Annotated in this window: 52 protein-coding genes and 1 riboswitch (1 of these 53 only partly in view); of the genes, 16 read left to right on the plus strand and 36 right to left on the minus strand. The window is 51.2% G+C overall.

What is annotated here, in order from left to right:
• Window positions 1-122 precede the first annotated feature (122 nt).
• The 13 genes from AC3RCI_RS26860 to AC3RCI_RS26920 all read right to left on the minus strand — a co-directional run bounded on the left by AC3RCI_RS26860 (window position 123) and on the right by AC3RCI_RS26920 (window position 12,570).
• Window positions 123-716, minus strand: a complete 594-nt coding sequence (locus tag AC3RCI_RS26860) for a TIGR01440 family protein (protein ID WP_127537246.1) — start codon at window positions 714-716, stop codon at window positions 123-125.
• Between the two features lie 142 nt (window positions 717-858).
• A riboswitch (ZMP/ZTP riboswitch) is annotated at window positions 859-940 on the minus strand.
• Window positions 941-1,077: 137 nt separating this feature from the next.
• On the minus strand, window positions 1,078-1,650 hold the full coding sequence (locus AC3RCI_RS26865) for a low molecular weight protein arginine phosphatase (RefSeq protein WP_193723536.1): 573 nt from the start codon (window positions 1,648-1,650) through the stop codon (window positions 1,078-1,080).
• A gap of 123 nt (window positions 1,651-1,773) precedes the next feature.
• Entirely contained in the window at window positions 1,774-2,334 is a 561-nt protein-coding gene (locus AC3RCI_RS26870) for a manganese efflux pump MntP (RefSeq protein WP_127537248.1), read from the minus strand.
• Window positions 2,298-2,543 carry a hypothetical protein gene (locus AC3RCI_RS26875; RefSeq protein WP_127537249.1) on the minus strand — a complete coding sequence of 82 codons (246 nt, stop codon included), beginning with the start codon at window positions 2,541-2,543 and terminating at the stop codon, window positions 2,298-2,300. The genes AC3RCI_RS26870 and AC3RCI_RS26875 overlap by 37 nt, the downstream gene beginning before the upstream one ends.
• Before the next feature lie 4 nt (window positions 2,544-2,547).
• A complete protein-coding gene (locus tag AC3RCI_RS26880) occupies window positions 2,548-3,777 on the minus strand; it encodes an L-threonylcarbamoyladenylate synthase (protein WP_492527007.1) in 1,230 nt (409 codons plus the stop codon).
• A 236-nt stretch (window positions 3,778-4,013) separates the two neighbouring features.
• Window positions 4,014-4,676 carry a stage II sporulation protein R gene (gene spoIIR / locus AC3RCI_RS26885; RefSeq protein ID WP_154894834.1) on the minus strand — a complete coding sequence of 221 codons (663 nt, stop codon included), beginning with the start codon at window positions 4,674-4,676 and terminating at the stop codon, window positions 4,014-4,016.
• A gap of 241 nt (window positions 4,677-4,917) precedes the next feature.
• A complete protein-coding gene (locus tag AC3RCI_RS26890) occupies window positions 4,918-6,138 on the minus strand; it encodes an FtsW/RodA/SpoVE family cell cycle protein (RefSeq protein ID WP_492527008.1) in 1,221 nt (406 codons plus the stop codon).
• A 248-nt stretch (window positions 6,139-6,386) separates the two neighbouring features.
• The gene (locus AC3RCI_RS26895; protein ID WP_492527009.1) at window positions 6,387-7,607 is read right to left on the minus strand and encodes an FtsW/RodA/SpoVE family cell cycle protein; all 1,221 of its coding nucleotides are present in this window, start codon (window positions 7,605-7,607) and stop codon (window positions 6,387-6,389) included.
• A gap of 85 nt (window positions 7,608-7,692) precedes the next feature.
• Entirely contained in the window at window positions 7,693-8,577 is an 885-nt protein-coding gene (prmC, locus tag AC3RCI_RS26900) for a peptide chain release factor N(5)-glutamine methyltransferase (protein WP_127537624.1), read from the minus strand.
• Between the two features lie 25 nt (window positions 8,578-8,602).
• Entirely contained in the window at window positions 8,603-9,670 is a 1,068-nt protein-coding gene (gene prfA, locus AC3RCI_RS26905; protein ID WP_095291198.1) for a peptide chain release factor 1, read from the minus strand.
• Between the two features lie 391 nt (window positions 9,671-10,061).
• Window positions 10,062-10,667: an SUKH-4 family immunity protein gene (locus AC3RCI_RS26910; RefSeq protein ID WP_492527010.1), complete on the minus strand. Its 606-nt coding sequence runs from the start codon at window positions 10,665-10,667 to the stop codon at window positions 10,062-10,064.
• A 224-nt stretch (window positions 10,668-10,891) separates the two neighbouring features.
• On the minus strand, window positions 10,892-11,992 hold the full coding sequence (gene ychF, locus AC3RCI_RS26915) for a redox-regulated ATPase YchF (RefSeq protein WP_127537255.1): 1,101 nt from the start codon (window positions 11,990-11,992) through the stop codon (window positions 10,892-10,894).
• Between the two features lie 107 nt (window positions 11,993-12,099).
• Complete coding sequence (locus AC3RCI_RS26920; RefSeq protein WP_492527011.1) at window positions 12,100-12,570, minus strand: GNAT family N-acetyltransferase; 471 nt, start codon at window positions 12,568-12,570, stop codon at window positions 12,100-12,102.
• Between the two features lie 159 nt (window positions 12,571-12,729).
• On the opposite strand from AC3RCI_RS26920, the gene AC3RCI_RS26925 reads away from it, so the two are divergent.
• Window positions 12,730-13,164 carry a hypothetical protein gene (locus tag AC3RCI_RS26925; protein ID WP_492527012.1) on the plus strand — a complete coding sequence of 145 codons (435 nt, stop codon included), beginning with the start codon at window positions 12,730-12,732 and terminating at the stop codon, window positions 13,162-13,164.
• A 79-nt stretch (window positions 13,165-13,243) separates the two neighbouring features.
• Here the strand turns inward: AC3RCI_RS26925 and fni are convergent, their stop codons facing one another.
• The 9 genes from fni to AC3RCI_RS26970 form a co-directional block, all read right to left on the minus strand.
• Window positions 13,244-14,311: a type 2 isopentenyl-diphosphate Delta-isomerase gene (gene fni / locus AC3RCI_RS26930; RefSeq protein ID WP_492527013.1), complete on the minus strand. Its 1,068-nt coding sequence runs from the start codon at window positions 14,309-14,311 to the stop codon at window positions 13,244-13,246.
• A gap of 230 nt (window positions 14,312-14,541) precedes the next feature.
• Window positions 14,542-16,020: a phytoene desaturase family protein gene (locus AC3RCI_RS26935; RefSeq protein ID WP_492527014.1), complete on the minus strand. Its 1,479-nt coding sequence runs from the start codon at window positions 16,018-16,020 to the stop codon at window positions 14,542-14,544.
• The gene (locus AC3RCI_RS26940; protein ID WP_492527015.1) at window positions 16,017-17,165 is read right to left on the minus strand and encodes a glycosyltransferase family 2 protein; all 1,149 of its coding nucleotides are present in this window, start codon (window positions 17,163-17,165) and stop codon (window positions 16,017-16,019) included. Before AC3RCI_RS26940 ends, AC3RCI_RS26935 begins: the two co-directional genes overlap by 4 nt.
• 1 nt (window position 17,166) lies before the next feature.
• A complete protein-coding gene (locus tag AC3RCI_RS26945; protein ID WP_492527016.1) occupies window positions 17,167-17,928 on the minus strand; it encodes a lysophospholipid acyltransferase family protein in 762 nt (253 codons plus the stop codon).
• Window positions 17,897-18,664, minus strand: coding sequence for a carotenoid biosynthesis protein (locus AC3RCI_RS26950; protein ID WP_336782179.1), 768 nt, complete (start codon window positions 18,662-18,664; stop codon window positions 17,897-17,899). Before AC3RCI_RS26950 ends, AC3RCI_RS26945 begins: the two co-directional genes overlap by 32 nt.
• Window positions 18,664-19,536, minus strand: coding sequence for a phytoene/squalene synthase family protein (locus AC3RCI_RS26955; RefSeq protein ID WP_492527017.1), 873 nt, complete (start codon window positions 19,534-19,536; stop codon window positions 18,664-18,666). The genes AC3RCI_RS26950 and AC3RCI_RS26955 overlap by 1 nt, the downstream gene beginning before the upstream one ends.
• A complete protein-coding gene (locus AC3RCI_RS26960) occupies window positions 19,533-20,996 on the minus strand; it encodes a phytoene desaturase family protein (RefSeq protein WP_492527018.1) in 1,464 nt (487 codons plus the stop codon). Before AC3RCI_RS26960 ends, AC3RCI_RS26955 begins: the two co-directional genes overlap by 4 nt.
• Complete coding sequence (locus AC3RCI_RS26965; protein ID WP_492527019.1) at window positions 20,993-22,543, minus strand: phytoene desaturase family protein; 1,551 nt, start codon at window positions 22,541-22,543, stop codon at window positions 20,993-20,995. Before AC3RCI_RS26965 ends, AC3RCI_RS26960 begins: the two co-directional genes overlap by 4 nt.
• Window positions 22,544-22,851: 308 nt before the next feature.
• The gene (locus AC3RCI_RS26970) at window positions 22,852-23,784 is read right to left on the minus strand and encodes a MerR family transcriptional regulator (RefSeq protein ID WP_492527020.1); all 933 of its coding nucleotides are present in this window, start codon (window positions 23,782-23,784) and stop codon (window positions 22,852-22,854) included.
• A 371-nt stretch (window positions 23,785-24,155) separates the two neighbouring features.
• Here AC3RCI_RS26970 and AC3RCI_RS26975 point away from each other — a divergent pair, with 371 nt between their 5' ends.
• The 8 genes from AC3RCI_RS26975 to AC3RCI_RS27010 all read left to right on the plus strand — a co-directional run bounded on the left by AC3RCI_RS26975 (window position 24,156) and on the right by AC3RCI_RS27010 (window position 33,661).
• The gene (locus tag AC3RCI_RS26975) at window positions 24,156-25,526 is read left to right on the plus strand and encodes a phospholipase D family protein (RefSeq protein WP_492530021.1); all 1,371 of its coding nucleotides are present in this window, start codon (window positions 24,156-24,158) and stop codon (window positions 25,524-25,526) included.
• Window positions 25,527-25,651: 125 nt separating this feature from the next.
• Window positions 25,652-26,275 (plus strand): TetR/AcrR family transcriptional regulator, encoded by a 624-nt coding sequence (locus AC3RCI_RS26980; protein ID WP_492527021.1) that lies wholly within the window; start codon window positions 25,652-25,654, stop codon window positions 26,273-26,275.
• On the plus strand, window positions 26,272-26,616 hold the full coding sequence (locus tag AC3RCI_RS26985; RefSeq protein WP_492527022.1) for a DMT family transporter: 345 nt from the start codon (window positions 26,272-26,274) through the stop codon (window positions 26,614-26,616). The genes AC3RCI_RS26980 and AC3RCI_RS26985 overlap by 4 nt, the downstream gene beginning before the upstream one ends.
• Entirely contained in the window at window positions 26,616-26,930 is a 315-nt protein-coding gene (locus tag AC3RCI_RS26990) for a DMT family transporter (protein WP_095291169.1), read from the plus strand. Before AC3RCI_RS26985 ends, AC3RCI_RS26990 begins: the two co-directional genes overlap by 1 nt.
• A gap of 111 nt (window positions 26,931-27,041) precedes the next feature.
• Window positions 27,042-27,173: a hypothetical protein gene (locus AC3RCI_RS26995; RefSeq protein WP_281280778.1), complete on the plus strand. Its 132-nt coding sequence runs from the start codon at window positions 27,042-27,044 to the stop codon at window positions 27,171-27,173.
• 202 nt (window positions 27,174-27,375) lie between these two features.
• On the plus strand, window positions 27,376-28,326 hold the full coding sequence (locus AC3RCI_RS27000) for a TetR/AcrR family transcriptional regulator (RefSeq protein ID WP_492527023.1): 951 nt from the start codon (window positions 27,376-27,378) through the stop codon (window positions 28,324-28,326).
• 45 nt (window positions 28,327-28,371) lie between these two features.
• Window positions 28,372-31,584 carry an efflux RND transporter permease subunit gene (locus AC3RCI_RS27005; protein WP_492527024.1) on the plus strand — a complete coding sequence of 1,071 codons (3,213 nt, stop codon included), beginning with the start codon at window positions 28,372-28,374 and terminating at the stop codon, window positions 31,582-31,584.
• 400 nt (window positions 31,585-31,984) lie between these two features.
• On the plus strand, window positions 31,985-33,661 hold the full coding sequence (locus AC3RCI_RS27010; protein WP_492527025.1) for a PucR family transcriptional regulator: 1,677 nt from the start codon (window positions 31,985-31,987) through the stop codon (window positions 33,659-33,661).
• A 12-nt stretch (window positions 33,662-33,673) separates the two neighbouring features.
• Here the strand turns inward: AC3RCI_RS27010 and AC3RCI_RS27015 are convergent, their stop codons facing one another.
• The 11 genes from AC3RCI_RS27015 to AC3RCI_RS27065 all read right to left on the minus strand — a co-directional run bounded on the left by AC3RCI_RS27015 (window position 33,674) and on the right by AC3RCI_RS27065 (window position 45,579).
• Window positions 33,674-33,901 (minus strand): hypothetical protein, encoded by a 228-nt coding sequence (locus AC3RCI_RS27015; RefSeq protein WP_336782189.1) that lies wholly within the window; start codon window positions 33,899-33,901, stop codon window positions 33,674-33,676.
• 5 nt (window positions 33,902-33,906) lie between these two features.
• Window positions 33,907-35,346: a dihydropyrimidinase gene (hydA, locus tag AC3RCI_RS27020; RefSeq protein ID WP_492527026.1), complete on the minus strand. Its 1,440-nt coding sequence runs from the start codon at window positions 35,344-35,346 to the stop codon at window positions 33,907-33,909.
• Window positions 35,343-36,638 (minus strand): NAD-dependent dihydropyrimidine dehydrogenase subunit PreA, encoded by a 1,296-nt coding sequence (preA, locus tag AC3RCI_RS27025; protein ID WP_492527027.1) that lies wholly within the window; start codon window positions 36,636-36,638, stop codon window positions 35,343-35,345. Before preA ends, hydA begins: the two co-directional genes overlap by 4 nt.
• Window positions 36,639-36,730: 92 nt before the next feature.
• Window positions 36,731-38,101: an NAD(P)-dependent oxidoreductase gene (locus AC3RCI_RS27030; protein ID WP_127537275.1), complete on the minus strand. Its 1,371-nt coding sequence runs from the start codon at window positions 38,099-38,101 to the stop codon at window positions 36,731-36,733.
• A gap of 69 nt (window positions 38,102-38,170) precedes the next feature.
• Entirely contained in the window at window positions 38,171-39,052 is an 882-nt protein-coding gene (locus tag AC3RCI_RS27035; RefSeq protein WP_492527028.1) for a nitrilase-related carbon-nitrogen hydrolase, read from the minus strand.
• 92 nt (window positions 39,053-39,144) lie between these two features.
• Window positions 39,145-40,425, minus strand: coding sequence for a M20 family metallo-hydrolase (locus AC3RCI_RS27040; RefSeq protein WP_492527029.1), 1,281 nt, complete (start codon window positions 40,423-40,425; stop codon window positions 39,145-39,147).
• A 75-nt stretch (window positions 40,426-40,500) separates the two neighbouring features.
• Window positions 40,501-41,874, minus strand: a complete 1,374-nt coding sequence (locus AC3RCI_RS27045; RefSeq protein ID WP_492527030.1) for an aspartate aminotransferase family protein — start codon at window positions 41,872-41,874, stop codon at window positions 40,501-40,503.
• Between the two features lie 22 nt (window positions 41,875-41,896).
• Window positions 41,897-42,958, minus strand: a complete 1,062-nt coding sequence (locus AC3RCI_RS27050) for an ABC transporter substrate-binding protein (protein ID WP_336782196.1) — start codon at window positions 42,956-42,958, stop codon at window positions 41,897-41,899.
• Window positions 42,959-43,038: 80 nt separating this feature from the next.
• Window positions 43,039-43,974, minus strand: a complete 936-nt coding sequence (locus AC3RCI_RS27055; RefSeq protein ID WP_492527031.1) for an ABC transporter permease — start codon at window positions 43,972-43,974, stop codon at window positions 43,039-43,041.
• Entirely contained in the window at window positions 43,971-44,783 is an 813-nt protein-coding gene (locus AC3RCI_RS27060; protein WP_492527032.1) for an ABC transporter permease, read from the minus strand. Before AC3RCI_RS27060 ends, AC3RCI_RS27055 begins: the two co-directional genes overlap by 4 nt.
• Complete coding sequence (locus AC3RCI_RS27065; RefSeq protein WP_492527033.1) at window positions 44,764-45,579, minus strand: ABC transporter ATP-binding protein; 816 nt, start codon at window positions 45,577-45,579, stop codon at window positions 44,764-44,766. The genes AC3RCI_RS27060 and AC3RCI_RS27065 overlap by 20 nt, the downstream gene beginning before the upstream one ends.
• A gap of 577 nt (window positions 45,580-46,156) precedes the next feature.
• On the opposite strand from AC3RCI_RS27065, the gene AC3RCI_RS27070 reads away from it, so the two are divergent.
• The 3 genes from AC3RCI_RS27070 to AC3RCI_RS27080 all read left to right on the plus strand — a co-directional run bounded on the left by AC3RCI_RS27070 (window position 46,157) and on the right by AC3RCI_RS27080 (window position 50,659).
• Window positions 46,157-48,379 (plus strand): methyl-accepting chemotaxis protein, encoded by a 2,223-nt coding sequence (locus AC3RCI_RS27070; RefSeq protein WP_492527034.1) that lies wholly within the window; start codon window positions 46,157-46,159, stop codon window positions 48,377-48,379.
• Between the two features lie 127 nt (window positions 48,380-48,506).
• Window positions 48,507-49,508, plus strand: a complete 1,002-nt coding sequence (gene moaA / locus AC3RCI_RS27075; protein ID WP_095291142.1) for a GTP 3',8-cyclase MoaA — start codon at window positions 48,507-48,509, stop codon at window positions 49,506-49,508.
• 314 nt (window positions 49,509-49,822) lie between these two features.
• A complete protein-coding gene (locus AC3RCI_RS27080) occupies window positions 49,823-50,659 on the plus strand; it encodes a methyl-accepting chemotaxis protein (protein ID WP_336782200.1) in 837 nt (278 codons plus the stop codon).
• Between the two features lie 117 nt (window positions 50,660-50,776).
• Here the strand turns inward: AC3RCI_RS27080 and AC3RCI_RS27085 are convergent, their stop codons facing one another.
• Window positions 50,777-51,385: a LysE/ArgO family amino acid transporter gene (locus AC3RCI_RS27085; protein WP_492527035.1), complete on the minus strand. Its 609-nt coding sequence runs from the start codon at window positions 51,383-51,385 to the stop codon at window positions 50,777-50,779.
• A gap of 179 nt (window positions 51,386-51,564) precedes the next feature.
• Between AC3RCI_RS27085 and AC3RCI_RS27090 the strand changes: the two genes are divergently transcribed.
• Window positions 51,565-53,055, plus strand: coding sequence for an aminotransferase-like domain-containing protein (locus AC3RCI_RS27090; protein WP_492527036.1), 1,491 nt, complete (start codon window positions 51,565-51,567; stop codon window positions 53,053-53,055).
• An 86-nt stretch (window positions 53,056-53,141) separates the two neighbouring features.
• On the opposite strand, the gene mobA is transcribed toward AC3RCI_RS27090, so the two are convergent.
• Complete coding sequence (gene mobA, locus AC3RCI_RS27095; RefSeq protein ID WP_492527037.1) at window positions 53,142-53,756, minus strand: molybdenum cofactor guanylyltransferase; 615 nt, start codon at window positions 53,754-53,756, stop codon at window positions 53,142-53,144.
• A 114-nt stretch (window positions 53,757-53,870) separates the two neighbouring features.
• Between mobA and AC3RCI_RS27100 the strand changes: the two genes are divergently transcribed.
• Window positions 53,871-55,100, plus strand: coding sequence for an MFS transporter (locus tag AC3RCI_RS27100; protein ID WP_251643721.1), 1,230 nt, complete (start codon window positions 53,871-53,873; stop codon window positions 55,098-55,100).
• A 198-nt stretch (window positions 55,101-55,298) separates the two neighbouring features.
• Here AC3RCI_RS27100 and AC3RCI_RS27105 read toward each other — a convergent pair whose 3' ends face one another.
• The gene (locus tag AC3RCI_RS27105) at window positions 55,299-57,026 is read right to left on the minus strand and encodes a glutamine--tRNA ligase/YqeY domain fusion protein (protein WP_492530023.1); all 1,728 of its coding nucleotides are present in this window, start codon (window positions 57,024-57,026) and stop codon (window positions 55,299-55,301) included.
• Between the two features lie 191 nt (window positions 57,027-57,217).
• Here AC3RCI_RS27105 and AC3RCI_RS27110 point away from each other — a divergent pair, with 191 nt between their 5' ends.
• Both AC3RCI_RS27110 and AC3RCI_RS27115 read left to right on the plus strand, forming a co-directional pair.
• A complete protein-coding gene (locus AC3RCI_RS27110) occupies window positions 57,218-57,475 on the plus strand; it encodes a DUF2164 family protein (RefSeq protein ID WP_154894790.1) in 258 nt (85 codons plus the stop codon).
• Window positions 57,476-57,507: 32 nt separating this feature from the next.
• Window positions 57,508-57,671: the 5' portion of a GNAT family N-acetyltransferase gene (locus tag AC3RCI_RS27115; RefSeq protein WP_110758574.1), read on the plus strand. 385 nt of this gene lie beyond the right edge of the window; only the first 164 of its 549 coding nucleotides appear in the window; the start codon lies at window positions 57,508-57,510; its stop codon lies off the right edge, out of view.

Here is a 57,671-nt window from a genome sequence, read left to right on the forward strand (position 1 = left end):
CTATGCTTCCGATGTAGCTTTCTTTCAGAAAGCTTTTAGGCGAGCACTTCGTTTCTCCAGATTTGTCCTGCACTCTCCGTTTTCGTGTAAACATTAATTTCGCTTTATAGTAGGTTGAAGATTTAGTCGCAAAATGTCGAATCTGGTTGCTCTTCCATCTGATACACCGCTCGTTCGCCGCCAATCAGCTTCGGACGGGTCAAGGCTGTCGTCACACGGGCTTCCCCAATGTAGCGAAGCGCTGTACGGAAGGGAACTGCCACATGCCGTAAGTGCATGCCAATCATGGTTTCCCCGATATCCACTCCCGCATGAGCCTGCACATGTTCAGCCAGGCAAGGATCACTCAGCGAGCGATAAGCTGCGGATGCCATGGAACCGCCTGCCTTGGGAACGGGCACGGCACCCACTTCAGTCAAACCAAGACGTGTGAGCAATGAACGCTCCATCACCAGTGCGCGATTCAAGTGTTCACAGCACTGGAACACAGGCTCGAAACCGAATTCCTGCTGTACCTCGCGGATCCCTGCAAGAAGCTGCTGTGCTACATCAACGGCACCACTCGTACCGATCTTCTGGCCTGCAACCTCGCTTGTGCTTGTACCGATCACAACAATCTGTCCAGGTCCAAGCTTTCCGGCAAGTGCCAGTTCACGCAGAATGGATGCGGTCTGTTCCTGCAATCCGGGTTGTTCCGAATCTAACTCAATAGTCATCCTATCGCCTCCCGATAAAATCATGCCTGACTTCCTCACGGCAGCCCGCTCTTGTATTCATGCACGGCATCTCAGGTACTATTATAGCGAATAATCAGATGAAAGACGAAAAAAAGAGCAGTCTGCGGGTATCGCAGAATTGCTCTTTTGCCCAGGCGACCGGCCGTTTGTTCCGGTGCTCCATTGTGGTTGTGCCCACTTCGTCGCCAGTTACACCGGATCCCTGTTTTCCCCTTCATCATAAAACAACCCACGCTTAAAATCAACGGGTAATTTACACTACATGTTCGTTTTTGCATATAAAAATAAATTTGGAAATGGTTCATCACTGCCCAATTACATTGCCCTGCATAATCCCGGTTTATCCCAACTTGTCCAGAAGCCGATCCAATGCCGTCCTGATCTCTGCAGCAGCAATATTATAATCGTCACGACTGCCCCCGAATGGGTCGGATATATCAAAGCTTGGAATGCGCTGGCGGATCTCGATCACGCGCTCACGCTCTGATGCCAGAATCTCCTGACCGAGCGCACGCTTCAGTTCCAGTGTGGCGAACAGGCTGTCCAGTTCCTGAAGATCATTCAGAACCTGATCATCATTCTCCACATACTCTTTCAGCGTGTACGTCTTGTGTACCGAATCTGGAAAAACCTGCATGACATGCTGTTTATGGCTTCGCGTTAACGTAAGGACCAAATCCGCCCAGCCAATCAGGCTCGCGTCAAGCTGGGTAGATTGACCAGGCCCTTCCGCCTGGTGATCTCTTAATACAGCTTCGGCATGACGGGAAATCGGCATTCCCGATGCTGCCGCCACACCTGCAGAACGAACCTCTACCTGAATGCCCCGTTCCGCTGCGAGCTTGCGCAAAAGCCCCTCCGCCATGGGGCTGCGGCACGTATTTCCTGTACATACAAACAAAATATGTTTCATTGTGATAGCCTCCCCATTTCGCAAATGTTGTCGAATGATGCAATATTTTAATTTTAAATGATGAAAATTTAAAGAGTATCGTTATGACTGCTCAAGGGCTGCAACTGCTCCGCTCTATGACTATTAAAAAATAAACAACAGTCCAAACGCAAGCAGGATGGCTCCGCCAATCGCTTCACCATAATCACCAAGGTTCTGGCTCACTCGTCTTCCCAGCAGCAGACCCATGACGGACATGATTCCACCGCATGCACCAAAGGCAAGTACCGTCAGTACCAGATCACTGCTAAACATGCCGAGGGATACCCCAACGGAAAACGAATCCACACTCACACTGAGTGAAAATAAGATCACACCTAGCATGGAGCGATGGTCCACCAGCTTGGTGTCACCTTCACGAAATGCATTCAGAATCATGTGACCCCCAAGCAAAACGAGCAATCCGCCTGCAGCATACGTCGTGATGTCCCCAAGAAGTGAACTGACGTATTTCCCCGTGTACATACCGATCAGCGGCATGATCACATGGAACAGGGCCGTGACAAAACTGATCCGCAGCACATCACGCAAACGAATGCCTTTCATGCCGATCCCAATACCCAGCGAGAAGGCATCCAGCCCAAGGGCGACGGCCATAATCAAAATGGTTACCAACTGCCCCAGATGGGCAGACACATCCCACATTCCCATACCCCCAAGTCACGTAAAGGTTCTTGTACACGATATGCGGACAAGGACACAAACATGACGGGAGATAGAGAATGAATAGTCAGAGAGATGCAGGCAGGCGTGTCAAAAGAGGATTGGTCTAATCGGCAGGCCGTGGTTGGTGGTGCCTGCTGCCACGGCCTGCCGATCAGGTGGACCGGAGAGACGTCGTCAGCTCCGGTCATGGTGTTACTGGTCCCCAACCTGTATAAGTTGGTGACCAGCAGCCTTGAGCAGCCGATTCATGACGGCTGCGCCCAGCCCTTCGCGTGAGCAGGCTTCAGCCACAATGTATGTGGCGCCCTGCTCATCGCAGCTGCGCAGCGCGGCGTACAGCCGGCGCGCTGCTTCTTCAAGCTCGCTGGCATTGCCCAGCGAGAATACGGCATCGGCGCGGTACTGCTCCGCGTGCTCGGCGAACGCCAGCACCGCGGTGCGCTCTCCGCGCTGCGCCGCCTCCGCGAGGGCGGCGCTGATCCAGGCCGCCACGGCTGGCGGCGGCCCCTCTACCACGCACAGCGCCCCTGTGGGCGCATAGTGCGTGTACTTCATGCCCGGCGAGCGCGGCGCCGGGCTGCCTTCGCCTTCGGACCCACCCGCGAGAATCGCCGGGTCCGTGGCGACACGGGCGGCAACGGCGGACAACTGTTCCGCCGTAATGCCGCCAGGGCGCAGGATGGTGACGGTACCGTCGTCACCGACCTGCACTACCGTGGACTCGACGCCCACACCCGTGGGGCCGCCGTCCACAATGCCGCCGATGCGGCCAGCCAGATCCTCGCTTACATGTGAAGCGAGCGTCGGGCTCGGCCGCCCGGAGCGGTTAGCGCTCGGCGCTGCCACCGGGCACGCCGCCGCTGCGAGCAGCTGCAGAGCTACCGGGTGATCCGGCATGCGGACACCCACCGTATCCAAGCCAGCCGTAACCCGCGTGGATACGGCGCCTGGCTTAACAGGCAGCACAATGGTGAGCGGACCTGGCCAAAAGGCCTCAATCAGCGCTTCTGCCGCCTCATTCACTTCCGTAACCAGTGAATCCAGCTGATCGCGATGTGCGATATGCACAATAAGCGGATTGTCAGACGGGCGGCCTTTGGCTTCAAATATAGCCTCTACCGCGGCTGTACTGCGCGCATCCGCGCCCAAACCGTATACCGTCTCTGTCGGAAACGCAACGGTCTGGCCTTGACGAATGCAGGCAGCGGCAGCCTGCAAGTCAGCGAGTGCCTGCTGATAGGCGCTCTTTTTTTTCTCATCGGATCCCTGTCCCTCAGGTTCACCCATAACCAAATTACCCACAACATGCGGCTGTTTCTCACTCATCAATGCTCTGACATCCCACACCGGGGTATGCAATCCTTCTGGGTTACCCGAATCTTTGTTTTCTGTGTATTGGTATTGGTCTTGTTCTCTACTCATATATCCATCATCCCTAAACTTCAATAGGTTAGTAACCGCGGGCCTCGACCTTGACGGTAGCTGTCTTGCTTACATTTCGAATACCTATAATTATAGCATATCTGTTCAACCTAAGAACGGGCTCGCTATCTCTCTTATAAACCCCATCCCTTAAGCATGACAGCCATTCATTGATAAATGGGGCAAAAGGGCAGCTTCCTGTATCGAAGTTGCCCTTCCCTATCATTCTCACGATATTATGCAAACAATCCGGCTACCCAATCCCATAGTTTAACCGCCAGATCCACCAGGAAAAAACGCGCTTCCGGTGTTGCTCCCTGGACAGATGCTTCAGCATCTCCAGGCTCAGCAGCAGCTGCTGCAGATACCGTAGACGGATTTGCCAGTGCATCCCCTGTGCTTGCATCAATGAAGCATAGCGGCGGAAACAGCACACACCACCAATTCTGACCCTTTCCTTCTCCCAGTGTTATACGCACCGCTTCATAATCACCTGCGGGATATACCGTACCTCCATATAGTTTGGTAGGGAACGGAACGACACCAAGCTCCACTTGATATGGATAGTCCAGTCCACGGCTCGCCAGCTCTTCTCCCACCCGATCTTCGATTTCAGACAAATGCTCACGAATGACATGGCGTGCATCATCCAGACTTTGCGGATTATCCAGCTCTGTAACCCACTCACTCATCTGGGCAACCACAGCATCCCGAATCTCGCGTTTCACCAGTTGGTCCCCTGGCGCATCCGAATTCGCTAGAATCCGCAAACGGATGGATTGCTCCGGAATCGCTGTAGCGGCTACAGCTGCATCCGTCTTCTGACCTTCCCACATCATAATAATCATCATAAGACAAACGATAATAAGTCCCATTTGTTTCACTGTTCTTCTGCTCATCCCGTTCTCCCCCTCGGCTCCCGTGATCATGTTCCCTGCAACTCTCTCATGTCTATCAGTATGCCCGGAAGAGACAGAAGTAAACCTAGCAAAAATCATAAATCTAGCAAATTCATTCTCTTATTTTTTATATGGTTGAGCGGAATTAAGAAAAGGCTGCCCACACCTGTTACAGGTGTGCATCAGCCATGCTTAAGAGACCTATCGAACCTAACTTTTAATACATAACCCTATTCGATGATTACACCGCGCTCTTTTCTTTCCTCAGCAAATGCAGTAACCGGTCTGGCAAACCAGGCTTCTGCTCTCCAAGCTGCAGGTCATCTTCCTCTTCATCTCCATATAATTTAATGCTCATGACCAGTCCGATACAAGCCATATTAATGAGCAATGAAGTCCCGCCATAACTGATGAACGGAAGGGTAATCCCTGTTAGTGGCATCAGTCCGAGGAACGCACCTATGTTTTCAAACACTTGGTATAACAGCATTCCAATAATGCCTACAATAATGACGGGCCCCGCCCGATCCTTGCACTCCATACCGATCAGAACCATTCGGTGAATCAGAATGAAGTACAGCAGTAACAGCACCGACGCCCCCACAAAACCGAATTCTTCAGCGATAACGACAAAGATGGAATCCGAATAGGTATACGGCACGCGTCCACTTTGTACGGAAGTTCCCTGCAAATACCCTTTGCCGACAATGCCTCCTGAGCCTATAGCCAAGCCGGCATTTTTGGTGTGCCACGTCGCCTTGGAAGTGGCCTTTTCCGGTACGAGCCAGGGATCTATCCGTTCTGCCCAGTGTTCACGGCCTACCTTCTCGAGAAAAGTAAAGATTTCATCATGATATGTCGTGTAGGCTTTGACGAAGCCAAAGAAAGTTATAGCTACTATACCAAGACCAATGATTGCATGCTTTAGCTTGATATTACCGATCCACAATACCGCGGCCAAGATGACGACGTAACCCAGGGCGTTGCCCAAATCATTTTGAATCATGACGAGTGCAAACGGAACGAACGCCCAACATCCGATGGGAATGATATCTCTCCAGAACCCGAGCGTGTTTCGCTGGCGCTTCACAAGCAAATGTGCGAGAAATAGAATCAGGATCATCTTGAATAACTCCGCAGGTTGAAACGAAAGATTGTCCCCAAGCTTGATCCATCCATTGGCATTATTAATAGGTCCGCCCACAAAGTTGACGAGAACAAGCAAAACGATTCCTAAGGCATACAGATAAAAGGCATATTTCACATACAGTTTGTAATTTACTAGACCGATGCCCACTACTGCGACAAATCCTATGATATAAAACAACAAGGTTTTGATATGATGCTTGGCCAAAGTGGCATCCGTCTGTGTACCACTATAAATGGCAAACACACTTGCGATCATCAGCAAAAACAATACAAAAAGAATTACACCGTCCATCTTTTTCAGCATTCTCAACATAAATGCAATCTTCCTCCCGGATAGTCATACGCTTTTTCCAAATTGACTTATTATTTCCATTGTATAAAATAGAGAGATAAATTGGAAATTTTAATCACCGTGTGGAGGATGGATTTCAACTTACATAGCCATTAGAGAAAATCTGGCAAAAGAAAAACCCTGGAAGCACCAGATCCAAATGGCTTGGATTGATCTTTCCAGGGTTCTATGACTCACTTGATTTTGTTTTCTATACCTGACAAAAGGAATTACTGTTCCTGCTGGGACGGTTTCCTTCTGAACAATTTGAGGACGATATCCGTAATCCCCGGTTGTTCTGCGGAGCCCAGAATATCCTCGTTCTCTTCCGTATGAACCTTGATACTCATCACGATCCCCATACTGATCATGTTAATCATGATTGAGGTACCACCCGAACTGATAAACGGCAGCGTAATCCCTGTGAGCGGCATTAGACCAATAAACGGACCGATGTTGACAAAAATCTGGTAAAGCAGCATCGCTATAATGCCCACAATGAGATAAGGCCCTGCGCGATCTTTACATTCGAGTGCAATAAGTACCAGCCTGTGGATGAGAATAAAGTACAGCAGCAGCAGCACCGAAGCACCTACAAAGCCAAACTCCTCCCCAATCTGCACAAAGATCGAGTCGGCATAAGCCAGCGGTACCCGATTTGACTGAATCGTTGTACCTTCCAAGTATCCTTTACCACTAATGCCCCCAGAACCAATTGCCAGCTTCGCGTTATAGGTCTGCCAGAGCACGTCTCTGGAAGTCTGATCCGGCACGAGCCATGGGTCGAAACGGTCTGCCCAGTGTGAACGCCCAACGTCCTTCAGAAATTTAACAATCTCATCATGATAATGAATATAAGCTTGTATACCGCCGATAAAAGCAGCTACTGCAATAACAAAACCTATAAGAGCATGAGAGAATTTAATATTACCAATCCATAACAGGCCCACGAGAATGATTACATAACTCAGTGCATTCCCCAAGTCATTTTGAAGAAGTACGAGTAGCAGTGGCGGCAAAACACAGAGTGAGACCGGAATGACATCACGTCCAAAATAAAGCGGACGATTCTTCTTTCGGGCTAATAAGGCGGACAAGAACACAATCAGGCATAGCTTGAACAATTCGGCAGGCTGTAAACTTACACCGAATATGGATAACCAGCCCTTTGCCCCGTAATACTCTTTACCAAAGAACATAACAAAAATAAGCAAGAGCATACCTACGCCATAGATATACAGATAGTTTTTGATAATGAATTTGTAATTAATCATCGACATTCCAAAAAAGACCACGAAGCCCAAAATATAATACATAACGGCACTTTGCGTGAGTCCCTCCAGCTTTGGCCTGCCAAAGGTCGTACTATAGATCGACAAAATACTGATAACCATCAATATAACTAATATAAAAACAATCGAGTAGTCTATCTTTTTGAATTTATGCAGCATGTAGTTATGTTCCCCCAAGCATTCAGCAATCTTCGGTATATCCCATTGTAGAGGATTTCGCGGCAAAAAGAAAACCCGCAGAACCTTACATTTTCGTCACCTGTTCCGAAGTACGAACACCCAGGACATGCCGCTCGATCCCGGCAAGGTCCGGAACAATGATAATTTCCGGCCAGTGTCCGGCAGATTCAAGCAATGCGGCGATGTCGCGAGCTTGTCCCTGACCGAGTTCAAAACCAATGACCTGCGGCGGCGCAGGCAGCAGTGCCAGCTGTTCCAGCATGACCCGGTACGGTGCCAATCCGTCCGGACCGCCGTCCAGTGCCGTGCGCGGCTCATGATCGCGCACCTCGGGCTGCAGTCCGGCGATATCCGCCGCCGGGATATATGGCGGGTTGGACACCAGAATGTCCACCCGAGCCCCTGCGAACGGGGCCAGCAGATCGCCTTCGCGGAAGTCAATCTGTACCCCGTTCGCGGCCGCGTTCCGTGCGGCCACCTGCAGCGCCGCCGCCGAGATATCTCCGGCGCCGACCTGCCAGCGCGGGCGCTGCGAGGCGATCGTCACCGCGATCGCACCGCTGCCCGTGCCAATATCGACGGCAAGCGGAGCGCCGCCGGGAAACACGCGGTCGGCTTCGCGCAGCACAGCCTCGACCAGCAGCTCGGTCTCCGGCCGCGGAATCAGCACGGCCGGCGTGACCTCGAACGGCAGCCCATAGAACTCCTGGCTGCCGATGATATATTGCGCCGGCTCACCCGCTGCCTTGCGCGTGACGGCGTCCTCCCAGCGGCTGCGCAGCTCGCTGGGGAAGGGTTCCGGCTGCATCATGTAATACGCGGCGCCATAGACGCCGAGTACATGCTCCAGCAGCAGCCGGGCATTATTCTGCGGCTCGTACACGCCGCTCTTTTCCAAAAAAGAGGAAGCCTCCACGAAGGCTTCCCGACAGCTCTGTTCCGGCGTCATTACAAACTGCGCGCGGTTCACAGCATTATTCTCCTCTATCCATCATCTCCGTCTGCTCGGCAATTGTCAGCGCAGACAGGATTTCTTCAATCTCTCCGTTCATGACCTGATCCAATTTGTGCATGGTCAGACCAATGCGGTGATCGGTTACACGGCTTTGCGGGAAGTTGTACGTACGAATCCGCTCACTGCGGTCCCCTGTACCCACTTTACTCTTCCGCTCCCCTGCAATTTTCGCTTCTTCTTCCTGGCGCATCATATCGAAGATCCGGGTACGCAATACTTGCAGCGCTTTTTCCTTGTTCGAGTTCTGTGATTTACCATCCTGACATGTCGCTACGATTCCGGTTGGAACGTGCGTTACCCGTACAGCAGATTTCGTCGTGTTAACTGACTGTCCGCCGGCACCGCTGGAACAGAACGTATCCACGCGAATGTCTTTATCATGAATTTCAATATCGAAATCTTCGGCTTCAGGCATAACGGCAACCGTTGAAGTGGAGGTATGAATCCGTCCACCTGATTCGGTTGTAGGGATACGTTGTACACGGTGTGCACCACTCTCGTACTTCATTTTGCTGTATGCACCGCGGCCGTTGATGAGGAAAATAACCTCTTTGAATCCGCCGACATCATTCGTATTGGCATCCATCAATTCCACGCGCCAGCCTTGATTATCGGCATAACGTGTGTACATGCGGTATAGATCCGCTGCAAACAATGCCGCTTCATCTCCACCCGCTGCTCCGCGAATTTCCACGATGACGTTTTTGTCGTCATTCGGGTCTTTCGGCAGCATGAGAACACGAATCAGTTCGTCCAGTTCTTTCTGACGGGCACTGAGTTCTTCGATTTCCATTTTGACCATTTCACGCATCTCGTCATCCAGCTTCTCGCCTTGCATTTCTTTCGCTGCTTCGAGATCCTGACTCACCTGTTTGTACTCATTGTATGCTTCGTACGTCGGCTGCAGATCGGATTGCTCTTTGGAATACTCACGCAGCTTTTTGTTATCGCTTGCCACATCCGGGTCACAGAGCAGCTCGCTAAGCTTGTCATAACGGTCTGCCAATGCCTGTAATTTATCCAACATATATAGTCACCTCACGATTTATTTTTGGTGATGCGCTGCACGTTTTCTCCGGGCAGGCTCCATGTTCATTAGTTATATCATCTATTTTCATAACGCATAGGTTCTGAGCCAAACCGAACCCTGACCGTAACATTCATTAATGACCGACGCAACATCGCTACAACGTCATCAAATCCTTTACTTTTAAGTTATATAAAAGAGCTCATGTACCTTATGCGGAGTCCCGCTATGTCTTATAAAAAGCGAGCTAAATCAACCTAGGTACACGACTCTTAATTATAGCATATTCTTCTCAACCTGAACAGATGCTTTTCCACCTGCCTACAGGTTCGCTTTGGATTACGGCACAAGTAACGATGGCATTATTATATTATACTTCAATGAATATCAGCTACAACAAGCCATCTTCAAGCTGTTCAAGCACCAGGCTCCACCAAGCTTTTTCATTCGATAAACTACCCGGATCCTGTTCGGCAAAGAAAGCCCGGAGTTCGCTTATGGCCTCTTTTCGGCCGGATACATGGCCCTTTTTCTTTCCTAGTGTAAGCTCTCCCCTTTGAAAAGCTGCCAGTTTGGCTTGGGCTTCTTCAAGTGTCATCACACTGGGCTCATGCACCTCAGAGAAATTCTCAATAAATTGAGCGTAACGCTGGAGAAATTCAAGAAACTGAACCAGACTAGTGTTGATCAACCCGTGTTCCCCTGACGATGCTTCTACCGAGTAAACTGCGCCCGTTCCTGTCTCCACACCGAGCAAGGCTGCCGTTTCCTCCCACTCATATCCGATCGGCAGAAGCGTAGCGAAGCCGTCATCACGTTGTACCTGAATCAAGCCTCGTTCCGGCATGGACCGAAAATGGACACCAAGCAGATCGTTACCCTCATCGCGAAACTGGGGTACTCCCTCAACAAGAAGCAGATCACTAATTTCTCTCGGTAAATGCATCGCTTTCACATATGCTTCATCATATTGAATACGAGTTACTGCATCCTCCATTGTCCATCCTCCCCATGCCCTTTTCCTCTATTATATCCACACCGCGTAAACAATCCAGTATAAGCAGAACAAGCGGGCCGCCATCACGGATCCTCCCCTGCTATCCTCGCCTACTCCCTCTAATCTGCCGCTCCACTTTCATCCCAATTAAAAACCCTGCCATCTTCAGAGAAGACAGCAGGGCTGTTCATGTCTATCATGTACTGCTTGAATTGGTTATACAATTATACGTTGAAACGGAAGTGCATAACATCTCCGTCATTGACAACATATTCTTTACCTTCCAAACGAAGCTGTCCGCGTTCTTTGGCACCGTTCATGGAACCCGCTGCAACCAGGTCTTCGTAGGAAACGACTTCTGCACGAATGAATCCGCGCTCGAAGTCCGTATGAATTACACCCGCTGCGCCCGGTGCTTTTGTACCCTTGCGGATCGTCCACGCACGAACTTCCTGTACACCTGCCGTGAAGTATGTGTACAGACCCAGCAGCTTGTAAGCGGCTTTGATTAACAAGTTCAGACCGGAATCCTCGATACCGAGCTCTTCCAGGAACATTTGTTTATCTTCGCCTTCCAGCTCGGAGATTTCTTCTTCGACTTTTGCACTGATCGGCACCACTTCTGCATTTTCAGCAGCCGCGAATTCTCTTACTTTTTGCACATAGGCATTGTTCGCCACATCACCAATTTCATCCTCGGCTACGTTCGCTGCATACAGAACCGGCTTCAGGGTAAGCAGGTGCAGATCACGTACGATCAGACGCTCTTCGTCTGTCAATTCCATGCTGCGTGCCGGCTTATCTTCGTACAGAACTGCCTTCACTTTCTCCAGTACTTCCACTTCTTGAGCAGCCTGCTTGTTGCCGCCCTTCATGTTTTTCTTGGAGCGTTCGATTTTTTTCTCAACACTCTCGATATCAGCCAGGATCAGCTCCAGATTAATCGTCTGGATGTCGCTTACCGGGTCAATTTTGCCATCTACGTGAGTGATATTCTCATCAACAAAGCAGCGTACCACATGGACAATTGCATCCACTTCACGAATATGGGCAAGGAACTTGTTACCCAGACCTTCGCCTTTGCTTGCGCCGCGCACAAGCCCTGCGATATCTACGAATTCAAATGCTGTAGGTACTGTCTTCTTCGGTACAACGAGTTCTGTCAATTTGTCCAAACGCTCGTCCGGTACTTCAACAATCCCCACGTTCGGGTCAATCGTACAGAACGGATAGTTTGCCGACTCGGCACCTGCTTGTGTAATTGCGTTAAACAGAGTGGATTTACCAACGTTAGGCAGGCCCACGATTCCAGCTTTCAAAGCCATGTATATGACAACTCCTCATTCATTACTTGTTCGGTATGGATAATCCTATACATTATATATGACAAACCCGGAGGCATCAAGGAACTTCGGGTTTCGTTTCTGCCTGACTACTGTTTAAGTTCCTTGTACATCGTCAGATCAGTAATCTCGTACCCCATCTTGCGATACAAGCTGCTCGCCCGCACATTATGTCCAAACACATGCAAACCAATTCGATCCACCTGAAGACGGCGTGCCGCTTGTTCAAGTGCTTCCATCGTTTCGGTACCATACCCCTTGCCCCGATGTGCTTCTTCGACAACAATATCGAGCAAGAAGGCTTCCTTACCCCGGCGATTGTCCGTAACGTTAAACCAGATGTACCCCACATTGCCGTCCACTGGATGCACCAGGTTATAAATGTAGGCTCCAGGCGTTTTCAGCCCTTCAGGCAAAAAGCGATTATATGAAGCCTCTGCGAGCTCCTGCGCCTCTTCCTCTGCCCATGCTCCTGCTTCTACTTTCTCAACTGCAAAATCCGTAATGGATCGTACTCGAAAATCCGCAAACTCTTGCTCATTCATGGCTACAAGCTCCATAATATTCCCTCCCGGGTTCAAATTCCGTATTCGATTTTTCTAAGTCTTGATCTAAATGAAACGATTTATTGTTCATCATACATGAAGTGGAAAAAAATCTGCATAACTTTTATCAGACTTCCATTGTTTATTCACCATAACGAAAGGAGCACATATAAGATGAAAAGACGTCGCAAACGGCCTTCAAGGAAAAGCATCATTCTCTTGGCGGGTGTGGTTATCTTCATTGGAATCATCATCGGTATGGCTTATCCAACCATAGACCAATTCCGATCGCTCAGGATCACCATTCACAATCAATCAGACTTCGATCTTGCAAATGTCAATGCAAGTCTGGTCCAAGGTGAAGGCCCGGTTAACAGCGAAAGAGATGGCTCCGTGTACAAGCTGAAGAAGGATATCCCCAGCGGTAAAAAAGTAAAGTTCGCCCCTAGGCTTAGTCCTTCCGGGGAATCCTCTGTCCACCTGCAATTTACGGATAGCCGAGGGGAAATTCATAATAAAATCGTCTGTGGCTATACGGAGTATCTATCCGGCAATACCTATGTCTGGGTAACCAACGACAATATCACGGTAAAAGAAGAGTGTTGGTAATCCTTCTGTCTTTTCATAATAAAAAAGGGGCTTCCCCCATGTCATCAGCATGAACATGACAGGTTGCCCCTCTTCCGTATTAACGCCGCTCGACCAATCGCTCTGTCTGCTGCAAATCTTCGATTCGCCCGGCTCCGATACCGAACATGACCGTACGAAGTTCGAACTCCACCTGCTCCAGCCGACCATCCAGTGCTTCATCCGAAGCCACTGCGGATTCGAGCAGGGAGCGGCCGAAACCGGCCAGGTCTGCACCCAGTGCGAGCGCCTTGGCTGCATCCACTCCATGATGAAGTCCGCCGCTGCCAATCAGTACTCCTTCTGGATTCAGTGCTCTGACTTCCCGGATGCACTCCGCAGTCGGAATGCCCCAATCGGCAAAAGCTTCGGCTGCTGCCCGGCGAACCGGGTTGTTGTTCCGGTACTTCTCCACCTGTACCCAGCTGGTGCCTCCCGCTCCGGCCACATCGATAAATGCCGCACCCGCTTCATACAGCCGCTGTGCCGTTAATCCATCAATGCCCCAGCCTACTTCCTTCACTCCAACAGGTACATCCAGCGTACGGCACAGATCTTCAATCCGGTTCAACAACCCGCTGAAGTCCGTATTGCCCTCCGGCTGGAAGATCTCCTGCAAACCGTTGAGGTGCAATACCAGCACATCCGCACCAGCGATCTCAACCGCACGCAGGAAGTCGGCCGTGTTGAAACCGTAATTCAACTGCACTGCACCCAGGTTGGCGATTACCGGGATGTCAGGGGCCCAGCGCCGTACATCGAAGGTCGGTGCCAGTTCAGGTTGTTCCACTGCTGCCCGTATGGAACCTACGCCAAGCGCCCAGCCTCTGGCATTGGCCACGCGGGCAAGCCGCTCGTTAATGGCGCCAGTCGTTTGGCTTCCACCCGTCATCGAGCTGATGAGCAGCGGTGTACGAACCTCTTTTCCCATAAAAACGGTATTCAGACTGACCTCATCAAAATTCAGTTCAGGCAGGGGGTTATGACGAAATACGTACCGCTCCATTCCGCTCGTGATCCCTTCTCCTGCCACATTCTCTTCCAGACAGAGGCGCACATGCTCCAGCTTCCGTTCCCCCGTAGCCACCTCGGGAAGCAGCCGCTTTCCGGCTCGCTCTTGTTCATTCATGATGAGACCTCCTTATGTGAGAAATTGTGCGGATGGACAGGGACCCCCTGCCGGTTCCGTTCAATTGAAATACTGCATTTGTTTGCTTATTTTTGCTCATATGTAACGCCCAATTCTGCATGTAAAAAATTCCTATTGAGTCTTCGGTGATATCTTGCACGCGCCAACTCTACCCAGTATACCGTTCCGGACATGCTAATGAAAGGGCGCACCCGCTCATCTCTGATGAATCATAAGAGCATGGATGCAAGCTGCTCGCCCACCAGCTGCCCGGATAGCGTTACGATCGGCGTCCCGCCTCCCGGATGCGTCGTTCCACCCACGTACCATAACCCCTGTACATCCCTGCTTTTGTTGCCGGGGCGAGAGAAGGTCTGCCTCACTGAATTGGAGGAAATCCCGTAGATGGACCCTTGATGCGCCAATGTATCGCGTTCAATATCCTGTGGCGTGTACCGTATTAATACATCTGATTGCCTTAATCCTGTAATCCCCCGCTGTGCAAGCTTATCCAGTACCAACTCGCCGTAGCGTTCCGTTTGCTCTTCCCAGTTCCATGCATCCGACAGATATGGGGCGTTTACCAATATAAACAGATTACTCGCTCCTTCCGGAGCCATGCCTGCCTCCGAAAAACCGGAATAACAGATGTAGATGGTCGGATCCAGCGGCATCCTGCGTTCACGGAAAATATGTTCGAACTCCGGTTCATACCTATCCGGGAAAAAGACAGTATGGTGCAGCAGGGAGTCATACTGCTTCCGCACGCCAGCCAGTGTCACATAACCGGAAATGGACGGCTCATATCTGCGAATCCTGCGATCACTCATCTGCTTCCGATGTTCCGGCGCAAGCAGAAGACGGTTTACACTGAGCACATCCCCGTTGGCCACCACCTGATCGGCTTCATGGAAGCCTTGATCCGTATCCACACCTATGACCTTGCCATGACGAACGACAATCTGCCGGACCTCGATGCCAGTCATTATCCGTACTCCTTTTTCCTGAGCAAGCTTCGCCATGGCTTTGATCAGCTCATAGGTTCCGCCTTTTACACCGTATACCCCTTCATCTGCCTCTACATGGCCCATCATCGCGAAGATGGATGGAGCCTGATAAGGCGATGAGCCGACGTAGGTCGCGTAACGGCCAAACATCGCCAAGGTGTTGGGATGAATAAAATACGACCGCAGGAGCTGATTAAGCTTCACAGCCGGGCGAACGCGCAGCAAGCTGCGAAGCATCTGGAGGTTGTACTTGTCTTTTGCGGTTAGCAGCAGTTTGCCAAGAAAATGACGATCGGCTTCCGCATAAAGCGCTGCAGATTCATCCATAAACGCATCGTAGCGCAGGGCATCTTCCGGACTGTACTCTGCAATCTGTTCCTCCATCCATTCACGCTTGCCGGACAGATCCACCACGGTACCGTCTGCAAACACATTGCGTGTTCGGGGCTCCAGCTCATACAGCTGGACGTAATCCTCCATTTTGGTACCCGCGTGCTCAAAGACAGAGCGGAAGGTGGAAGGCATCGTAATCGTACTTGGACCGCGGTCAAAATGATATCCGTTCCGTTCCACTTGCTGCAGCTTGCCACCCACATGTGTCTGACGTTCCAGCATGGTTACCTGTATGCCTTGTGATGCAAGACGAATGGCACAGGACAAGCCACCGAAGCCCGCGCCAATAATGACCACTTTTCTGCTCAACTATACCGCCTGCCTTTCCAAACGTATCCTTTCCCTGAGCGACCGGCTCGCCAGGATGCTATTCCAATACTAATCACGCAGGCCATGCTGACAGATTGCAGACATGCAAGCCACCAGGGTTGCCCGCCCGTCTGATCCGCCACCCTTTTTATCCCCATGCCCAGCAGTGTACCAATAAGTCCATACATGATGGCTGAAGAGCTCCCTGACGGTAAACCGAACAGCAATCCAAGTGGAGGGACGATGTACATTAGGGTGTATATGACTAGGGTACCCAGCAGGAGTACATCCCTGCGTCCCGTTCCTTCGTACATGTTCTTCTTGTAACCGTTCCATACTTCGGTTCCATTCTGATACATCCGCGTGCTGACCAATTCATGCACATCCGCCAGCATAACCGGATGACCTGCACGCTTGACCGCCTTCGCCAGACTCATGTCGTCCACCAGATCTCCCTGAATGGCTGCATGGCCGCCGGAAGCTTCGTAGCTCGAACGATGAATCAGCAGGAAGGCTCCGGTTGCTGCTACAAATAGCGGACTTGATGATCTGCGTATCATGAAGATGGGAAGATGACTGATGATCGTGAAGACCATCATTGGTACGACCAGCTTCTCCATCCAGGTCTTGGCCACCTGATAGGGAAACCCTGTCACCAGACCTTTTCCCAACTCACAGCCGGCAGCTACGGTCTGCCGAATAGCCTCTGGCTCGAGCCTTACGTCCGCGTCAACGAACATAAACCACTCGCCTTTAGCCTCCTGAACCAGTTGGTGGCACGCATATGACTTGCCCATCCAACCAGGTGGCGGTTCCGCCCCATCAAGGAGACGTACACGCGCATCCCGATTCGCAATCTTCTGAACCAAGGCCGCCGTTTCATCCTCGGAACGATCATTCAATACCAGCACTTCCATCCGGTAGCCGGTTGTGTTGCTTGCAAGCACACTCTCCAGGCATCCTTCAATATGTAGTCTTTCATTCCGAGCCGGAATCAGGACAGATACGAGCTTATCCTGGTGCAGCAGCTGGTCTGCGGGGAACGAGCGAATTCCGGGAAGACAAGTCGCATTCCAGAGAGCAAAAATCAACTGCACACCGAGTGCAGTTGTTAATATGATCCATAATATCTCGGATGCACTCATGTTAACGGACCCCCTGCTTTCGTGCTGCATCGTATTTTTCACTTGTGGATCTTCCGTTACGAATCAGGGAAACGGCCCCCGGCAGACTCCCTTGTCCGATGCGAACCAGCTCCGACTTATGCTCGTCTAACTGCTGTTCCAACACCAGGCCAAGCCTGGCTGCAATTTCTTCGCTCTTCCATACATGCCAGTCCTCCATTAGAGGCGCACCGGCGAGCATCGAAACCTCCGGCATATCATGCTGAACCATACCATGACACAGGGTCACAGGAACGGCTAGCGTCTGCGGAGAGCGGCGAAGTAGTAACCCGATGCCTGGGCGAAACCGAATGGGTCTTGCATCCTGATGCAGGATTTCACCCTGCGGAAAGATCCACACCCTTTTGCCGGATTGAAGCAGCCCTGTTGTGTACTGCATGGTCTTTCGGATGGCAGAAGCGCTCTTCTTGTTGATGGAGTATGCGCCGAGTTTGCGAAAGAAGGCATACTGCTGCAGCTGCTTCTCTTCCATCATGACGTAATGGTCCCCCGTTGAAGTACGGCGGGATGCATGATAGAGCAGCAGTCCGTCCCACCAGGAGCTATGATTCATGAAATAGAGAACTGGCCGGTTCGGGTCAATCGGAGAGATGGAATATCCGTCAAACTGCGGATCCAGTGTCCCCGATAGTGTGAACGAACGAAAGCGACGACGCAGCAGGTAATACTGATTGTATAAATAAAACATTCGGTTAAATGATTTTGACTTTTCGGCGGGAATCATAGAACCAGCTCCCTTCTGCTAGCAGCATGCCCACAAGCGCAATGATGAAACTGCCTGTGATGCCTTCTTTCCATGCGAGCAGGCCGAATAGCAGGATGAACAGCTGGTACAGCCACTTGGCCCGCAGCAGCGAACTGCGGTCAGCAGGCATGGCTGGAAGAAAGAGCGACAGGAACGCACCCATAATGAACCAACTGATGTAATTGGTCCAAGGGACGCCATAGAAGCCACCGGGAGCCTCCCAATGCCAGAAACCTCTGGCGTGCGCAACCGGGTCAAGCACCAGATCAAGCAAGATGGCCCAGAAACCGGTCTTGATCGCCCGAATCAGCTTCCCCTTCCAGGTTGAACCCCCGCCGCTCAATAGAGCGGAATTTCCGACGACTGCAATCCAGGCAAATCCCAGGGTGACCGGTACACTGAATAGATGAATGCCGAAGAAGTCCGAATAACCGTATTCACCAAAAGGCCATTTCGTATGGACACCGATCCATTCTATCCCCATGCCACCCAGCCACAGAATGGCAGAAGACACCCAGAGTCCTGGCTGTTTCCATATGACTGACTGGTCGGACATTCCATTCCTTCTTCGTCCCTGATAGATCAGTTCCACGACATATAGTGCATAGAACACAAGAAACAGTCCGTTGGAAAACGATAATGGTTCAGGTACTCCAATGGTTAGCATTAGCGTGGCTCCAATGATGTACCATGCCCAATACAGACCCTGAATCATCAGGAGACCGCCGTACGGGAAGCCTGATAGGCGAGTACCGGATAGCGTTTCACAATGGCTCCAAGCATCTCCAATTTCAGCTCATCAGTCACAAATGCCCGTTTGTTATATACGTCATATTCGTTACGTTCTACCGCATGTAATATGGTGGTGTAGAAGGCTGCCGCCAGTTCAATGGCAAATGCACTTTCTGTAGGGTAGGTCTCCAGCCGATCCATGCCAAGACGGAACCATTCAAGTGCTGATGCTTTCAATTCCTGAATAATGGCTACAAACCGTTCGTCCACAATACCCTCTGCCCAATCCTGTTCGGAGTACCCATGCTTTTCCATGATTTCGAGCGGAACATAACGGCGTGATCTTGCCCGATCTTCCCCTACATCACGAATAATGTTGACAATCTGCATGCCCTTGCCAAGTGCAATGCCGTTTACGGCCACTTCGGCACCATTGTCATCACGCAGCACAGGAAGCAGCATCTCCCCTACCGTCCCTGCTACAAGATAGCAGTAATGTTCCAGCTCCTTCATCGTTGCATAGTGAGTCACCTCGAGATCAGTCATCTGTCCGTCCATCTGCCGAAAGAAAGGTCCTTTGTCCAGGTGGGGAAAGTTCGAGAATAACCATCTCAATGCAGGCCAGATAAAATGGCCTTCTGCCTCTTCCAGGTATTCAAAATGATCCCGAATCTCATGTATCGTATACATCGACTTCTCTGGTTCATCCACACTATCATCAATGATGCGGCAGAACGCATAGATCACATACACCGCTTCACGGCGCGGACTGGGCAAACCTCTGAAAGCTTGATAAAAAGAAGACGACCCCTTCTGCATCAACTCTTCGCACCTGTTCAAAATCATTTCATTCATGTTCCCATCTCCTTCATGAGTAGATTGACGGCCATGCGTGCACTTTGCATTACGATCGGAACACCACCGCCTGGATGCACCGATGCTCCTGCTGCGTACAATCCGCGGATCGTCGGAAACGGCTGCGGCTGCGGCCGATACACGCCAGATTGAAACAGAATCGGTGCAATACCGAAGCTTCCACCGCCGTATAGTCCATCTCGCTCGGCATCTGCGGGTGTGCGTACTTTCTTCCACCTGATTGCTTCACGAAGTCCAGGGAAACCGCGTTGTTCTGCTTCCTCCAGCACCCGTTCCACCAGAGCCCCACTTTCTCTCGACCAGTCCACACCTTCGGCGTCTGGCACCGGAACAAGGAAATACAATACACTTTGACCGGCTGGCGCAGCGGAATCATCTACAGCTACCGGGTTAAATACATAAAATGAAGGCTGTTCCGGAATACGACGCTGATTGAATACTTCCCGCAAGCTTCCATCAAGACTGGGTGGCAGGAAAAATTGATGCGTCGTTGCATCTTCCCAGGTCTTGTCGACCCCAACATAAATCAACACACAACCGGATGAGGGACGATAGGGTTTCTTTTTGCGCACCGCTTCCGGTATGCCGCCCAGTAGACCTGTCAGATGAGGGAAATCGCCATTATAGATGACTGCGTCCACATCTTCCGCATCTGCGGCCGTTTCTACCCCTCGGCAAACTCCATGTTCAATTCGCAGTCCCGTTACTTCCGTATTCAGCACAACACGCCCGCCACGTGCGATCAGTTCGGATTCCAGAATTTTCGGTAATGCAGCATATCCGCCCTTCACCATCCAGATTCCATATTCATGCTCTGCATAAGGAAGAAGGGAATAGATTCCCGGAGTACCGAATGGCGAACCGCCAATATACAGACTCTGAAGTGAATAGGCATCAACCAGTTCCTCATGATGAAAATAATCTCCTACAGCTTTACGTACGCTTTTGTGTGCACGGAGCCTGCCCATCAGGGACAGGAGAGACGGTGTGAAAAAATCCCTTTTCCGTGGAAAAGCTCTTTCCAGGAAAGCAGAACGTCCTGCCGGGAACAGGGTATCCATGTCCTTCATGAATCTTGTGAACCCTCGGCTCTCTCCCGGGAATAACCGCTCGATCTCGTCAGCCTGCTGACCGCGATCTTTCATCTTGGTCATGACACGTCCGCTGCTGTAGTGAACCCTGTATAACGGATCACAGCGGAGCAGCTCCACTTTGGAGCGATCCACGCCAGCCTCCTCCAGAATGCCATGCAGCATGTCGGGCAGAAGTACGATGGTTGGACCCTGGTCAATGCGATATTCCCCGTTCTGCTCATAGCCGATACGTCCGCCAACCCGGGAACCCCGTTCGTAAACGGTGACGTCCCAGCCCTGCCGATTCAGCAGCAGTGCCGAGGTCAGCCCGCCAATGCCTGCTCCTACAATGGCTGCCCGCTTCATGAATGACCTCCGGCTTCAGCAGTCTTCACATAAGAAGACCGGTTCGAGCGGGTTTTGGCATCCTCTTCCTGGATCAGCCTGACACTGATTCGAGCAGACTCAAATATCGTAGGCAGTCCGCTGCCCGGGTGGGTTCCGCCACCGACCAGCCATACCCCTTTCAGCTCTTCGAACTGGTTATGTGGACGCAGATACATCATCTGACCCAGATTGTGAGCCATATTAAATGTCGCACCGCGGTACACGTCCAGTTCATTTTCCCAGTCAAGCGGGGTAAACATCATGGACTCTTCGATACGACTCCGAATGTCTGCGAGCTCCGGGATCGCTTCAAGCCGCTGCATCATCGCCTCGCGTACATTCTCCCGTTCCACATCCCAATCAATGTCCCCTGTAAGGTTTGGAGAGGGCATAAGCACATATAATGCAGATTTTCCTGCAGGTGCGAGTGTCGAATCGAGCTTGGAAGGGTTATGAATATATAGAGACGGGTCAGCGGACAATACTTTGTGCTTCGTGATCTCGTCCACGTTCAATCGGTAATCTTCGGGAAAATAAATCGAGTGATGCGGCAGATCAATCTCGCCGTCTACTCCCAGATAGAGCATCGCAGTAGAGCAGGAGTACTTCTTGCGTTTCATTTTTTCTGGCGTATATTTCTTAAGCACACCCGGTTCGAATAGATGGTTCACCGCATGGGCAAAGTCTGCATTAACGACCACGTGATCCGCTTCAATGCGTTCACCGTTCTCAAGCAGCAGGCCCTCCGCACGGCCATTGTTCACGATAACCTGCTTCACCGGGCAGGATGTATGTATACGTCCACCATATTCCTTTACAATGTCAGCCATGCCCTGGAATACGCGATTCACACCGCCAATCGGATGAAACAGCCCATAATGGTGCTCGATGAATGACAGAATCGTGAATGTACCCGGACAATCCCAAGCCGACATGCCCAAATATTTCGACTGAAACGTAAAGGCCCACCGCAAACGCTCGTCAGTAAAGTAACGGGACAGGATGCCATAGACTGTGTTGTTCACGTCCAGCTTCGGAAGAGCCGTTACTGCATCCTTACGCAGATAGTCTGTCAGCTTGCCGAAAGGCCGGCGGAGCAAAGGCATGACTTTACCAAACTTGACTTCCTCGTCCTGCATGAACCTCAGGTAATTGTCTTCATTACCTGGGAACAATTCCTTGATCTGAGCAGCAGTATCTTCGCGATTACGGGAAGGTGTGAACACCTTATCGCCGAAGTTCAGGGCATACAAGGGCGTCAGTTCCTTCAGATCCACGTAATCGGATAGTTTGCGTCCTACCAACTCGAACATCTCTTCAAGCAGCCCGGGCATCATCAAGAACGTCGCACCCCGGTCGAATCGGTATTCTCCGAGCTCCAGCCTGGCAGAGCGTCCACCAATCACCGGTTGTTTCTCATACACGTCCACTTCATATCCCTGACCGGACAATAACATGGCCGCTGCAAGCCCGCCTGGACCCGCACCAATTACAGCCGCACGTTTACGTTGCTGATTAGATATCATGCCACTCACCTTTCTTATGGTCCGAAACGCACTTATACCATTCTTAGTCTATTATTAAACCATTGAAGAATCATCGAAGCGGATTATAGCCGAAACGTTATACAAATATAATACAAATATTATACGAACTTGTAAACATAAATATGACTCACGGGTCAAATAATCGAAAAAATTAGCGTTAATATCACAAAAAGACACCCCTTAACGCGCTTGCGTCATAGGATGCCTTTTCTTGAATAGCCTCATGGGAGAGCATTCGCTCATTCAACTCTTTGTTCACATACACTAATCGTTCGACGAATGGGCGCTTAGCCCTGTGTTCGGGTTGGATTGTCGGTCAGATACTCGCGCTCAAGCCATGCCTGCCAGTCGGATGATTCCTCCGGCATGACCCACTCCGGATAAGCTGCATTTTCATTGCGCTCGTAACCCTTGCCTCCGAGGATAAAGCGCATATGCGGAAACTCGGTCAGAATGCGATCGACAAGCCGATCACACTGCTCGCTTAAGGCTGGATTCGTAATGGAGAGACAGACCAGCTTGATCTTTTGCTCCCGGATAATAGGAAACACCCCTTCCTCAGGGGTATTGGCACCGAGATATAATACTTCGGCTCCATTTTTACGCATAAACAACGAGAACAGCAGCAATCCCACCTGATGATGCTCCCCCTCCGGACAGAGTGCCAGAACTTTGGGCAGATGCGGATAGATCGGGAACAGATGGAAAAACTGATAGAACCGCTGTGAGATCAGCTGGGTCATAAAATGCTCCTGTGCGACTGATGCTCTGCCCTGCTCCCATGCATCCCCCACGCGAACGAGAATGGGTACAAGCACATGGTAAAACATCGAGTCATATCCATACATGGTAAAACCAAAATCAATCAAACCGTTGGCACGTTCACCTTGGAAATGGTAGAGCGAGTCGTATATCTGATCGGTCATGCGTAAGTAGGCCTCTTCCATTGTGGGAACAGGCGCGGTGAGCGGAGCCGGAATGACCGCTTCTGACGTTTTTGCTTTGTTTTCTTTTAACATGCGCACGGCTTCTGATATGTTGGTCTGATGCTGTTCAACCTGCTCCTTCAGCCAACGCAAATCTTCAACATTTTCATCCGTGTACAACCGATAACCCGATTCCGTCCGTTCTGGGGTTACCGCACTGTACCGATTCTCCCAAGCCCGGAGCGTAACCGTTGGAATGTCCAGCATGGCAGCGACTTGTTTGATGGAATACACTTGATTACCTACTCTCTTTTCTGAAATATCCAGGCCATCTATAGGTTAACGAATACTTCCTCCGTCCTTGTCAGGTATATGGAGATCCCAACATTCTACAAAAATAATACACTCATTATACACAACGGCCTCACACCTGTCGATTGCATTCAGGCAAATCGTATATGGATAAAATACATTTCTCTCCATCCCATCATGCGGTCTGCGTCAATGCTCATGACAGAGTGGTAATAGTAGTCAGCACGTTACAGAAAGGGGATATGCCGTTGTTTACTACAAGGCGCTCATCATCAGAACATCAAACATCCAGACGTCGTTTTCCATACATACGAACAGCTCTTGGACTCCTTATTTTATGGCTTGTGGCCGTCATGTTGTATCAAACCTATAAACCACTGCCCTCAGGCATTTCCTATGAAAGCCCGGAGTATCGCGTAGACGAGGTCGCATTCCTTCATGATCTCACTTATCCGTCAGAAGACGGGCAGATGGAACACGAGCAGCAGATTTTCCAGCGGATGCTGCAGATTGTGGAAGAGGCGGAGCAATTTGTTGTGGTGGATATGTTCCTGTTCAACAACTATCAGCATAAGGGTCAGCACTTTCCGCCAGTTAGCGTAGAATTCACAGATGCTCTGGTCGCCAAAAAAAAGCAGTATCCCAACATGCAGATTCTGTTCATTACGGATGAAGTGAACACCAATTATAATTCGGCACCCAATGAACTGCTGGAGCAAATGAAGCAGGCCGGCATTGAGGTTGTGATTACCAATGTTGATCCACTCCGGGATTCCACGCCCGTATACTCGGCAGTCTGGCGTACGTTCTTCCAATGGTTTGGCCAGTCAGGTGATGGCTGGATTCCGAATCTGATGGCAAGTGACGGCCCAGATGTTACCATGCGCTCTTACCTTAAGCTGCTTAATGTAAAGGCCAATCATCGCAAGGTCGTAGCCAGTGAGAAAAAGGCGATTGTCTCCTCCGGCAATATCCATGATGCTAGTGCCTACCACTCCAATGTGGCGTTTGAAGTTACGGGACCCGTCATTGGAGATATACTTCATTCGGAACAAGCCGTACTGGACATATCAGGGGGAGGTCAAGTTCCTTCCTACACAGCACCTTCCACCGATCCAAACCAAGGCGATCTGCGCATTCGCTATCTGACCGAAGGAAAAGTGAATGATGCCGTATTGCATGAGATCAATCTGACGGAAAAAGGGGATACCTTGTGGATGGGCATGTTCTACATTGCTTCTCCAAAAGTACTGGATGCATTGCTTGATGCTTCCAAACGAGAAGTAGATATCCGGCTTGTGCTTGATCCAAACGAGAATGCATTTGGTCAGGAGAAAATCGGTATCCCGAATCGGCCTGTAGCCGCCGAGCTGCATGATAAATCGGATGGCAAGATCCAAATCCGCTGGTACAACACAACCAAGGAGCAGTATCATACCAAAATGTTGTATATTGCCAAAGCCACCGGGGATCATATTGTGCTTGGCGGATCAACCAACCTTACGCCTCGAAACATGAATGACTATAATCTTGAAAATGAATTATGGGTCGCTGCGCCTGCGGATAATGAGTTCAGTCGCAATGTGGCGGATTATTTTGAACGCGTGTGGAATAATGAGGATGCCGAGTTCACTCTGAATCTGGACGAATTCCAGGAGAAAACCACTTTTCTGAAGGGAATTCTCTATAAACTGCAGCTCATACTGGGATTTACCACGTTCTAAGCTACCCTGAGCTGTGTATTGGTCGCCTGTGAGATTTCTGCAGGCGGCTTTTTTTGAATGGACTTGACATCTGATGTGAAATATGAAAATATATTCCCCTAACGACCGTTAGGAAGGTGAGCAAAATGACAGCACAATCCATACGAAACGCAGCCTTGTTCCACTTTGCCAGAGATGGATATGAAGGGGCATCCCTTCGGGCTATCGCTGACGATGTAGGAATTAAGAAACCGTCCATATATGCCCATTTCAGCGGCAAGGAAGACTTGTTCCTCCAGGCACTGGCTCATGCTTTTCGAGAAGTAAAACGCCATACATTGGAATATTTCCGCGATCATGCCGAACTTCCCCTGGAAGACAGACTTAAGGGTGTGTTTCCCTGGTTTGAACAGGAATATAACGCTAGCCCTTCGACACGCTTGATGCTGCGCATGTCCTACTTCCCCCCTCCCGGACTGTACAACGAAGTGATGGACATCGCACATCCATTTCTTGATGGCATGGAGCGATCACTGAACCGGCTCCTGCAGCGAGCGGTACGTCATGGAGAATTACCTTCGATTCCAACGAAACAAGCTGCCATTGCCTTTATGACTTCTCTAGATGGAATTACCGTGGAGATTATCTATGGAAGCTCACGCCGGTACAATAGACGTCTTGAGGCGGCATGGCCTGTTTTTTGGCATGGCATTCATCATTTGAACGAAGAGGCACAGAACATCGTGCCGGAAGGAGAAACATCATCATGAACCGCAATTGGTTATACGTATTTATCGGAGGCATCATCGAAATTGTCTGGGTAAGCGGACTGAAGCATGCCTCCAATCTATGGGAATGGGCGCTAACCGCTTCAGCCATCATCATTAGCTTCGCCCTGATCATCGCAGCCTCCAAGAGATTGCCAGTGGGCACGGTATATGCCGTATTTACCGGAATCGGTACCGCAGGCACCGTGCTTGCGGAAATGCTGCTGTTCGGGGAGCCGTTCCGTCTGGCCAAAATCCTGCTGATCGGATTGCTGCTCTGTGGCGTAATCGGACTGAAGCTGGTCACGGATCAACAAGAAGAAGCGAAGGAAGGTGTGGCATAATGGCATGGTTAGCAATTGTAGGCGCAGGTATCTGTGAGATTTTCGGCGTAATCGGAATCAACGGCGCTTCGACCAAAAAGGGCTGGCCTTATATCGTGCTTATGCTCATTTCCTTTGTATTCAGCTTCTCGCTGTTGTCCTATGCGATGACCTCCATTCCGATGGGCACAGCCTACGCTGTCTGGACGGGCATTGGTACCGTTGGCAGCACATTAACGGGCATGTTCCTGTTCGGTGAGCGCAAGGAGGCCAAAAGGCTGCTGTTCATTGCCATGATTCTGGTGGCTGCAGTCGGATTGAAGCTGATTACGTAAAGATTGTATTCATTCTGTAAAAACTAGGGCGACTTCCATCTGGAAGTCGTCTTTTTGGTATATCATGTAAATAGGCATATGTACACTGTGAATGTGGAAAGGATGACTTGTATGAAGAAATGGTTGGTACGTCTCAGCACGCTTGCAGGCTATTCATTCCTAGCCCTCCTGGCTGCATTTTATCTGGTCGCACTGACGGCCATCATTATTCTGGCCATACATGCCTTCGGGAATGGAGCATAGTTCTTTACACGTTTTTACATTTATCCACGGCAGCGCTCACTTCCACCTCTCTCTCCTTTCTGAAAAACCGGACTGCTCTCATTGTTCGAATTTCCAATTCCCTCCCATTTGAATTTGCTCTTCCACTTCGTTTATACTTGTTTTGACCCTGAAGTCAATTCAAGAACTCATAAGTTCCGCAGATGAGGTGAAGGTATCGTTAATGAACCCAATTCATGAAATGAATGAGAAGAAAAAACTCATTATAACGACAGCTCTCAAGCTGTTTTCTGCCAAAGGCAGTGCTGCAACGTCCATGCAGGAGATTGCGGAGCTGTGCGGCATGTCCAAGGGAAGCCTCTACCTGATTTTCAAATCCAAAGAGGAATTGGAAGCCAGTACGATGGAGTACTGCATCTATACCCTGCTGGATGAAATGTCACAGATTGAACATGAGGCTGGCCTCACATCACGAGAACGTCTGCACAAGCAGATCGAGACGCTGCTGCTTCATGTATCCGAATTAAAAGAATTCCTTCGGGTGCAGCTGCGCAGCATGATGATGGATGATGAGCAGCAGCATCCCGGCAGAAAATGCGACCCGCATCACAGGGATATGGAGATTCGAACCCTGCACTGGTTCAAGGATAAGCTGGAGGATCTGTACGGTCCCGAGATTGAGCCGTATACAGTGGATCTTATTTTGCTGACGCACGGACTTTTCCTGTCCTACATCAAGATCTGGTTTACGGAGATGCCTTCCCTTACCGTATCCAAAATGGCATCGAATCTGCTGCAAACGATGGATTATGCAGCGTACGGTTTGCTGGATCAGCGACCTGAGCCTTTGATTAGCTTGGAAAACTGGCCGGCATGGACCAGCGAATCCAAAACGGATTCCACCATGATGCGTCACCCCATTCACATCATCAAACAGATGCAGGATATCGTAACTACCGATCTGTCCGCAGGACAATCCCGAAACGATGCGTTAGAAACCATCGCCATTCTCAAGCAGGAAATGATGGAATTCACGCCGCGCCGGGCTATTATCCTGGGCATGATGCACAACCTGGAGAACATTCCAGCCATCGAATCTTTGCACTCCGAGCTTCAGCATATTCTGGATGCCATGTATAGCCGGTTCATCCAGGCTGACTCGTCAAACCAATAGAAACAAATAGAAACAGGGAGAACAGAGAGGAGAAGAGACCATCGTATGAAAGGAATCATTAATTTTTCACTGAACAACAAGTTCGCGATCTGGATCCTGACCATTATCATTTCCTTCGCTGGTTTGTACAGCGGACTGACGATGAAACAGGAAACCATCCCGAACATCAATGTGCCATTCCTAAGTGTCACGGCGATTGATCCCGGAGCGGCTCCAGAAGGTATCGTAGAAGATGTGACCAAGCCGCTGGAGCAGACTCTGCGCAATGTGGAGGGAATCAAGACACTCACATCCACATCCATGGAGAACGCTGCTTCCATTACACTCGAATTTGATTACGGAACAGATCTGACCAATGCTACTGCAGCTGTTCGCGAGGCGCTAAATGAGGTGCAGCTTCCGGACGGTGTACAGAAACCGACCATTTCCAAATTCAGCATCAATTCATTTCCGGTTGTCTCACTGAGCTTGTCCGATAAGGACGGCGGAGATCTGGAGCAGTTGACCAGACTCGTTGAATCCGATATTCAGCCTGCACTCGAAGATATCGACGGTGTAGCCCAAGTACAGGTTTCCGGTCAGTATGTCAAGGAAGTCCAATTGAAGTTCAACCAGGACAAAATGAATGAACTCGGCCTCACAGAAGATACCGTTAACGGCATCGTTCAAGGTTCCTCTGTCCGCGTTCCACTCGGATTGTTCGAACTGGACGAAGCACAAAAAGCCGTTGTGGTTGATGGTAATATCATTGACCTCGATGACCTGAAGAACCTTGCCATTCCTGTGGTGCCTAGCGGCGCAGGTGCTGCAGCAGATCCATCTGCTCAAGCAGGTGGTGCTGCAGGCCAAGCAACAGCTCCGGATGCCGCACAGGGGTCAACCCCGTCTGCCGCACCATCCGTGGGTGGAAATGCAAGTGCAGGCAGTGCTTCCGGTGCTGCCAATGCAGCAGGAATTCCTACGGTGAAATTAAGTGAGATCGCGAACATTGAGGTTATCGGTCAGGCCGAATCCATTTCACGGACAGATGGCATGGAGTCCATTGGTATCTCCATTGTGAAATCCAATGACGCCAATACCGTAGATGTCGTGAATGCCGTTAAAGACAAAGCGGAAGAATTGCAGTCGCAATTCAAAAACGCCCAACTGACGGTATTGCTTGACCAAGGTAAGCCGATTCAGGATTCCGTCAATACGATGCTTGGCAAAGCGGTCTTTGGTGCCCTGTTTGCCATCCTGATTATCCTGTTGTTCCTGCGTAATATTCGTTCAACCATTATCTCGATTATCTCGATCCCGCTCTCCTTGCTTATGGCATTGACTGCGCTTCTACTCATGGACATTACACTGAACATGATGACGCTGGGTGCCATGACCGTTGCCATCGGACGGGTCGTGGATGACTCCATCGTTGTTATCGAGAACATCTATCGCAGATTGACCCTGAAGGGAGAGAAACTGAAAGGCCGTGATCTGATCCGGGAAGCAACCCGTGAAATGTTCATTCCGATCCTCTCTTCCACGATTGTAACCATCGCCGTGTTCCTGCCACTGGCACTGGTTAGCGGTATGGTAGGCGAACTCTTCATGCCATTTGCATTAACCATGGTATTTGCGCTGCTGGCATCCTTGCTCGTGGCGATCACCATCGTTCCGATGCTGGCTCATACCCTGTTCCGCAAAGGCCTGAAGAACAAGCAAAATCATGAGGAAAAACCAGGTAAGATGGCTGAAGGTTACAAACGCCTGCTGAACTGGACACTTTCGCACAAAATCATTACCGTCGGCATCGCCGTGGTCTTGCTCGTCGGCAGTCTGTTCCTGTATCCGTTCATTGGTGCAAGCTTCTTGCCAGAACAGCAGGACAAATATGTGACGATCACATACAGTCCGGAAACCGGCTCCCTGCGTGAAGACGTTGAAAAAGAAGCACTTGCTGCTGAAAAATATTTGCTGAAGCAGCCTGGCCTGGAGAAAATGCAGTATTCCATCGGCGGCAGCAATCCACTGAGCAGCATGGGTGGAGGAAGCTCGAACTCGGCACTCTTCTATATCGAATACAATGAAGATACAAAAGACTTCAGCCAAGTGAAGGAACAGCTTGTAGAAGGTTTGCGTAAAGAGGTTCCCGTAGGTACCTGGAGTGAGCTGGATATGTCCGGCGGTCTGGGAGGCAGCAGCCTGAGCATCTCCATCTACGGCGACAATGTGGAACAGCTCAAGCCTGTCACGGATGAAGTGTTCAAGCTGGTTGAAGCAGATACCGAAAACTTCGAAAAAGCAGACACCACACTCTCTGACACGTATGGTCAATATACCCTCGTCGCAGATCAGGAAAAGCTGAGCTCTCTCGGTCTGACTGCAGGCCAATTGGCTATGGCCCTGAGCCCTGCACAGGAACGCCCGGTACTGACGGAAGTGGATATTGATAACAAAACCTATAAAGTGTATGTCGAGACAGATAAAAAGACATTCGACAGCATCACTGACATTGAAAATGAGACAGTGACTTCTCCACTCGGCATCCAAGTACCGATCAAGGATGTTGCAAACGTTGAAGAAGGCACTTCTCCAAACTCGATCATGCGCATTGACGGTAAGGTCGTAGCACAAGTTTCGGCTACCATCCTGGCTTCCGATGTGCAGAAGGCTTCACAAACCCTGCAGGATAACATCGACAAGCTGGACCTGCCTGATGGCGTTGAGGTGAAATTTGGCGGTACAACCGAGCAAATCAATGACACCTTTACCCAACTGGGTCTTGCCATGCTGGCAGCCATCGCCATTGTATACTTTGTACTTGTTGTTACATTTGGCGGCGGACTCGCTCCATTCGCCATCCTGTTCTCCCTGCCGTTTACCGTTATTGGTATCATGGTAGGTCTGTTCCTGGCTGGCGGCACCATTGACGTCTCTGCCATGATGGGTGGACTGATGCTGATCGGGATCGTAGTCACCAATGCCATCGTCCTGATCGACCGTGTCATTCACATGGAGAAAGACGGCATGTCTACGCGTGAAGCCTTGCTTGAAGCAGGTGCAACACGTCTGCGTCCAATCCTGATGACTGCACTTGCAACGATCGGCGCCTTGCTGCCACTCGTTACAGGACTGGAAGAAAGTGCGGGAATCATCTCGAAAGGCCTGGGTATTACCGTTATCGGCGGTCTGATCAGCTCTACACTGCTCACCCTGGTTATTGTGCCGATCGTGTATGAATTCCTGATGAAATTCAAGAAGAAAAGAATCGAAGATTAAGCTGCTCAATTGAACTTCGGTCCATAAAGAGCAATACGGAAATATAATAAACCTCCTGGTTCTCCATTGGAATGCTGTCCATTTCAATGAGATCAGGAGGTCTTTTTGTTTGACCATTATGGGGCTCCATCCCTGAATGTCAGGTAAAACGACACCAATCTGAACCTGGATTATTCCAGATTACAAAAAAAGGAGACTACTTTGTGATATAAAACAAATCAGCGTTAGATTTCAGCCCATCATCGGTAAACAGACTTATAATATAGCTTAATTATGTAAGTTAACGGATTTTAGACAGGTCATCCAGCTCGTACATCACAACATAACAGACGCTCTTCAGAAACCTGCATCATGAGGCAGGATTGCAATCGGCATGCAATTGGGGAAGGACGGTGGTTGTATGGGGGAAACGACGCTCCAACTTCAGATGAGAGACATGTTGAAACGGCCTGTATTTCGCAAGGCAGAGGTATTGGCCAGTGAACGGGCACTGGAGAGGTATGTCCGTTGGGTCCATATTATGGAGGTACCGGATGTGGGCGATCTGTTAAACGGAGGAGAACTGGTACTGACTACCGGCATCGGCTGGCAGGCTGATGAGCAGCAAGGTTTGTCTTTCCTGCGGCAGTTAATTGCCCGTGGTGCGGCTGGACTCTGTATCGAACTGGGGATTCACACCAAGTCCCAACTTGGAGCGATGAAAGAAATCGCAGCAGCAGATGACTTTCCACTGATCTGGTTCCATGAACAAGTCCGCTATATTGATATTACACAGGACCTGCACTTCGCCCTGATTCGCAGTCATCAGCGGATGCTCGCCGAACTCGACAATCTGACTACCTCGTTCAACCAGCTCCTGCTAAACGGAGACGGCGTACAGCCGCTGCTTCGCTTGTTATCACGCACAACCGGCTGCCCGGTTGCATTATACCCACTCGAGGGGGAAGCCAGTGCTGTTCCTTATTGTCCGCCAGAGCAATTGGAGAACCGGAGAATGGCTTGGTTAACCCAGCGCAACCATTCACCTGAGTCAGGACAATCAAGCCATTCCCATCGTTTGGAGCAACCTATGGATGCCTATACCCTGCCTGTTCAGGCGCTCGATTACACCTTCGCGGACCTGGTACTCTTTTTGGAGAAACTTCCCGAACAGGAGCCTGAGTCACTGCGTCACAAACCTACTGATGAATTTGTCGTTCAGGCACTGGAGCGCTGTGCAGCCGCTATTGCACAGGACTGGATGCGAACCAAATACATGGAGGAGAAACGTCGTTACAAGGAAGACATGTGGGTCATCGACTGGCTGAACGGACATCACACGGCCAAGGAAATTCAAGAGTACCTGTCCGCCAGCCCCCTGCTTGCTGCAAGCAAAGGCACCGTCGTTTTGTTTGACAGTAATCCGAATTATACCGACAGCCTCAAGCTGCAGAAGCTGCTTATACAGCGCAATATCGTCGCCCGCTCAGTATTCTCCAGGGAAGGGTTCTCCCTGTTCAGCACGGTATTGAATCATCAGATCATCCTGATCATCCTCGATCCTCAGCCAGGTCCTCAGCGCAAAAGCCATCTCTGGCGCTGCATAGAGCAGCTCCAGCACCACGAAACGGACCAGACCCACCGTCTGTTCTCCGGTCTGCTGGGTATTGGTCACAGCTGTGCCGATTTGTCACGACTCAAGGACAGCCTGGATACGGCCAAGGAAACGCTGCGCATTCAAAAGGATACCGGACCCATGCAGCAGCCGTTTTACAGCAATCTCCATGGTTACCGTATCATTGCCGGGATGAAGCAGAGCGGTAATCTGGAGGATTTTATTGAGGAATACCTCGGCCCAGTCATCCGGCATGATGCAGAGAAGGGCGGCCAGCTGCTGCGCACACTCAAGCAATATTTTGTTCTGTGCTGCTCCAAACAGGAGACCGCTACTGCCCTATTCATTGTCAGACAGACCCTCTATCACCGGCTGGACAAAATCGAAGCTTTACTCGGAGAAGACTATATCCTCCCCGAGAAACGCGTCGCCATCGAACTCGCCATCTACGCTTATGAATACGTTCATGGCCCAATTGCATAGATGGCAAGAGGACTATGCCCCCCGCTGTTCCTGAAGCTGCCGGATCAGAAAGTGGACGAACCACTTTCGTCCGGACGCTGTACCCACATGCTGCTCTTTCATTTCGCCAGGATGATCGGGATGTTCCCATACGACACTGGCACCCTCCAGATGCTCTTGAACCGAATAGATTCGATATCCCAGCGTAACCATTCGTTCGATTGCCACTTTCTCCGCTTCAAATGCTTCATTCTCCAGCATTCGCCTCAACCTCCCGTCACTGTCGCAACCGCCTGCCGCCCAGGCATCGGGGCACCTGCATCGTATTTGGCACGCTTCACATACTGGCCCGATCCTGCCGCACCTGCAAACTGACGATCCTTAATGACATAATCCCCCCGGCACAGCACGGTAACGGGACATCCCTGAACCTGCATGCCTTCGAAGGCGCTATAATCCACATTCATATGATGTGTACTCGCCGATATCTCCCTGGAAATGGAAGGATCGAAAATAACGATATCCGCATCGGTACCAACTGCAAGCGTTCCTTTCTGCGGAAACATCCCAAACAGCTTGCTCGCCCGGGTAGAACACAGATCTACCCATTGATTCAATGAAATGCGTCCCTTGGCAACTCCCTCCGAATATAAAATGCTAAGCCGGTCCTCAATGACAGGCCCACCATTAGGTATTTTGCTAAAGTCATTCTTTCCCAGATCCTTCTGCCCCTTGAAATTAAAGGAGCAGTGATCGGACCCAATCGTCTGCAACTGGCCGCTCTTCAGTGCATTCCACAACACCTCCTGATGGGAGGCTTCCCGCAGTGGCGGGGACCAGACATACTTCGCCCCTTCAAAATCAGGCTGATCCATGATGGACTGATCCAGCGTCAGATACTGCGGACATGTCTCGCCCCAAATCCGGTAGCCCATGTCGCGCATGCGTGCAATCTGCTCCACAGCTTCGGCACACGTCACATGCACAACATACAGCTGCGAATCCGCAAGGGCAGCCAGACGTGCAGCGCGTCCTGTCGCCTCTCCTTCCAAGATGGAAGGCCGGGTAAGGGCATGATGGATCGGCTCGGTCCGCCCTTCAGCGAGCGCCTGCCGCACAAGCAGATCGATGACATCGCCGTTCTCCGCATGCACCATGACCAGTGCACCGTACTCCTTGGCCTTTTGCAGCGTCTGATAGAGGATGCCATCATCTGCCTGGAACTGGTTTTTATAGGCCATGAACACTTTGAAGGAAGACACCCCTTCTTCCTCAATGACCTGCGGCAGTTCCTCCAATACCTGGTCATTCATCTCTCCGATCATCAGATGAAACCCATAGTCGATGGCAGCCTTCCCCTTGGCCTTCGCATGCCATTCCTTCAGGGATTCGGTGAGCGGTTTGCCTTTCTGGGTCAGACAGAAATCAAGGATTGTCGTTGTTCCGCCAAACGCTGCAGCTGCGGTTCCCGTTGCAAAATCATCCGCGGTCACTGTCCCGCCAAAAGGCATATCCAGATGGGTATGCGGATCAATACCGCCGGGAATGACATAACAGCCGGAGGCATCCACGATCTCCGTTCGGTCATCCGCCACCATGCCCATGCCAATCTGCGTGATTTTCCCGTTCTCGATGAGTATATCTGCTTCAAATGTGTCCGCTGCCGTGACCAATACGCCATGTTGAATCAGTTTGCGCCCACTCATGATATCGCCTCCTTGGTTGATTGATCTCTAATCGATTGCAGCACAGCAATCGCAGATTGACGTTCATTCCAGGTTAATGGGGTCTGTTCCGGTGCTACCTCGACCATTTCAATAGCCCCGTCCACCGGACATACAATCGAGCATAGGTTGCATCCCACACAATCTTCCTCAACCACTTCCAGATAGGCGCCGGAAGGATCGGTCAGCATATCAATACACTGGTGCGATGTATCCTCACAAGCGATATGGCACTTGTTGCAGTTAATACAGACATCACGGTTGATGCGGGCGACCACTTTGTAGTTGAGATCCAGATTACCCCAGTCCGAGTATCGGGGGACCGTCTGGCCCACAAGTTCCGCCACACTGCTCAGGCCCTTCTCATCCAAATAATCATTCAGCCCGTCGATCATCTCCTCCACGATGCGAAAACCATGATGCATCGCTGCCGTGCACACTTGGACTCCTGTCGCTCCCATGAGCAGAAACTCCGCCGTATCCCGCCAATCGGATATGCCGCCAATGCCCGAGATGGGCACGCCCACTTCCGGATGGCGGGCACATTCGGCCACCATGTTGAGGGCAATCGGCTTCACGGCTGGTCCGCAATAGCCGCCATGGGCCCCTTTGCCACCTACATGGGGCACGGTATTCCACGAATCCAGATCCACCCCTGCCAGAGAGTTAATGGTGTTGATAAGAGAAATGGCATCCGCACCGCCGCGCACTGCGGCCCGGGCCGTTGCCGTAATATCCGTAATATTCGGTGTCAGCTTCACGATCACGGGGGTCGTCGCGACTTCCTTCACCCACATCGTCTGCAGCTCAACCAGATCCGGCTGCTGACCGGAAGCCGCCCCCATGCCGCGTTCGGCCATCCCATGGGGACAGCCGAAGTTTAACTCCAGACCATCCACTCCGACTGCTTCTACCTTTTTGACAATCTCATGCCACTTCTCCCGCTTCGGCTCCACCATCAGTGAGGCAATGACCGCGCGATCCGGGAAGCGCTTCTTGGTTTCGGCAATCTCCCGCAGATTGACCTCCAGTGGACGATCGGAAATCAGCTCAATATTGTTGAAGCCTGCTACCCGCTGTCCGCCGAAATGTACAGCAGCAAAACGGGATGACGTGTTAATGATCGGTTCACCCAGCGTCTTCCACACCGCGCCTCCCCAGCCTGCCTCGAAGGCGCGCTGCACCTGATATCCCGTATTCGTCGGCGGAGCAGATGCCAGCCAAAATGGGTTGGGTGATCGAATACCTGCCAGATTTATCGATAAGTCAGCCATAACGATCCCTCCTTGGTGTTGTTTGCATATATGGTCTTGCTTTGCACTCGATGGCTTCATGGTCTGAACAGCATACGAAGCACAAGCTCACCTCAAGCCGTTTCCTCCACCTGTCCAGGCAATGCCTTCATCAGGGCAGCTGCAGCCAGCTTCCCCTGCTGGGCAGCCGAGACAACCATGGCCTCGCCTTGCCCCTGGCCGAAAATCACATCCCCTGCCGCATAGATCTGCGGATGAGACGTTCGGTAGGTCTGCTGCTCCACCTCAACAACGCCCCAGTGATGACGCAGACCGAAGGCTTCAATGAGAGGCAGCAGCCGGTTCTGTCCGATCGCCCGGACGACGGTGTCACATTCAATCATGAACTCCGTTCCTTCTTGGGGTACGGGTAATGCACGCCCGCCTCCTGGCGGCGTGACCAGCTCCATTTTCACACACTCCACAGCCCGGACTCGCCCATTCTCATCGCCAATAATGCGCTGCGGCATCGTAAACCACCTGAACTCTACCCCTTCCTGTTTCGCAAATGCATATTCAAACGCATAGGCTGTCATCTGACCCTCTCCGCGCCGATAGAGCATCTGTACACGTTCTGCTCCCAGACGTACCGAGCAGGTGGCTGCATCCACTGCCGTGTTGCCCGCACCTATGACGGCTACTCTCAGACCATTCAGCGCAGGCGGTACGCCCTGCTTCGTGGATTCCACCAGTTCAATGGCATCGTACACCCCTTCCAAGGTCTCTCCTTCGATCCCAAGCATCGGAACGGAACCCATACCACAAGCCAGAATGACAGCTTCATGCTGTTCCAACAGTTGTGCAGGAGACAGATCCACGCCTATACGTACGCCGTACCGGATGTGTACACCCAGCGCTTCAACCTGCTCTACTTCCCACAGGGACACTTCCTGCGGTAAACGAAAGGAGACGATCCCGTACGTATTTAATCCACCACCCTTGGGCTTCGCTTCATAGATCGTCACCTCATACCCTGCACGGCCAAGCTCTCTGGCTGCGGACAAACCGGCAGGCCCGGCGCCAACAACAGCGATGGAACGGCCATTGGAGGGGGCTGCCTGAAACAAAGGTTCATTGGCCTGCCGTGCCCAGTCCGTGGCATATCGCTGCAGATCACCGATGCGAATGGGCTTGGACGATTCGTTCAGTACACAGGCGCCTTCGCACAATTCCTCGGTTGGACAGACTCTTGCACAGCTGGCTCCTACCGGATTGGCATCCATAATGGTTCGGGCCGAGCCTTTCAGATGACCTGTCGAGATTTTCCGGATAAACGAAGGGATATTGATGTCCGTTGGGCACGCCTTGATGCAAGGTGCATCGTAACAGTACAGACAGCGGTTGGATTCCTCCATCGCTTCCTTGCCTGTCATGGCGGGTTTCATCTCGGCAAAACGGCTCTCCCATCCATAATCGGATAACGCTGCTCCCGTGCTGTTTATCATGAACATGCACCTCCTAGGGATTGAATTAGGGTCCGGGTCCTTTTTTGAATACAACCTTTCAAATGCCAGTTACAGGTTAACCAGATGCTCATACGTCTCAGGGCGCCGATCCCGGTAGAATTGCCACACATTGCGCACTTCATGGATGATCTCGGTATCCATCTCGCCGATGACAATCTCATCCTGATCCCTGCTGCCCATGGCAACCATTCGTCCGCGCGGGTCCACCAGATACGACTGACCATAAAATTCACCCATATTCCAAGGCGCCTCCACGCCTACCCGGTTAATGGCAGCTACGTAATAGCCGTTGGCAACGGCGTGGGCAGGCTGTTCCAATTTCCACAGATATTCCGATGTACCCGCCACCGTGGCTGACGGATTGAACACAATCTCCGCTCCAGCGAGTCCGAGCAGACGGGCTCCTTCCGGAAAGTGTCGATCGTAGCAGATGTACACGCCTACTCTGGCGTAAGCTGTATCAAATACCGGGTATCCGAGATTCCCGGGCCTGAAATAATATTTTTCCCAGAAGCCGTTCGTGCCCTCGCCTGCTTCCACATGCGGGATATGATGCTTGCGGTATTTGCCCAGATAGGAGCCATCAGCATCAATCACGGCAGCCGTATTGTAATACGAAGCAATGCCTTCCACCTCGTACACAGGCAAAATGATCACCACGCCCAGTTCCTTCGCAAGCGCCTGAAAACGCCTGGTTGTCGGTCCCTCCGGCACCCGTTCGGCAGATGCATACCATTTGGGATTTTGTTCGGTGCAAAAGTAGGGTCCATAGAAGACCTCCTGCAGTCCGATAATCTGTGCTCCTCGTGCTGCAGCCTCACGGACCAGGGTGATATGCTTCTGGATGGCAGCCTCCTTGTGCTCTTCAACCGGTGCCGATCCTTCCACTTCATGCGAAGCCTGAATCAGGCCTATATTGATTTTCCCCATACGCAAGTAACGCCTCCTTCTACCCAGATTAGGATGTATTAGAGATAAATCCGATCGTTTATCGGTTCCTTTTTCATATCAGAAAAGGTGAATCAGCCCTCCGATTCAATGTCAGCAGGCAGCAGACTACATATCTTCCGAATCGTGCGGTACAATACCTCCGTTCCCAGCGCAATGTCCTCCGGGGAGGAATACTCACTCGGATGATGGCTGATCCCATCCTTGCTGCGGACAAAAATCATGCCATAGTCACACACATAAGATAGCGCCAGCGCATCATGGAACGGACCACTCATAAGCTCCGGCAAGGACAAGCCCATCTCCTCTGCAGACGAGCGAATGGCTGCCTTGATTCGTTCCGCACAGTAGCGCGGTTCACTATTGGTATCTTCAGCCACAGAATAGGTAAGCCCATGCTGACTGCATACTTCAGCAAGCACATTCATCAGCCGGGCTTCAAGCTGGTTGCGGCGTTCCATCTCCATATCGCGCAAGTCCAAGGTGAAGCTGACTTCTTCAGGGATGATGTTGCGCGAGTCGGGGAACACCCTCAGACTGCCCACCGTACCAACCGTGGGGGCAGCCGGATCTGCTCTAACCATGTCGTCAAACGCTGCAATGACTCTGGCACTGCCTACGAGCGCATCATGACGCATGGCCATCGGTACCGAACCGGCATGCCCTGCCATGCCCTTGATCGTAACCGTGAGCCATAACGGACCGGAGATTCCCGTGACCAGTCCCACCGGGGCATCCAGCGATTCCAGCACAGGGCCCTGTTCGATGTGCAGCTCCAGATAGCTGCCGATGGAGCCAGGTGCATAGAATCCTTCAGTGAATTTCTCTACCGAGCATCCAAAGGCTTCCAGCGCCTCCCGGCGAGTCACCCCGTTCCTGTCCTGTCGCTCCAGTTCTCCCTCTTCCAACTGCCCGGTTATTCCCCGGGAGCCGAACAAGCCTTTGTTGAATCGGGAACCCTCTTCATCGCAAAAGGCTACGACCTCAATCGGCATCGGAGGCTGAAGGCCACTCTCCATCAGGCACTGCACAGCTTCCAGTGCACCAAGGACACCAATCGCACCATCATATCGACCGCCATAAGGCTGTGAATCAATATGCGAGCCGATCATCAAAATGGGCTGCGCAGGATCAGCACCTTCCAGGCGGCCAATCAGATTCCCGAATGGATCCAGACGGGTCAACAATCCGGCTTCTTCCATCCAGAGACGCACCTGGATAATGCCTTCCATATCTTCAGGGGTGAGGGCAAGCCGGCAAACGCCCGTCTCTCCGATTCGTCCAATACGGGACAATTGTTCAATTCGTTCTTCCAACCGAAGATGGTTAATGCCTATTCCGGTTGTGGTCTGCATCTTCCCTCGCCTCCACATGATTTATTTTTCAAACGAGTCATACGAGAGTCATTCCTGGAATTATCTATCCATCCACTATCCTGCCTCCACACTCCGCAGTGCCTTAAGCAAACTTTCCGCAATCAGCTCCAGCTCATCCTTCGTGGTGACAAAGGGTGGTGATATCGTCAAAATGTTGGCGAAACCGGGTACCGTGTCCCCGTTTTTACCGATAAGAATGCCGTCCTTCTTACAACTGGCCAGCACGTGCGCCACCTTCCCTGCATCAGCCGGGGAGCCGTCCGCTTCGATAAGCTCGATGCCGCAGGCGAAGCCAAACATTCGAACATCTCCGACCCCAGGCAGCTCCTGCAGCGGCTCCAGCTTCTCACGAAGGACTCGCCCCAGTTCATCCGCACGCTCCACCAGATTTTCACGCTCCAGGATTTCGATATTGGCCAGTGCTACCCGGCAGGAGACCGGATTGCCGCCGAAGGTGTTCACATGGCGAAAGTGAGCATCCGGTCCGGGTTCCCGGAACGTATCATACAGATCCGCTCGCACGGCTGTAGCCGATAATGGAGAGTACGCGCTGGTCATCCCCTTGGCCATGGTGACTATATCCGGCTGCACGCCGTAATTCTGGTGTCCGAACTTCTGTCCCGAACGACCGAACCCGCAGATCACTTCATCCACGATCAGCAGTACACCATAACGCTCACAGATCTCCTTCACTGTACGCATGTAGTCCGGAGGCGGGACAATCATGCCGCCCCCCGTAATCACCGGTTCCATGATCACCGCAGCCACGGTCTCGGGGCCTTCCCAGCGGATGACCTCTTCATAGATGGTTGCACATTCGAGTCCACACCCCTCCTTGTTCCGTCCAAAGGGACAGCGGTAGCAATACGGGGGTGGGACATGGGAGAAGCCCACGCCCAGCGGCTCGTACTTGATCTTGCGGGCAGCTTGCCCGGTCGCACCGAGTGCACCCATCGAGTTGCCATGATAAGCCCGGTGACGGGAGATGAACTTGTGTCTGGTTGGCTCACCATTCTGGTGATGAAACTGACGGGCTATTTTGAACGCCACCTCATTGGCATCCGATCCCGAATTGGAGAAAAAGATTCGATAGTCTCCCTCCAGCCATTCATTCAGCTTCTCTGCCAGCAAAATCGCCGGCTCGTGGCTCTGGGTCATCGGTACATAAGCGAGTGATTTCATCTGCTCATATGCGCTCTTCGCAATCTCCTCCCGTCCATGCCCCACATTCACGCACCATAACCCGGACATGGCATCCAGATAACGCGTTCCATCCTGATCCGTAATCCAGCTGCCTTCCCCGCTGACCGCAATCATTGGATGATCATTATGAGGCGAGATGTGATGCCACACATATTTGCGGTCCTTCTCCAGCCATTCTTCCTTGATACCGCCAAGCGGCTGAGGTTGCTGATCCACGGAGCTCATTCGCCATCCTCCTTCGACTGCCTTATTTCACCGCTTCTTCGTAAATGCTCTTCTCCAGCGCTTCATCCAGATTGGCTGCCTTCTTGATCAATCCATAATTCAGTGCAATATCTGCTGTACGGGCAAACGATTCATCCACAAAACTGCCCACCTGCTGCTCCGTAAAGCCTTCCGGACGAATCAGCTTCGCAATCTCCTCCAGCATCGTAACCTGATGTTCACGGGTTGTACTGCCATCGGTCACGTTGCTCATGACGATATCCACGGTTTCATCCTGGTTATCGATGGCATAGTTCCAGCCCTTCAGAATGGCACGTGTGACTTTAACGGCAAGATCGCGGTTGCCGTCGACCCAGTCCTTCTTCGCAATCAAGGTATCTTCCAGCATGCCTACGCCAGCATCCTCAATGTTGAACACATCCAGATCGGACTCCTGTACGCCGCTCTCCAGCACGACGTGATATTCGTTATATATGGTGGCTGTCGCGACATCCACCTGGTCATTGAAAAACTGATCCATCGTAAACCCCTGCTTCACCAGCTCAATATCCTTCTTCGGATCAAGTCCGTTCTTCTCCATAAAAGCGAGGACCTGGAACTGCTGGCTGCCGAACCATGTGCTTACCTTTTTACCTTTCATCTGGGCCGGATCAGTAATTCCTGCTGACTTCTTGGCGATCAGGCGATAGCTGCTCTTCTGTGAAATCTGGGCAAGGGAGACCAGCGGCAGACCATTGTCGCGGCTCACCAGCAGACTGTCTACCCCCGTGATGCCGACATCGGCTGCGCCGTTCACCACCTGCTGTTCAATGACGATATCCGGGCCACCCGGAATAATCTCTGCATCAATGCCTTCATCCTCAAAAAAACCTTGTTCCTTCGCGGCGTAAATTCCGGCGAACTGGGCCTGCGGAACCCATTTAAGCTGAATTTTCACTTTCGTTAAGGACTGCTCTGCGTCTCCTCCTGAACTTGCAGCAGCAGGTTCGGCAGACGGCTCCGTCTTCGCGGAACATGCGGCCAGCAAGGCAACCGCGAGCATCAGCACAACGACCATCAAACCCGATTTCAACGTTTTGTACATATACAAACAACCCCCTGTTTATATAAGAATTCAATCAGGTACTGCAGCGGATCTGTGGTGTTCCCGCACGATGGTGAGGGTTATGCGTTAGTGCGCACACGGTTCCATGGAATGAGCCGCTTCTCCGCCAGTACAACGGCCTCATAGAGCACGATGCCGAGAGCGGCAGCAATGACGATACAAGACCAGGCAAGCGGCATGTTGGCGAGCCGAATCTGATCCGACAGCAAATATCCAAGACCTTGGGAAGCGATAAAAAATTCGCCGACAATGGCACCGATAATACTGGTGGACATGTTGATCTTCAGTCCGGCAAAGAGGGACGGCATGGCGTGTGGCAAACGTAACTTCAGGAACACCTGCATACGGCTTGCAGCGAGTCCGTCCAGCAGTTCACCGTACTGCGGCTGTATGGAAGTGAGCCCTTTGAACAGACTGACTGCCATGGCTGCCATCGTAATGACGGCCACTACGGCAATCCGTGACCAGATGCCGTCCCCAAACCAGTTGTTCATGATGGGCGCCAGTGCAACAATCGGCACTGCGTTAAGAGCCGACATCACCGCGATCCCTGCCTTGCCGCTGATCGGGAAGAACGAGGCTCCTGCGGCTGCGACCGCCCCCATCAGGGAACCCAGCAGGAAACCTCCCAGCATTTCCGTTCCACTATATAGGGCATATCGGAAGAGCATTTCCGCATTATCCCGGATGGAAGCTGCAATGGCTGAAGGCACAGGAAGCTGATAACTTTCCAGGGAAAATAATTGATGAAACAACCGGAACTGCCACATCGCGAGAAAACATAGGCCGGCCAGCCAGGGGAGCAAATGCAGAACGACCCGTTTATTCCACGCAGTACCGACTGGCCGTTCCTGTTCTGCTTGTCCCTGCTGCCCCTGAATTTCCGATTCGGGGACGGAAGCAGCCATAGCTGAACCGGGCAGAGACGCAGAGCCGGACACCGCAGCTGTTCCATTCTCCTCCCGGCTGCGGTTTACCATTACCCCTTCGCTCATACCGCGTTCCCTCCCTTCGCTCTGAATTCGGGCTGCCAAGGCGTTAACCACCGTTCGGCCAGGCTGATGACCAGATACGAGATTAGGCCAATGCCAATGCTTAGCATGATCGTAGCCCAGAACATGCCGACTTGAGCACTGCCATAATACAAGGAACTGACCATCAAGACACCGAGTCCATCGGGTGCACCCATAAGTTCGACGACGATGGAAGAAGTGACGGCTAGCGGGGCAGCAATTTTCATGCCGGAGAACAGTCCTGGTAGGGATGAAGGCAGCAGGCATTTGATATATCTGGCCGGCAGCGAGGCTCCGCAGGAACGCATCAGCTCCAGATGCTCCGGTGCGGCGCTCTTTAACCCTTTTAACGTGTGAATGACAATGGGGAAGAATGTAACATAAGCCGCCATGACGATCCTGGCCCACCCGGCATGATGAATAATGCCGTACACGATCGGTGCGAGACCGATAATTGGGATCATCTGCGAGGAGACAACATAGGGAGATAATGTCCGTTCCAGCCAGACGGCCGCACTCATGAGAAGCGCCAGCATCAGCCCCAGCATTGCTCCTCCTGCGAATCCAATCGCTGCATTGCTGAACGTCACTGCCCCCTGCTCAGCGAGAGTGCCCGAGTAGCGAATCAGTGCAGCAAGAACGTCATGAAGGTAAGGCAGACGTGATGCAGCCTGCTGCGGTGACATCCACATGTGGAGAATCCAAGCTATACCCTCCCACAGCAGCAATAAGGATATAATCCAGATCACGATCCAGGATCGGTAATCCAGCTTAAGTGAGCGCAGGGACATGGGCCGGATCACGCTCCTCATGAAAACAATTGCGAATGGTGGTCAGCATGTGGTAGAAATCTTCGGTCTCTCTCAGTTCATTGGTTCGATTCGAAGGCAGCGCCACAGAGTGAATGGAATGTACTTGCCCGGGATGTGCCGAGAGGACAATAATGCGATCTGACAGAAATACGGCTTCGGGGATACTGTGCGTGACAAAGAGGAAGGTTTTGCCCGTGGACCGCTTGATCTCAAGCAGCTCCAGTTGAAGCTTCTCTTTCGTGAATTCATCCAGCGCGGAGAACGGCTCATCCATCAGCAGCAGCGGCGGATCCAGCGAGAGCGCACGGGCAATGGATACCCGCTGCTGCATGCCTCCACTGAGCTGCCAAGGATAGTGGTCCGCAAATCGGGTGAGCCCGACCATCTCAAGCAGCTCACTACTGATGCGGCGGCATTCTTTTTTGCTTGTGCCCAGGATCTCCAGCGGCAGCTCTACATTGTGACGTACCGTGCGCCAATCGAACAGGGCTGGCGTCTGGAATACGATACCGAATTGGCGCTGCAGGCGCGCCTTTTCAGGTTCCGAACCTGCAATGCGGACGCTGCCTGAAGTCGGCTGCAGCAGATCGGCGATGATCCTGAGCAATGTCGATTTGCCGCAGCCTGAGGGACCAAGCAGCGAGACGAATTCATTGGACTGGATATGGAACGTCACATCAGACAGTGCGGTGACCTGTTTGGTTCCAGTACCAAAAACGACGGATACATGATCAATTTCAATGTGGCGATTTTCGGGGACGTTCATGGATGACATGGGCATTCTCCTTTTCGCGGGGGAAGTTAGGTTTCATTTCACACCAAGGCCGAATGGAAGGTTTGCGTTCACGAACGTAACAGGTTTTTCTGGTTAGGTAATACTATAAATCATTGGGCGGAGATTACATTATACAGACTGTTTTGAGTATGGGCCTGTTCATGTTACACAGTGTAAAATGAGACAAATTCTCATTCGGAACGATGTCAGCCCATGGATGGTTTATCTGACACCACGTTATTCGATATGCATATATAGCCTGTTTTTCAATGTTCTTTATGGATGTCTTATTCGAGCATGTGTATAGAACTGGGTACGTATTCCAGTACAATAAGTCCTATAATATAGGCCCTTCGCATGCCTGTCCTTCTTAAAAAGCGCATGTTTCTTTGTATTTATTGAATAAATATTCGGAAAATATGACATATACACTCGTATTCTTGTTGCTTTTCTTGTATAACGTTTTATATGGAAAAGATAGGAATACACTTCTTTTGGAAATGAAAGAATCCATATCGTTTTATCAGGAAAGGGCTGTGCAATTAAGCTTTCAACTTCAAAGATCGGGGTGGTCTGTATGTTTGATTGGCTTGGCTGGAGAAAAGGGTGGCCGTTATGGCGGTCGTATCGGTTGAACGCACATATCAAGAATGATGTGGAGCAGATTTTCGAGGGAATTGCCGAAACCAGGCGGCAGCTTCTACTGGATTGGGCAGATGAACAGTGGCGTCATATGGATCAACTCGTGCACCAGGTCCAGTCAGCAGGACTTCTAGACACAGCACACATCGTACCAAATAGCAGCAAATGGGATGCATGCTTCAAAGCAGCTTACATCCGGGCAGCAGATAGCACAGAGATTTTTATGTTGGACGAACAGAATCAGGTTGTATTTTCTACATATAAAAAACATATTGGACAGTTCTATGAAGGTAACGAAGCTTCCATTGGACCAGGCTTGAAATATGCCAGAGCAGATGCGGCCGGGAAAAGATGTCTCTATGGACCCTATTCAGATCCAGTGACCATGGAGATCGGGCCCCGCTCCTCCTCTTTTCACGATGATGTCACGCTCATGTTCATTGAACCCGTGCTGCAGGAAGGACGCTACATCGGTTCACTGTGCTGCCGAATCCCCAATGATGTGCTCGGGGACTTGATCCAGCGGGAGTCCGGACATGTCTATCCCGATTCGGGAGACAATTATCTCTTCATGGCCGAGTCGAAACTGCGCCCGCATCTGCGGCCAGGAACAGCTCTGTCTCGCAGCCGCTTCGAAGATCGTACGTTTACGCATGGCGAAAATCTCAAGGATGGTGTCACAACCGACTGGGGGGTGGTATCCGTCAAAGAGCATACCGAGCTGGAGTTGATGTTCACCGACCCTTCCACTGGAGAGCTGCATCCTGGGGTTGCGAATACCATTCGTAACGGGTCGAATCTGTTTGCGGCCTATCCGGGCTATTCCGATTACCGTCACATTTCTGTTATTGGCAAAGGCATCACCTTCCAGCTTCCCCACTGTCCCGATCGATGGGGCATGATGTGCGAAGGTGATCTGGAGGAAGTATACCGGGTACGCAGTATCGGCTGGCGTCAGTTCAAGCTGCACAGCCTGTTTATCGGTTTATCAGGCATTGGGGGAGCTGCCCTCGTATTTGCCTTATCAGGTAGTGCATGGAGTGCAGCAGCTCTCGCGGCATTTAATATCATTCTGGGTTTGGTCACAGCAGATCAGCTGCAACGGAGACACAATCAACGTGTGCACGAGGACTTGCGGCGCATCAGCCGGTTTATTCGGATCAACGCGGAGGGTCAGGGCGATCTGACCCAGCGGCTCGATACATCCGCTTTTGCACAGGATGAATCCGGTGAACTCGCAAAATGGATCAATAACATGATTGACTCGCTCGAAGGCATCATGCTCAAGGTTCAGGTTGCCACCGTGGATGTAATGAACAACCAGTATCAGATGCGCACGTCCACCGAAACGACCCAAGTTACGACCGAACGTGTAAATCATAAGATTGGGTCCATGATCCACGGCATACGTGAACAGCTGGAGGATCTCGATCAAGCCAAGCTCGCTGCCGATCATATGCGTCTTACCCTGCAGCAGCTGGAGGCCTCGGCCACAGAACAGATTGATGTCGCCCGTCAGGAAGTGGAGCGCATTGGCGGCAAAATGACGCAGATCTCGGGGACCGTCAAGGATACCAACCGCACAATTCTTTCCTTTATGGAGACCATGCAGGACATTTACCGTGCACTGGCAGCCATCGATGAGATATCCGCTCAAACGAATCTGCTTGCGCTGAATGCATCCATTGAAGCAGCACGTGTCGGAGAACATGGCCGCGGTTTCGCTGTCGTTGCCGGGGAGATTCGCAAGCTGGCTGAGCTGTCCCGTTCCTCTACCGAGGACATCCATCAGATTCTGAACAATATCACTACCGCAGCGGATACCGCTGCCCGCTCCATTCATGAGGGAGATCAGGTGCTTGCTGAAGGCAGCACACTGGTTCAAGCAGCTGCACAACTGCTGCAAAGTGCGTCAGCCGAAGATTCGCAAAGGACACAGGTCGTGGATCAGGTCGTTAGACTTATGGAAAATATCGCTGCCATCAGTCAACAAAACCGCTCCACGTCCGCAGAGGTGGAGACCGAGATGATGGCACTGCTCAGTGACATGATGCATGTTCAACAGTCTTCGCATAATGTGGAAGCCATCACCGTATTTCTGCAGCAAATCGTGGGTCAATTCCAGCTAACTCATCCCCAAAAAATTGCTGCCACCTGACGTTATCGTTGACGTGGATTGGAGAAATAGCTAAAATTTGATGCAACTGTTCTTTTGAATTTCGACGTTGTCGTATCGTTCATTTTATAGAAGCTTTCCAATCTGAATCAATGAAAGGGTGGTCAGCATGGAAATGCTCCAGGATTCGTTTGGCAGGATCCATGACTACATCCGTATTTCCGTTACGGACCGCTGTAATTTGCGTTGTGTGTACTGCATGCCAGCTGAAGGCATGGAGTTCGCCCCGCATGATGAAATTATGAGCTACGAGGAAATCACCCAGGTGCTCAAAGTGCTCGCCCCGATGGGCATGCGCAAAGTTCGCCTGACTGGCGGTGAACCACTTGTACGCAAGGATCTGCATAAGCTTGTTGGCATGATCTCGGCCATCGACGGGATTGAGGATATTGCGCTGACAACCAATGCGCTCCTGCTGGATAAACAGGCCCAGGCACTGAAAGACGCTGGATTAAACCGGATTAACATCAGTCTCGATTCCCTTCATGCGGACAGATTCTCCATGATTACCCGCGGAGGAGACGTCAACAAAGTGCTCAAGGGGATTGAAGCTGCAACGGCTGCCGGACTTGCGCCAATCAAGCTGAATGTGGTCCTGATGAAGGGCATCAATGATGATGAAATCAAGGATTTCATTGCGATGACGATCGATCAACCGCTGCATGTGCGTTTTATCGAATACATGCCCATCGGACATGCTTCAGATTCATGGCGCAAATCGTATCTCCCGCTGGAAACCGTCACCGATGTGTGTGCGGAAGCCGGCTGGACCGTAGAGAGCACATCCGGACCGGCAGGCAATGGTCCTTCCCGCAACATGAAGATTGCTGGTTCACAGGGAACCTTCGGCCTGATCCACCCGGTTAGCGATCACTTCTGTGATAATTGCAACCGGCTGCGCCTGACGGCAGACGGACATATCAAGGCCTGCCTGTACTGGTCGGATGAGTACAATGTTCGCCGCTATGTTGATGATCCGGATGCGATGGCTGCCCTCTTCCTCAAGGCACTTGGCACGAAGCCGAAGAACCATGAAATGGCGCTGGCGCTCGAGCAAAAAATGCAAAGCCATACCCCAACCGTACGGCGCATGTCCCAGATCGGCGGGTAGGTCTTCTTATGAACCGCTTAATGGGTACGAACGGATAATGGAAATATGGATGGTAAGTGAACTTAACAAAAGTTGTGGTAACATCATTTGCTTGTTTTGAAGCTGCGAAGGAGATATCCTTTGCGGCTTTTTTCATAAAATCCTAAGAGGATCACTATAAAATAGAACTTCCTTTTTCCTTTCTGCTACTGAAATTGTTACAATAAGAAGAATTGAATATATTTTTCCCTCCAGGTCTTCATAATCTCTGTGATCTGGACGATGTATAGTCAAAGAAAAATCAAACAAATATACCGCACTTAGGAGCTGACTGGATGAACATTGTTGAAGCCATGGTCGCAGCAAGTCCATATTTCAAAATCATGCTTAAGGGACAAAATCTGATGATTGCTGTAACCGACACCGAGAAATTCTGGTATTATGCACCAAGTGAAGATCTTGACCTTGGCATTAAGGCAGGTGACCCCATTTCACTAGAGGATCCGACATTACGCCGTGCCCTGATCAACGGTGAGACTTCTGCCAATCATATTGAAGCACAGCATTACGGAACAGCCCTTAATTCCACAGCTACGCCTCTGCGCGATGAAGCGGGAAACATTGTGGGTACCCTGGCCATTGGTTTCTCCCTCAAAAACGAAGAGCAGCTTGGACATTTCACCGAATTAATCAGCAGCATTAGCGGCAGGCTGACGGACATGGTCCAAACTGTAGCCGCCCAATCCGAAGAGCTGACTGCCTCCTCTTCACAGATTCTGGACAATACCAAGGTCGCCGTTCAAAATGCAGCGGAAGTTAATAAAGTGGCCTCGTTTATCCGGGAAGTCTCTGAACAAACCAATTTACTCGGCCTCAACGCGGCTATTGAAGCGGCACGAGCGGGTGAAGCGGGCGCAGGATTCGGTGTAGTGGCCTCCGAAGTGCGCAAGCTGTCCACCGGAACGAAGGAAGCTACCGTGAATATCGAACGGTCCCTTCATGACGTGCAGCATTCCATCCGTCAGATGGAGCAGGAGATTGCATCCATTTCCCAGTCCAGTACGCAGCAGGCTGAACTCGTCACGGAATTTAGCGAGGTTATTGACCAGTTAAACAATGTGAGTGAGGAACTGAATTCCTTTATTCAATCCATGATTCTGAAGACAGAATAACGATACACAGCAGCATGACCAATGTTACGACTGGCTGCAGCTCAACCTGTAACACCAAGAACCCCGCACGCTATCTTGCGGGGTTTTTCTGATTTCTGAGCAAAAATTCCCGGAACATTACATACGAATTAGTTTCCACAGCATCATGGCCGCCATCACGATCATCACCACTGCCGATAACCAGTTGAAGACCCGACTGATCCGTCCAGTGGTATCTGTTCTTCCCATCCACCTTCCAGCACTTGCGAGTCCAAGGAACCATAACCACGAAACCGCCGCTGCCGTGATGGCAAAAGCAATCCGGTCCGTCCCTTCATACTCAAGTGAGCTGGTGCCAATGACAGCTACCGTATCCAGCAGTGCATGCGGATTAAGCAGGGATACGGAAGCGGCGAAGGCAATCTGACGTCCTGCAGTGAGCACGGATGCTGACCCACTCACGGTTCCGGATGACTTCCATATGCTCCATGCCATATACAGCAGAAATGCACTGCCGCCTGCATACAACACACCGGAGAGCAGCGGCCACTGCAGCAAAATGAGGGACACCCCTCCGACCGCAGCTCCAATTAATAATGTATCGCTAATACCAGCAGTCACTACTGCCGGAAGTGCACGCACTAAACTTCGCTGGCTCATCCCCTGGTTAAAAATAAACACATTCTGCACGCCAAGTGGCAGGATCAGGCCAAACGCCAGTACCACGGCGTGAATAATTACACTCATTCTCCATCCCCCTTGTATATGTCTCTATATTAGAGGGGATGACTTTCCGTGTGACCAACCAATTGGATGGCATGGAGACCAACCAAAATGATATAGTTGTCGGTATACCATTTTGGTGTACAAATTCGGTATACAAATAAATGCCTGAATCATCTTATCCCACTGGAGGCAAGCTCGGCATGAAGCATTCCTATCCAAGACAAGAGATTGACTGGAAACCTGATCCTGCTATCCCCCTGTCTCTGTTCCGTCAAATAGAAATATATATCCGTGAAAAAATAACGACCGGAGAGTGGACCGCGGGCTACCGCCTGCCTTCCCAGCGAGTATTGGCTCAGTCCATGGGCGTCAACCGCAGTACACTGGTCGCTGCGCTGGACAACCTGATCGCTGCCGGCATGATTGAAGGCAGACGCGGCGGAGGAACCTACGTCTCCGGTTCAGGCTGGCATGCACTTGCCCACGCAGCACCGCCCAACTGGAATGAAGCCATTGAGGAGGGCTGGTATTACCCCAACCTTCCTGAAGTACAGCTCATTAATCGTGCCGAGTTCCAGCCTGGCATCATTCGGCTCGGTACTGGAGAGCTTGCACCTGAACTAATGCCGGAGGACGCCTTCAATGACATCTTGCGCTCCCTATCGGAACGCTCCCGTACGTTAAACTACCTTCAGCCTCAAGGCAGCCTGGAGCTCCGTGAGGCCTTGTCTGACTATTTGCTGACTTGCGGTATTCAGGCGTCACCCAGTGCCATTCTAATTGTCTCGGGCTCGCTGCAGGCGCTGCATTTGATATCGGTGGGCCTGCTTCCCCGCGGGTCGGCTGTCCTGCTGGAGAAGCCCTCCTACCTCTATTCCATACATGCCTTTCAATCCGCCGGATTAAAAATGAATGGTGTTCCCATGGATGCAGGTGGATTACACATACCGCGTCTGGAAGATATGATCGAGGGAGGCAATCATCAGGGACATCCTTCGCCGCTGCTCTATACCATACCTAGTTTTCACAATCCAACAGGTTCCGTCATGAGTGATACTCGCCGAAACGAGTTAATGTCTGCAGCCCGTGCCGGAGGCATATCGATTCTGGAGGATGCTGCCTATACGGACCTGTGGCTGGATATGCCCCCGCCGCTATCGTTAAAAGCGAGGGACACGGATGGCCGCGTGCTTCACATGGGCACACTGTCCAAAGCTGTCAGCCCTGGTCTGCGTCTGGGCTGGCTAGTAGGACCTGAGCCGGTTATTCGCCGCCTGGCAGACATCAAGATGCAAACGGACTATGGCACCAGTTCACTGGCGCAGGAAGCGGCCACACTCTGGTTTGCAGAGGGATACCACACACGGCACATGGAGCGTCTGCGGCCAGAGCTTCGCCGCCGGAGAGATTTCATGTTGGAGCTGTTGGAACGTTACTTCAACAGCATTGCAGAGTGGAACAAACCAGCCGGAGGCTTTTACATCTGGCTCAAGTTCACTGCCCGCTCCCTTTCAATCCGTCAGCTGTTCCATGCCTGCCTCGAGGATAGGGTGCTCATTCACCCTGGCTTTCTGTACGACCGCCTCGATGCGGACCACCTTAGACTCTCCTATGCGTATGCTTCGGAAGAAGAGATGGAGCGTGGAATGCAGCTGTTAGCCAAAGCAGCCAGAAAGCTGTTGGAATCATAACCAATAACCACACAGGGCCATGAGGATGTCTCACGAGGTCTTGTGTGGTCAAAGTCGGGCTCTCGTCTAGATGTAATACATACTGCTCACTTGCTCGGCGGACGCTTGTCCACCAAATCCTGATAGTCCTGCATCGTGTTCATATTGCTTAACTGTGCAGCAGCATCCTGGATTCCTGCTCTTTTCATATCCTCTGCTTCCACATACTTACACCCGATCTCCTCCAGCCAGCGAGTGACCCGCAAGCGGTCTTCGATCAGGCACTGCTCGAGGCTGGGAAGCACATCGATATGATACATGCCTACCAGTGGATGGATCCGTCCTTCCAGGAGCGGTACCATCGCGGGATGTGCCTTGTCCGATGCGGCTAACCGTTGCAATGTGGTAAAAAAGGAGGGCTGGATCAAAGGCAGGTCACAGGCACAGACCAGATTCCACTCGGTCTCCGATGCTTCAAGTGCGGCATGCAGCCCGGCCAGCGGCCCCTTTCCAGGATAGCCATCCTCAACACACGTATAACCGAGCGTTTGATAAGCATCCACATTGGGTCCGGCAGCAACGATGACACGGGATACTGCAGGTGCCAGAGCCGCAGCCACATGCTCCAGCACATTGGAGCCATCCATAGGCAGCAGTGCCTTGTTGGAACCCATCCGACTGGATAAGCCCCCTGCCAATATAATGCCAGTCCATTCCTTCATGTCCACGGTTATCATCCCTTCCGGCTCTCATATAATAAACTTATTCTATACATTGAATCCCCTTTCAACAAATGATACATTGTAGAATATTGATTCTGAAAGGAATGGCTCTATTTGGACAGATATGCACCCGGAAGAGGCAATCCCTCTTTGGTTTCGCTGAAGCTATATAACTTTTTCATATACGGAGCCATCTCCATCTTCGCCGGCTTCCTCCAATTGTATCTGCAGGAGATCGGCATGACCAAGCTGGAAATCGGCAGTCTGATGGCGATCGGCCCCTTTGTCTCTTTATTTGCCAATCCGTTCTGGGGCTTCTGGAGCGACAAGTCCCGCAATATTCGCATCATCCTGATGATGATGATGGGGGGCACCTTTGTGCTGGCCCAAGCGGTCTTTCATGCGCCGACCTATGCCTGGATCTATGGAGCCATGATTTTCTTTTATTTCTTTCAAAGTCCGCTGTTTGCCCAAACCAACAGTCTCATTCTCGGATATATCGATGGGACCACCCAGAAATTCGGTACATTCCGGCTGTGGGGCTCCCTCGGCTGGGCTCTGACTGCGGCAGCAGCAGGACCGCTTATCGACCGATTGGGTGTGGGCAGTGTTTCGATTGTGTTTGCCTGCTTGATTATCATTGCCTTTGCGTTTGCCATGTTTCTGCCAAGGCAGCCGATCGCGTCGGACACTCCAGTAGTGACCTTCCGCCGTTTCGGCAGAGTGATGTTCAATCCGTATTTCATGACGTTTATCGGACTTGGTGTACTGGTGTCGGTTCCGAATGCGATGAACAGTACATTTATGTCTCTCTATATTACAGAGATGGGCGGCAACAAACAGATGGTTGGGTGGGCCATCTTCACCTCATCCATTCTTGAAGTGGGTGTGTTCCTGCTGCTGGATCGCTTCCTGAAACGAAAAATGAGCATGCTGCTTGCAAGTCTCGTGCTCGTCAGCCTGTTATTCGCCGTTCGTTGGCAGCTGATGGCCGAGGCCGTTAATCCCCTGGAGATTGTATTTATCCAGCTGATGCACTCCATTACGTTTGGCGGATACTTCTATGTCGGAACCCAGCTGACCATGCTGTTTATTCCGAGACCATATCGTTCCTCTGGCCAAGCTGTGTACACGATGGCCTGGGGCGGTATATCCGGTGTCATTGCCGGCTTGTTCGGCGGCTGGCTATTCCAGAGCTTCGGTGCCGAGGTCATGTATAACATTGGCGTCTTCTTCTCTCTCATTGGAGCAGCAGGTTTTGGCGTCATGTGGCTGATCAATCGCAGAAATGGCTACCAACCTATTGTATTAACCGAGATGGGCAGCATGGATGAGGATGGGTAATGTTTTGTTTCACAGAGGTTGAACCGCTGGAGCTACACTAGGCCACTGCGTGGACAGAACAATCTTTCAATCGCTGTTATCCCTATATTTTTAATGGTGTATATTAAAAGTTCAAAATAAGAAAACAAAAGATTATGGAAAAAGGGCGTCTCCACGCAGCTATTGCTGCGGAGACGCCCTTCTTTTATTTGACGTACCTTATGCCTTCGGCAGTTGGAACGAGCTTTTCAGGGATACGACCCGGTTGAACACAGGGCGGCCTGGCTCGGAATGCTTCGGATCCACACTGAAATATCCGTGGCGGAAGAACTGGAATTTATCCTGTGCTTTCGCCTCCTGCATCTCTTGCTCCACATACCCGTGAACGATCTCAAGGGAGTTCGGATTCAATTGATCCAGGAATGTTTTTTCCGGTTGCTCTTCCACAATCTCTGCTCCGGCTACTTCCGCTTCTACCTCGGCTTCCGGTGCTTCTGCTGAGATCAAAGGCTCGTACAGACGGAATTCAGCCGGTACAGCCTGGCTTGCTTCCACCCAGTGGATGGTTCCTTTGACTTTACGACCTGTGAAGCCGCTGCCGCTCTTCGTTTCAGGATCATACGTACAGTGAATCTCCGTCACATTGCCTTCCGCATCCTTAATGACATCGTTGCATTTGATGAAGTACGCATGTTTCAGTCGAACCTCATTGCCAGGGAACAGACGGAAGTATTTGTTCGGCGGATTCTCCATGAAGTCATCCTGCTCAATGTAAATCTCACGGGAGAATGGAATTTTACGACTGCCCATCTCCGGATTTTCCACATTGTTCTCTGCTTCCAGCCACTCCACTTCCCCTTCAGGGTAGTTGGTGATGACCACTTTCAGCGGGTGCAGAACCGCCATGGTGCGCGGAGCTTTCAGCTTCAGATCTTCACGGACAAAATGTTCCAGCGTTTGCAGGTCAATAACGCCCTGACTTTTCGAAATGCCTGTCTCGAATACAAAATCACGAATCGCTTCCGGTGTGTAACCCCGGCGACGGAGACCCGAAATCGTTGGCATGCGCGGATCATCCCATCCATCCACATGTCCTTCGTCCACAAGCAATTTCAGTTTCCGTTTGCTCGTTACCATCTGGGACAGGTTCAGGCGACCGAATTCATATTGATGCGGCTGGCTCTCCATCTCACATTCAGCGATAACCCAATCATAGAATGGGCGTTGATCCTCAAATTCCAGGGAACAGAGGGAATGTGTCACACCTTCAATGGCATCTTCCAGCGGATGAGCGAAGGCATACATCGGATAGATACACCATTTGTCCCCAGTGTTGTGGTGGTGTGCATGAGCGATACGGTAGATGACCGGATCACGCAAGTTGATATTAGGCGAAGCCATATCGATCTTCGCACGCAGCACTTTTTCTCCATTTTGGAACTCGCCTGCGCGCATCCGTGCGAACAGATCCAGGTTCTCTTCAACGGTACGATCACGATACGGGCTGTTCTTGCCGGGTTCGGTCAGTGTGCCGCGCATTTCCCGAATTTCATCGGCGCTTTGGTCGTCGACGTAGGCTTTTCCTTTTTGGATCAGCAGGACAGCACGGTTGTACATCTCGTCAAAATAGTCCGAGGCAAAACGTTTCTCGTTCCACTCAAAGCCGAGCCATTTGACATCCTCCTGAATGGATTGTACGTATTCCACATCTTCCTTCACTGGATTCGTGTCGTCAAAGCGCAGGTTCGTCTTGCCGCCGAATTCAGCGCCCAGCGTGAAGTTGATCCAGATGGCCTTCGCATGGCCAATATGCAGATAACCGTTCGGTTCCGGAGGAAAACGGGTAATGACTTCCTGGACTTTTCCTGACCGGAGATCTTCGGTAATAATATTTTTGATAAAGTTAGGAGGGGTTGTACGATTGTCCACAGGTATCAAACCTTTCATGAATTGATTGGAGCTTTCAGAAATTACAAAGTGTTTCATCTAAATATACCTTTAACGGGAGACGAGTTCAATAAAGAACGGCACCAAAGTCCGGATTGCCTGTATGCAAGATAGGCCAAAAACCATTTTGACGGGTTCGCACGAATCATGTAGCATGATAGTAAAAACAAAATATAGGGAGGGATTCCCACTTGAACACGCTGAAGCTGACCAAAGAACAGCAGGATGAAGCCATTCGCACGATCCAGTCGTATTTCCAAGAGGAACGCGGCGAAGAACTTGGCGATCTGGCCGCTTGGGGGGTGCTCGATCTGTTTATGACGAAGCTCGCTCCCTACATATATAATCAGGCTCTCAGTGATGCTCGCACCACCGTGAATCAACGCATGGCCTCCATGGAAGAAGATCTGTTTGCATTAGAGCGCAAACTGCCACCTGCTTCCCGTTAAACCACTACTTATAAAGAAAGAAGGTTGCACTCATGTTTACCTATTCATTGGATGAATATACCGAACTCCGTCCACTCTCTATAGAGCATACCAAGCCGCTGTTCGAACTTACGGACCGCTCCCGCGATCAATTGAGACACTGGCTGCCATGGGTGGACCATGTAACAGAAATTGAACATACCTCAAACTTTATCAA

The sequence above is a fragment of the Paenibacillus sp. MT124 genome (assembly GCF_058792755.1).

What these genes read in the sequence shown, in the direction of transcription:
- AC3RCI_RS26975 (WP_492530021.1), top strand. Translation starts at nt 24,156, where the DNA reads ATGTTGTATCAAACCTATAAACCACTGCCCTCAGGCATTTCCTATGAA.
- AC3RCI_RS27080 (WP_336782200.1), top strand. Translation starts at nt 49,823, where the DNA reads ATGAACATTGTTGAAGCCATGGTCGCAGCAAGTCCATATTTCAAAATC.
- AC3RCI_RS27030 (WP_127537275.1), bottom strand. Translation starts at nt 38,101, where the DNA reads ATGATAAACAGCACGGGAGCAGCGTTATCCGATTATGGATGGGAGAGC.
- AC3RCI_RS27035 (WP_492527028.1), bottom strand. Translation starts at nt 39,052, where the DNA reads ATGGGGAAAATCAATATAGGCCTGATTCAGGCTTCGCATGAAGTGGAA.
- prfA (WP_095291198.1), bottom strand. Translation starts at nt 9,670, where the DNA reads ATGTTGGATAAATTACAGGCATTGGCAGACCGTTATGACAAGCTTAGC.
- ychF (WP_127537255.1), bottom strand. Translation starts at nt 11,992, where the DNA reads ATGGCTTTGAAAGCTGGAATCGTGGGCCTGCCTAACGTTGGTAAATCC.
- AC3RCI_RS26890 (WP_492527008.1), bottom strand. Translation starts at nt 6,138, where the DNA reads ATGTTGAGAATGCTGAAAAAGATGGACGGTGTAATTCTTTTTGTATTG.
- AC3RCI_RS26865 (WP_193723536.1), bottom strand. Translation starts at nt 1,650, where the DNA reads ATGAAACATATTTTGTTTGTATGTACAGGAAATACGTGCCGCAGCCCC.
- AC3RCI_RS27065 (WP_492527033.1), bottom strand. Translation starts at nt 45,579, where the DNA reads ATGTCATCCATGAACGTCCCCGAAAATCGCCACATTGAAATTGATCAT.
- AC3RCI_RS26910 (WP_492527010.1), bottom strand. Translation starts at nt 10,667, where the DNA reads ATGGAGGATGCAGTAACTCGTATTCAATATGATGAAGCATATGTGAAA.
- AC3RCI_RS27040 (WP_492527029.1), bottom strand. Translation starts at nt 40,425, where the DNA reads ATGCAGACCACAACCGGAATAGGCATTAACCATCTTCGGTTGGAAGAA.
- AC3RCI_RS26960 (WP_492527018.1), bottom strand. Translation starts at nt 20,996, where the DNA reads ATGAAGCGGGCAGCCATTGTAGGAGCAGGCATTGGCGGGCTGACCTCG.
- AC3RCI_RS26920 (WP_492527011.1), bottom strand. Translation starts at nt 12,570, where the DNA reads ATGGAGCTTGTAGCCATGAATGAGCAAGAGTTTGCGGATTTTCGAGTA.
- AC3RCI_RS27005 (WP_492527024.1), top strand. Translation starts at nt 28,372, where the DNA reads ATGAAAGGAATCATTAATTTTTCACTGAACAACAAGTTCGCGATCTGG.
- AC3RCI_RS27000 (WP_492527023.1), top strand. Translation starts at nt 27,376, where the DNA reads ATGAACCCAATTCATGAAATGAATGAGAAGAAAAAACTCATTATAACG.
- AC3RCI_RS27055 (WP_492527031.1), bottom strand. Translation starts at nt 43,974, where the DNA reads ATGAGCGAAGGGGTAATGGTAAACCGCAGCCGGGAGGAGAATGGAACA.
- AC3RCI_RS27010 (WP_492527025.1), top strand. Translation starts at nt 31,985, where the DNA reads ATGGGGGAAACGACGCTCCAACTTCAGATGAGAGACATGTTGAAACGG.
- AC3RCI_RS27070 (WP_492527034.1), top strand. Translation starts at nt 46,157, where the DNA reads ATGTTTGATTGGCTTGGCTGGAGAAAAGGGTGGCCGTTATGGCGGTCG.
- mobA (WP_492527037.1), bottom strand. Translation starts at nt 53,756, where the DNA reads ATGAAGGAATGGACTGGCATTATATTGGCAGGGGGCTTATCCAGTCGG.
- AC3RCI_RS26985 (WP_492527022.1), top strand. Translation starts at nt 26,272, where the DNA reads ATGAACCGCAATTGGTTATACGTATTTATCGGAGGCATCATCGAAATT.
- AC3RCI_RS26875 (WP_127537249.1), bottom strand. Translation starts at nt 2,543, where the DNA reads ATGACCGGAGCTGACGACGTCTCTCCGGTCCACCTGATCGGCAGGCCG.
- AC3RCI_RS27085 (WP_492527035.1), bottom strand. Translation starts at nt 51,385, where the DNA reads ATGAGTGTAATTATTCACGCCGTGGTACTGGCGTTTGGCCTGATCCTG.
- AC3RCI_RS27090 (WP_492527036.1), top strand. Translation starts at nt 51,565, where the DNA reads ATGAAGCATTCCTATCCAAGACAAGAGATTGACTGGAAACCTGATCCT.
- prmC (WP_127537624.1), bottom strand. Translation starts at nt 8,577, where the DNA reads ATGACGCCGGAACAGAGCTGTCGGGAAGCCTTCGTGGAGGCTTCCTCT.
- AC3RCI_RS26860 (WP_127537246.1), bottom strand. Translation starts at nt 716, where the DNA reads ATGACTATTGAGTTAGATTCGGAACAACCCGGATTGCAGGAACAGACC.
- AC3RCI_RS26955 (WP_492527017.1), bottom strand. Translation starts at nt 19,536, where the DNA reads ATGAATGAAATGATTTTGAACAGGTGCGAAGAGTTGATGCAGAAGGGG.
- AC3RCI_RS26895 (WP_492527009.1), bottom strand. Translation starts at nt 7,607, where the DNA reads ATGCTGCATAAATTCAAAAAGATAGACTACTCGATTGTTTTTATATTA.
- spoIIR (WP_154894834.1), bottom strand. Translation starts at nt 4,676, where the DNA reads ATGAGCAGAAGAACAGTGAAACAAATGGGACTTATTATCGTTTGTCTT.
- AC3RCI_RS26945 (WP_492527016.1), bottom strand. Translation starts at nt 17,928, where the DNA reads ATGATTCCCGCCGAAAAGTCAAAATCATTTAACCGAATGTTTTATTTA.
- fni (WP_492527013.1), bottom strand. Translation starts at nt 14,311, where the DNA reads ATGAATGAACAAGAGCGAGCCGGAAAGCGGCTGCTTCCCGAGGTGGCT.
- AC3RCI_RS26870 (WP_127537248.1), bottom strand. Translation starts at nt 2,334, where the DNA reads ATGTGGGATGTGTCTGCCCATCTGGGGCAGTTGGTAACCATTTTGATT.
- AC3RCI_RS26995 (WP_281280778.1), top strand. Translation starts at nt 27,042, where the DNA reads ATGAAGAAATGGTTGGTACGTCTCAGCACGCTTGCAGGCTATTCATTC.
- AC3RCI_RS26950 (WP_336782179.1), bottom strand. Translation starts at nt 18,664, where the DNA reads ATGATTCAGGGTCTGTATTGGGCATGGTACATCATTGGAGCCACGCTA.
- AC3RCI_RS26940 (WP_492527015.1), bottom strand. Translation starts at nt 17,165, where the DNA reads ATGAGTGCATCCGAGATATTATGGATCATATTAACAACTGCACTCGGT.
- AC3RCI_RS27060 (WP_492527032.1), bottom strand. Translation starts at nt 44,783, where the DNA reads ATGTCCCTGCGCTCACTTAAGCTGGATTACCGATCCTGGATCGTGATC.
- AC3RCI_RS27050 (WP_336782196.1), bottom strand. Translation starts at nt 42,958, where the DNA reads ATGTACAAAACGTTGAAATCGGGTTTGATGGTCGTTGTGCTGATGCTC.
- AC3RCI_RS27105 (WP_492530023.1), bottom strand. Translation starts at nt 57,026, where the DNA reads ATGAAAGGTTTGATACCTGTGGACAATCGTACAACCCCTCCTAACTTT.
- preA (WP_492527027.1), bottom strand. Translation starts at nt 36,638, where the DNA reads ATGGCTGACTTATCGATAAATCTGGCAGGTATTCGATCACCCAACCCA.
- AC3RCI_RS27045 (WP_492527030.1), bottom strand. Translation starts at nt 41,874, where the DNA reads ATGAGCTCCGTGGATCAGCAACCTCAGCCGCTTGGCGGTATCAAGGAA.
- AC3RCI_RS26965 (WP_492527019.1), bottom strand. Translation starts at nt 22,543, where the DNA reads ATGATATCTAATCAGCAACGTAAACGTGCGGCTGTAATTGGTGCGGGT.
- AC3RCI_RS26880 (WP_492527007.1), bottom strand. Translation starts at nt 3,777, where the DNA reads ATGAGTAGAGAACAAGACCAATACCAATACACAGAAAACAAAGATTCG.
- AC3RCI_RS26990 (WP_095291169.1), top strand. Translation starts at nt 26,616, where the DNA reads ATGGCATGGTTAGCAATTGTAGGCGCAGGTATCTGTGAGATTTTCGGC.
- moaA (WP_095291142.1), top strand. Translation starts at nt 48,507, where the DNA reads ATGGAAATGCTCCAGGATTCGTTTGGCAGGATCCATGACTACATCCGT.
- AC3RCI_RS26925 (WP_492527012.1), top strand. Translation starts at nt 12,730, where the DNA reads ATGAAAAGACGTCGCAAACGGCCTTCAAGGAAAAGCATCATTCTCTTG.
- AC3RCI_RS26980 (WP_492527021.1), top strand. Translation starts at nt 25,652, where the DNA reads ATGACAGCACAATCCATACGAAACGCAGCCTTGTTCCACTTTGCCAGA.
- hydA (WP_492527026.1), bottom strand. Translation starts at nt 35,346, where the DNA reads ATGAGTGGGCGCAAACTGATTCAACATGGCGTATTGGTCACGGCAGCG.
- AC3RCI_RS27015 (WP_336782189.1), bottom strand. Translation starts at nt 33,901, where the DNA reads ATGCTGGAGAATGAAGCATTTGAAGCGGAGAAAGTGGCAATCGAACGA.